Origin of the sequence: Rhizobium sp. 25PS6, assembly GCF_032464655.1 — a bacterium.
Lineage (GTDB): Bacteria > Pseudomonadota > Alphaproteobacteria > Rhizobiales > Rhizobiaceae > Rhizobium > Rhizobium laguerreae.
Map to the genome: position 1 here is coordinate 228,052 of NZ_JAWDIV010000007.1, position 50,603 is coordinate 278,654.

Here is a 50,603-nt window from a genome sequence, read left to right on the forward strand (position 1 = left end):
GCGGCGCGCGATTATTGGGGAACGACCGCCTTTCGCCGTTTCATCGCGGAGAAAGGCCTGCGTGCCGTCCTAATAGACCGCAAGCCTCCGCCGGACAGCGATCCGCTGGCTCCGGTAGAGCGTCTGCTCGAGGAGGGACATTCGATCCTGATTTTTCCTGAGGGAACGAGAAGCACCACCGATGAGATCGCCCCGTTCCGCAGCGGCATCTATCGCCTCGCCTGCCGTTTTCCGGATGTCGATCTCGTGCCGATCCATCTCGACAACCTCCAGCGCATCCTGCCGAAGGGAAGCATGCTGATCGTCCCGATCACCTGCACGGCGCGCTTCGGCAAGCCGCTCCGCGTCGAACCAGGCGAGGAAAAGACCGAATTCCTGGCCCGTGCCCGTGCCGCGGTCATTGAGCTCGCAGATGGGGGGCATGCCGCATGACCAGCCTGTTCTCCATCGTGCTGGCCGCCATCCTCGGTCTGCTTGCCGTCGCCTCGGCCATCGGTTTTATCCTTCAGCGGCGCGCGACCGAACCCGGTTCAGTCGCCACCGTCCAAAACCTCAACGCCCGCATCCGCTCCTGGTGGATCATGGTCGCGGTGTTCGGCGGCGCGATCCTGCTCGGCGACACGGCGACGGTCATCCTGTTCGCATTCCTGTCCTTTATGGCGCTTCGCGAATTCTGGACGCTAACACCATCGCGGCGCGGCGATCACCTGGCGCTTTTCCTGTCCTTCTTCGTTGTGCTGCCGCTGCATTATGTCCTGCTCGGAACGGAGTGGTACGGCCTGTTTGCGATCTTCATTCCGGTCTATGCCTTCCTGATCCTGCCGGCGGTGGCGACCTTGACGGGTGACGTCAACGAATTCCTTGCCCGCAGCGCCAGGGTGCAATGGGGATTGATGCTGACGGTCTATTCGATCAGCCACGCTCCCGCCCTGCTCATGCTGGAGACCGGCACGCCGTCCGCACTTCTCCTGGTCTATCTGGTGGTGGTCGTGCAGCTCAGCGACGTCTTCCAATATGTCTGGGGCAAGCTCCTCGGAAAGCATCGTTTCTCGCCGAATATCAGCCCGTCGAAGACGATCGAAGGACTGGTCGGAGGCGGCGTCTCGGCCATCCTCGTGGGAACGCTGCTTTATCGCCTGACGCCGTTCTCGCCGCTGCAGGCAGCTGCCGTCAGCACGGTCATCGTCGTCGCAGGCTTCTTCGGCGGCTTCGTGCTCTCGGCCATCAAGCGCGATCTCAATGCCAAGGATTGGGGCTATGTGATCGAAGGCCATGGCGGCGTGCTCGACCGCCTGGACTCCATCACCTTCGCCGGGCCGCTGTTCTTCCACATCGTCCGCTATTGGTTCACCACGTAGAAGCTGGTTGTGGTTAAAACCGGTCGATCTCCTCGAGGCTCTCGAACAGTCGGCGCTGAACATCCTGCTCCTGCTTGCCGATGGCGGTCATCAGCTTGCCCATCGTTCCCCGCAGGCCGTGCAACTCGTCCACCAGCTCCATGACGATATCGACGCCGGCTTCATTGACACCCATGTTTCCCATGAGGTCGAGGATTAGCCGGGCGCGGGCGACGTCGGCGTCGCGAAATTGCCTTTTGCCGCCCGATGTCTCCGGGATCAGCCAACCCTGTTCGATCCAGAAGTCGAGCTGGACGATGTCGATTTTCAAGTAAAGACGGAATTCGAGATCATCCATGATCAAGCCTCCATGTTCTTTCTCGGATCGTAGGAGTTTGCCGTCGCCCATTCCTTCATGAAGGCCGTCAACCGCTCATCCGAGGCGTCGGGCAGCACGGTCTTCAGCGAGATGTAGACGTCGCCGTGTCCGCCGCCGCGTTTTGAAACACCTTTGCTCTTGAGACGCAGGACCTTGCCCGTGTTCGAATGAGGCGGCAGTGTCAGATTGACCGGTCCCGACGGCGTCGGCACGCGAACCTTGCCACCAAGCACGGCCTCACTGAGGGAGATCGGCAGCTCCAGGCGGATATCGTCGCCGTCACGCGTAAAGAAGCGGTGCGGGCGCACACGGATTTCGATCAGGGCATCGCCCACCGGCCCACCGCCGACGCCCGGCTCGCCCTTGCCGCGCAGCCGCAAGGTCTGCCCGTCGCGCGTCCCCGGCGGGATCTGTACGTCGAGCGCCGGACCATTCGGCATCTTGACCTCCGTCCTGGTGCCGTTGACGGCCTCGAGAAAGTCGACCTCCATGGAAAATTGCCGGTCACGGCCACGACCACGGGTCTGGCCGCCGCCGGCACGACGTGAAAAGAAGCTGGCGAAGATATCGTCGGCATCGCTGAAATCGGCAAAGCCGGCGCTGTTGTGGTAGGGATCGCCAGGCCCGCTCTTCGACGCGTAGTCGCGGTAATAATTGCGCTGCGCCCGCTCGGCGCCCGTTATATCGATCTCGCCGCGGTCGAAGCGTCCGCGTTTTTCCTCATCGCTCAATATCTCGTAGGCCGTTGAAATTTGCTTGAACCGTTCCTCAGCTTTTTTGTCGCCGGGGTTAAGGTCGGGGTGAAGTTTCTTGGCGAGCTTGCGGAACGCGCTTTGAATATCCTTTTGCGTTGCATCGCGTTTCACGCCCAGAAGCTCGTAGGGATCCTGGCTCATACATGTCTCCGGTCGGGCAGCGAATACTGCTGGTTGGCTTGGCAATGATATAGGTTGTCGAGCCGCCGCCGGGGAGGGGGAGGCCGGCCGCTATGATCGACGTCAATCCGACAAAGAGCCCGCTGTCACGCAAGCCAGAGCTTACTTAGAACAACGCCGCGTCTTCCGCTGGGGACGCCGAGCCTTCCTGCGCGTGATCGGGGCGCCGATCGATAAGAACCGAGCACCCGGCATGGCGCACGACCTTGTCGACGATCGAGGAGAAGACATAGTCGGTGATATCGGTCACATGGGATGAAACCAGGATAAGGTCGGCCGATTTCTCCCTTGCCCTGGAGACGAGCAGGGAGGCAGCAACGCCGATACGAACCTCGATCATCGCCGGAATTCCCAGCTCCTTGCAAAGCGATGCCAGTTTCTTTTCGGCGTCGACGATGGCGGTCGTTTCGAATTCTTCGGGAAGCTCCGTCAGGTGACGGCGGGGAATATTCTCGATGACGTGCATGACGACGATGCTTCCGCCTTCGTCCATCAGCGCAGCAGCCCGGCGCAGAAGGCGGCAGGCCGTTTGGCGCGGACCCATGCCGATGCCGCAGATGATTGTCCGATACATTTGAAATCCATATCCTCGAATGCGAATGATAGCACCGATCATACCGGTGTCGACCGTCCCGGCATTGACGAATATCAAGAAAAAGTGCCGCAACGGCAGCGCGCACGAAGCTGCCAGCTCTTTGGAACGAACCTGCGGGCTGAATCGTCGCAGTTGACGATATGGCCATCGAATTTTGCGAGAATCGGATCGGGCGCAATGGGAAGTGCCATCGCCAGACGGCTGATCGACCATGGCGCTGCGGTGCTGACCTATCTCGAGGACAGGAGCGAGCAGACGATAGCGTGGGCAAAGGCAGCCGGCATGGTGCCGGTCGGCCGCCGGGAGCTGACGAAGGCCGAGCTGATCCTGTCGATCGTTCCACCGGCGGAGGCGATCAAGGTCGCCGAACTCGTCGCGGACATATCGTCGGCGATGCCCGCGCCGCCGCCTTTCGTCGACCTCAACGCGATTGCGCCGAAAACGATGCAGGCGCTGGCGGCACTCTTCGAAGGCAGCGGACTCGAAGTGCTTGACGGTGCGATCATCGGCGGGCCGCCGGTCCCCGGAAAATCAGGTCCGACCATCTATATCAGCGGCGATACCGCGGAGCGAAGCAGGCCGCTCGATGATTGCGGCCTCAGGATCCGCAGGCTCGACGGACCGCTCGGCGCCGCCTAGGCACTGAAGATGTGTTATGCTGGCATCAACAAGGGATTTATCGGCCTTGGCACCGCCATGCTGCTTGCGGCATCGCGTTCCGGTGCTGCCGAGAGCCTGAAGGCGGAGCTCTTCGAAAGCCTTCCCGACGTCGACCGCAAGCTGTCGAGATCCATTCCCGACATGTATCCGAAAGCCTATCGATGGGTTGCCGAAATGCAGGAGATCGCCGATTTCCTTGGAGAAGATGATCCGGCCGCGGCCATCTTCCGCGGCATGGCGGACGTCTTCTCCAGGATGGCGACCGACGTCGAGGGCAGCCGCGTGCTCGTCGGGCAGCTGGACGAGATCATTGCTTTCTCTGGAACCGAAAACTGATCGCGATGGTCGAGCAATCGTCGCAGCAACCGAATATGATGGGTAGAGCCATGGGCTTGGCCAACACTCTGACGATTGTGTGAAGCCGCTCCGACACCTCTGACAAAACCTTATCGCCTCTGCTATGTCAGGAAAAATGCGGCGGCCAAACTGACGCCGCGCTCTGTCTGACCAATATCAGGAGTTTTGAAAGATGAGCGGTTCTTCCGATTACACACCCCCGAAGGTCTGGACCTGGAACAAGGCGAATGGCGGCCAATTCGCCAGCATCAACCGCCCGATCGCGGGACCGACGCATGAGAAGGAGCTTCCGATCGGCCGCCATCCGCTGCAGCTCTATTCGCTCGGCACCCCGAACGGCCAGAAGGTCACCATCCTGCTCGAGGAACTGCTGGCCCTTGGCCATGAAGGTGCGGAATATGACGCATGGCTGATCAAGATCGGCGATGGCGATCAGTTCGGCAGCGGCTTCGTCGCCGTCAATCCCAATTCCAAGATACCGGCCCTGATGGACCGCAGCGGGCCAAAGCCGATCCGCGTCTTCGAATCCGGTGCGATCCTCACCTATCTCGCCGAAAAATTCGGCGCTTTCCTGCCGACCGAGCCGAGCGCGCGGGCCGAATGCCTGTCCTGGCTGTTCTGGCAGATGGGGAGCGCGCCTTATCTTGGCGGCGGCTTCGGCCATTTCTACGCCTATGCGCCGACAAAGATCGAATATGCGATCGACCGCTTCGCCATGGAAGTGAAGCGTCAGCTCGACGTGCTCGATCGTCGCCTTGCCGAAAGCGAGTATCTGGCAGGCAGCCAATATACGATCGCCGATATTGCCGTCTGGCCCTGGTATGGCGGGTTGGTGAAGGGCTGGACCTACGGTGCAGCCGAGTTTCTGAAGGTCGAGGACTATAAGAACGTGCTGCGCTGGGCCGACACCATCCACAGCAGGCCGGCCGTGCAACGCGGCCGCATGGTCAACCGCCTCTCCGGCGAGCCATCGAGTCAGTTGCACGAGCGCCACGACGCCAGCGACTTCGACACCAGGACGCAGGACAAGCTCGCGGCCGCCGAGTAAGCAAGCGGCCCCAGCCAAGTGTCGCAGCAATCAATGAAGCTCCGCCGCCTTTACGGCGACGGAGCTTCAGCATACTGCCCGAACTCAGTTCTTGACCGTGTCTTCCAGGAAGAAGCGGCCGAGCGGGTTTTGGTAGAAGTTCTCGATATTCTTGCGCGAGACGTTGATATAGGGGCTGTAATAGAGGTCGATCCAGTTGACGTCGTCCTTGGCCATCTTCTGCAGATCGACATACATTTGTTCGCGCTTCTTCGGATCGAGCTCGAGACGGGCCTTGGCGACCAGTTCCTTCACCGCCTCGTTTTTGTAGTTGGTCAGATAGTTGTTATTGGAATCGTGGCCGAGAACGAAAGTCGTCTTCTGGTCCGGATCGAGAATGTCGTTCGTCCAGTAGTTGACCGAGATGTCGTAATCACCGGCAACCGTCATATCCCATTCCTGGCTTGGATCGACCTTCTGCAGGTTCGCCGTGATGCCGGCCTTGGCGAGCTGTTGCTGGACAAGCACTGCCGTCTGCTCGTCCACTTCGTCGCCGGCGCGGATGAGATAGTTCAGCGTCAAGTTGGAGACACCGGCATCCGCCAGCATCTTCTTGGCCTTCTCAGGGTCGTAGGGGCGCTGCAAATTGTCGGCATAATAATAGAGCGCGCCCTTCGGAACGTAGGAGTTGGCGACCGTGCCCTGGCCGAAGGTGACGGTATCGACGATCGCCTTCTTGTCGATCGCCATATCAAGCGCCTGACGGACTTCCTTCTTGCCGAGCGCGCCATGCGCATGGTTGATCAGCAGATGGTCCTCACGGGTCGAAGCGTCGATACCGACGTTGAGATTCGGGTCCTTCTTCAGCTCCTCGACGCGGGAGAAGGGCACGAAGATCGCCGTATCCAGCTCGCCGGCCTGAACGTTCAGCATGCGGGTATTGTCGTCAGGCACCGAGATCCACTCGACGCCGTCGAGCTTGACGCGGTCGGCTTGCCAGAAATTCGGGTTCTTCTTCAGGATGACGCGGTCACCGCGCCGCCATTCCTCGACCACGAAGGCACCGGATGCGATCGGCTTTTCGCCATAGGCATCGGCGCCTAGCGATTCCATGCCCTTCTTGGAGATGACCGAGGCATTCGGCAGCGCCAGCGTCGAAAGGAACGGCGCGGACTGGTTCTTGAGCTTGATCGTCAGCGTGTGCGCGTCGGTCGCCACGGCCGTGTCGATCACCTTGTAGGAATCGCTCCAGAGCGAGGCCGCGTCATCGCGGATGCGCAGCAGGCTGTAGGCCGCGTCCTCCGCCGTCAGCGGCGAACCGTCCGAGAATTTTGCATCGCGGATCTTGAACGTGTAGGTCAGCCCGTCATCCGAGGTGGTCCAGCTTTCGGCAAGACCCGGCTCCAGTTTCCTGCCTGTCTTGTCGACGCGGATCAGCACGTCGTAGACGTTGGAGAACACCCAGTTGTCGATGTTCTGCGCGGTCTTGATCGGATCGAATGTCGTCGAATCCTCGCGGCGGCCGATGGTGAGTACACCGGCGGCCTCGGCATAGCTTGCGCTGAGCGTCAGACCGGCGAGCAAGGCTGCAAGCCCGATTGATTTCCACCTGTTTGTCATGTGTTCGTTCCCTTCGTTGTTATGGCATGCGTTTGATTGATTGAATCGGCATCGAATGCGGACCGTCCTTGCCGTCGGCGCCTTGCAGCAGCCGCTTGTCAGGATCGATATCGGGAATGGCGGCGATCAGCGCCGTCGTATAGGGATGCTTCGGCCGCGCGAAGACTTCTTCGGAGCGGCCTTCCTCGACGATCTCGCCGCGATACATCACGACAACGCGTTCGCAGAGATTGCGGACGATTGCGAGATCATGGGCGATGAAGATCAGCGTGAGGTTCATCTTCGCCGTGAGATCGCGGAAGAGCTCGATGATCTGCGCCTGGATGGTGACGTCGAGGGCCGCCACGCATTCGTCGGCGATGATCAGCTTCGGATCGACGGCAAGGGCTCGGGCGATGCCGGCGCGCTGGCACTGGCCGCCGCTCATGCTGCGCGGTTTGCGGCCGGCGAATTCGCGTTCGAGGCCGACGAGATCGAGCAGTTCGCCGATTCGAACAGGGATATCGCCCCTGGCGACCTTGCCCTGCACCTTCAGCACCTCGGCCAGCATCTGCCCGATCGTCAGTCTCGGATTGAGCGCATTGTATGGGTCCTGGAAGACCATCGCCGTCTCGCGCCTGAGCTTTGCCAGGCCAGCGTTTTTCTGCAGCGCCAGATCGACGCCGTCGAAGGTGACGTGACCCGAGGAAAGCGGGGTGAGGCCGAGCACGGCGCGGGCAAGCGTGCTCTTGCCGCTGCCGGATTCGCCGACGATGCCGACCGTCTCGCCCGGCATGATCTGCAGGCTGACGCCGGCAACGGCGCTGACCGTCTTCGCACCGCCCCTGAGCAGGGCGCCGCCGGCTCTGAAGCGCACATGGAGATCATCGATTTCGAGCAACGGTCTCGCCGGGTTTCTGGCTTCGGCAAGCTCGGGCAACGGCGCTGATGTCGCGCCCGGTATGGAAGGGTGGCTGTTGATCAAGTTGATCGTATAGGGATGCTGCGGCCGCGCCAGGATCGTCCGCTTCGGCCCCTCTTCGAGTAGTTTGCCGCCGCGCAGCACGGCAATACGGTCGCAAGTCTGGGCAACGATACCGAGATCGTGGGTGATCAGAATGATCGACAGGCCACGCCGATCGCGAATGTCAATCAACAGCCGCAGGATCTGCGCCTGGATAGTCACATCGAGCGCCGTCGTAGGCTCGTCGGCGATCAGGATCTTCGGATTGCAGGACAGCGCCACGCCGATCATCGCCCGCTGCCGCATGCCGCCGGAAAATTCGTGTGGGTAGCTATCGTATTGGCGCGCGGGATCGGGAAAACCCACCTGCGCCAGGATTTCCGTCGCCGCGGTGCGGGCCTCGCGGGCGCCGAGGCCCTGATGATAGCGGATGCCCTCGGCGATCTGATCGCCGATCCGCATGACAGGGTCAAGATGGCTGGTCGGGTTCTGGAAGATCATGCCGATCTCGCCGCCGCGCACTTTCAGCATCTCGCCATCATCGATCCGCATGAGGTCACGCCCTTCGAGCAGCACGCTACCGCTTTCGATCTTCAGCAGCGAGGAGGGCAGCAGGCGCACCAGGGAACGGCAGAACAGGCTCTTGCCCGAGCCGCTCTCGCCGACAAGACCGAGGATCTCACCCCTGCCGAGGTCGAGCGAGACCGCATCGAGCAGCATGCGCGGGCCGGAATCGACATGCGCCCTGACGGTGAGATCACGGACGGACAACACGGAGCCGCTCATTCGTGCACCCCCAGCAGTTCGCCGAGCGCGTCGCCCAGCATGCTGAAACCGAAGGCGAGGCAAACGATGGAGAGGCCGGGAAACAAAGTGATCCACCATGCCGTGGTGATGAAGCTCTGTCCTTCCGCGACCATGACGCCCCATTCGGCGATCGGTGGCTGGACGCCGAGGCCGAGATAGCTGACGGCGGCGCCGCTGAGCAGCACCAGCGTCGCATCGGACATCGAAAAGACGATCGAGCCGGCGATCGCGTTCGGCAGCAGGTGGCGGAACATGATGCGCGGGCGGCTGAAGCCGAGGCTGACGGCGGCAACGGCGTAGTCGCTGCCTTTCAGCACCAGCATCTGCGCCCGGATCAACCGCGCATAGGAAACCCAGCCGACCAGCGCCATGGCGATGTAGAAGCTGCCGAGGCCCGGGCCGAGGATCGCGATGATCGACAGCATCAGCACCAGGAAGGGGAAGGCGAGGATGATATCGACAAGACGCATGAACAGCGCATCGACGATCCCGCCGAAAAAGCCGGCGATCGTGCCGACCGTCGTGCCGATCACGAAGGGGAAGATGACGCCGATCAGCGCCATCTGCAGGTCGAGGCGAGCGCCCCAGATGACGCGGGAGAGGATATCGCGGCCGAAATTGTCGGTGCCGAAGGGATGTAACAGCGAAGGCGCCTGCAGGCGCACCTCGGCATTCTGCATGATCGGGTCGTAAGGCGCGACGATGGGCGCACCGATCGCCAGCAGGACGAAGAACAGCAGCAGGCCGGCACTGAACACAAGCATCGGCCGCTGGCCGAAGAACCGGCGCCAGCCGGGGGAGGCGGGGGTGATCGCCTCGATGCTCATAGCTTCACTCTCGGATCGACGGCGACGGTGACGATGTCGGCGATGAAGTTGATGAGCACGGTGGCGCAGGCAAAGACCATGGCGACGCCCTGCACCACCATGTAGTCGCGTGAGAAGATCGCCCTGACGAGCAGCTGCCCCATTCCGGGCAGCGCAAAGACGCTCTCGACCACCACCGTGCCGCCGATCAGCCAGCCGATGTTAACGGCAAGCAGATTGATGGTCGGCACAAGCGAATTCGGCAGGACATGCCGCCAGAAGACGATTCCCTCCGGCATGCCGCGGGCTCGCGCCGCCGTCGCGACATCCGACTTCAGCTGCTCGATCATCGCCGCCCGCAGGCTGCGCGTCAGCACGGTCGAGAGCGACAGCGCCACCGTCAGGCTCGGCAGCACGAGATGCGACAGCTTTTCGCCGATCGTCGCACCATAGCCCGAAACCGGCAGCATACCGAGTTCAACGCTGAAGAGGATGATCAGCATCAACCCCAGCCAGAAGGGCGGAAAACCGATGCCGAAGGTCGAGACGATGCGCACCGCATGATCCGGCGCCCGGCCGGCATTGCGCGCGGCGATCGCCGACATCGGCACCGCGATCAGGACCGAAAGCACGACGCTGGAGACGACGAGTGCAAGCGTCGGCTCGATACGAGTGACGATCAGCTTCAGCACGTCGATCTTGTAGAGGATCGACTTGCCCATCTCGCCGTTGGCAAGGTTCTTGAGGAAATAGACATATTGCAGCCACATCGGCTGGTCGAGGCCGTATTGCGCGTGGATGCTGGCCAGTGCTGCCGGCGTCGCGCGCGTCCCGAGGATGTTGCGTGCGGGATCACCGGGGATCAACCGGACCAGAATGAAGGTGATGACGCTGATGCCGAAGATCACGGGCAGGAACTGCAGCGGTCGCGTCAGAACGAATTTATAGCGATGCATGACGGCGATCGCCCCTTTGTCTTCGTCTGGTTCGGTCCGCTTCCTGTTGCATCAGCCTGCCTCGTGCCGGGTGAGAAAATCGAGAAGCGCCGGATAATAATCCTGCGGGTTCTCATAGAACGGCATGTGGCTGGCATTGGCAAATACCTTCAGCTCGGCATCCGGCAGCGCAAGCTTCATCCTGAGCGCACAGGCCGGCGTCAGCTCGTCATGCTCTCCCGTCGTGATGAGCACCGGCAGCGTCAGCCGCGGCAGGTCGGGGATGCGGTTCCAGTCCTTGAGGTTGCCGATATAGAGAAACTCGTTCGGCCCCTGCATCGTCTCATAGGGCGCCATGTTCCAATCGTCGAGCGAGCGGCGCACCGGCGCCGGCCATTCCGGCAGGCGGCAGACATGGCGATAGTTGAGGATGGTGACGGCGGCGAGATATTCCGGATGATTGTAGGTGCCCTGCGCCTCGTGCTTTTGCATCATTGAGACGGTTTCCGGACCGAGTGCCGCGCGCAGCCGTTCCAGTTCCGAGATCAGATGCGGCATATCGGCGACGGTATCTTCGAGGATCAGCGTCTTCAAGTTCTCAGGATAGGTCAGCGCATATTCGATCGCCAGCCACCCGCCCCAGGAATGGCCGAGCATGTGGACCTTGCCGAGCCCCAGCGCCTTGCGCACCGTCTCCGTCTCCTCGACATAACGGCCGATCGTCCAGAGCGTGAGATCGTCCGGCCGGTCGGAGGCACCGGTGCCGAGTTGATCGAAGGCGATAACGCGATAGCCCTTGTCCATGAGACAGGAATGCGCCTCGCGCAGGTAATCGCAGGGCAGACCCGGCCCGCCGTTCAGGCAGAAAACTGTCTCGATGCCGGTCCCGAAACTATAGGCAACGACGCGATAGCCATCGACATCGATCTCGAATCGCTCGTCCGGCCGTATTTCACGCCACATTGATCGCTCCGGCAGAAGATTTCGCTTGCTCAATATTTGGGCACGGCTAAATTTTTACCTTAAACCGCATTCAGTGCCAGCTATAAGAAGTGATAGGGTGGGCCGCGATGCCGATCCCCGGGAGCAGCCCATGCTTGACGACCCCATTCTTGACGACATCGGAACGATCCGACGGCAGTTTACGGCGCACGAAACGCTGGACGGCCGGATCGACCAGGCCTTCGAGGCGATGAAGCAGATCGGTTTCGAGGCGCTGATCTACGACTATACGCCGGTGCCTTACGATCTCGACGGCGCGATCATGATACCATCGCTGCTGAAGCTGCGGAATATTTCAGACGATATGCACGACTACTGGTTCAATCGCGGCTATTTCCGTATCGATCCGGTGCAGCAGGTGGCGCTGCGAACCTCCGCACCTTTCTTCTGGAACTACGACCCGGACGCTGACACGCTGATCAACCGTTTCATGAACGACGACACGGCGCCGGTGACGCGCTATTTAAGCGAACGCGATATGTCGACCGGCGTCACCGTCCCGGTTCACATGCCACGCGGCGACTATGCGACAGTCACCGGCATCCGCTTCGGCCGGAACAAAGATTTCGAACGGCACGCACTGCGCTATATCGCCGACTTCAACCTGCTTGCCCATGTTTTCCATGAGACCGCCTATTCGCTTTTCGACACGCGGGCGAAGAGCGTCGGCACGATCCGTCTGACCGAACGGGAACGTGAATGCCTGCGCCATTCGGCGGAAGGCTACTCCGCCAAGGAAATTTCCCGCATCATCGACCGTTCCGTACCAACCGTCGTGATGCATCTGAACGCCGCGACAAAGAAACTCGGCGCCCGCAACCGAACCCAGGCCGTGGTGCGCGCCACCCACTACCGCCTGCTCGAAGACCGGCCGACCCATAATTGGCCACCCTATAACTTGTGATAGCTGCCTTGGCCGCCGCCGCCGCGTTATGATTTTTTTCATGACGCCGAGAGATGGAGACGCCCGTGGGCGAAGTCACGACCAACGAAGCCTATTTGCCCTTTCGCGATTATCGCACCTGGTATCGGGTCACCGGCTCGCTGGAGAGCGGCAAGCTGCCCCTCGTCGTCGCCCATGGTGGGCCTGGCTGCACCCATGATTATGTCGATTCCTTCAAAGATATCGCCGCCCTCGACGGCCGTCCGGTCATTCATTACGACCAGCTCGGCAATGGCAATTCCACCCGACTTCCGGAAATGGGCCCGGATTTCTGGACGGTCGGCCTATTCCTTGAGGAGCTGGACGCACTGCTTTCCCATCTCGGCATCCAGGACCGTTACGCCTTTCTTGGCCAGTCCTGGGGCGGCATGCTCGGCGCCGAACACGCGGTGCGCCGGCCGCAAGGGCTGAAGGCGCTTGTGATAGCCAACTCGCCGGCCAACATGCATACCTGGGTTTCGGAGGCGAACCGGCTGAGGCAGGAACTGCCGAAGGAGGTACAGGACACGCTGCTGAAGCATGAGCTGGCGGGAAGCCTCACCGATCCGGAATATATCGCCGCCTCGCGCGTCTTCTATGACCGCCATGTCTGTCGCGTGGTGCCGTGGCCGCCTGAAGTGGCGCGGACCTTTGCCATCATGGACGAGGACAACACCGTCTACCGCAACATGAACGGCCCGACTGAATTTCACGTCATCGGTACGATGAAGGACTGGACGATCGAGAACAGGCTCGACCGCATCGAAGCCCCGACGCTGCTGATCTCGGGAAAATACGACGAGGCGACGCCGCTGGTGGTAAGGCCCTATCTCGAACGCGTTCCGGGCTGCGAATGGATGCTCTTCGAAAATTCCAGCCACATGCCGCATGTCGAGGAAAAGCAGCTTTGCCTGGCGACCGTTTCCGGTTTCCTGTCCCGGCACGATTGAGGAAGCGCTCGCCTATCGGCGAGGCAGCCATTTCTTGGCGACACGGCAAGCCATCGTATAGGCCGGATCGAAGACGTTGCCGACATCGTAACGCACCACCTGGCCGAGCAGATGGCTGGCCGCCGTCCTTTCCAGGCCATAATCCGCCGCCAGCCAGTTCAACATTTCGCTGGTCGCATGCTGAAGCGCCTGATCGAGAGGCCGGGCGTTGCCGATGGTGAAGATGTCTTCGGCCGTTTCCCCGCGCGGCCAGACCAGTCCGGCCTTCTTTTCCACCGTCAGCCGCACCGTGACCTCGAACGTCGTCTCGACGCCGGTTCCGACGATCTCGCCATCCCCTTGCACGGCATGGCAGTCGCCGAGAAAGAACAGGGCGCCGGCAGCCGATACCGGAAAGCGGACCGTGGTGCCGGGGCCAAACAGCCGATAATCCATGTTGCCGCCATATTCGCCGCTGGTCGCCGTCGATATCGCCTGGCCGAGGCTGGGCGCCACGCCGAAACAGCCGATCATCGGGGCAAGAGGCAGAACGAAATTTTCAAGACCTGCAACCGGCTCGGAAAGCCGGACGGTCAGGGCTTCGCGGTCGATCGCCCAGACAGCGATATCACGTGGCGGTAGGTCGCGAACCGCCTCGGGATCGACCACATTGGCGGCGACGACGCTGCGGGTAAAGCCCGTGTCCCTGGTCGGGATCATGCTGATGATCTCGACCTTCAGCGCATCCCCGGGCTCGGCACCTTCCACGAAGATCGGGCCGTTCATCGGATTGGGGCCGGATGCGTGCTTGACGCCGTCCTTGCCATGCCCGGCGGCATCGAGCGTTTCGGTGACCACGGTATCGCCGTCGGCGATGTGCAGAGCCGGCGAAAGAGAGCCGATGACATTGTGAAAGCTCGTCGGAATGAAGCGGTGAGTGGTCATGAAATACGGCTCTCGCTCGTTTTGAATGTAGGAGCCTGCGGCTGAAGCGCCCGGCCGAGAGAATTGCAGACTAGATCAGAGATTGCCTGCAATGCCAATATCCGCGCGGCCCCACCCGAAACCGGCAGCAGATGGCGGGTTGCCGAAAGGGTGGCACGAGGGGCGTCTTTGTGATCGCGGTAACCGCATAGGGGAATGCATCACCCATATCCACCCTGGTGGAGGCGACCCTTGCCGCAGCGCTCGAAGGGGTTGTCGGCCAGGCGTTTTGCACAGGAAAAATCATTCAGGCAATGGTCGGAACGCGATACCATAACCACGACCTTGGCCGCCTTGCCCACCTTCCTTTCAAACAGATAGGCAGATCATGACAAATATCGAGCAGATGCAGGAACAGCGACTTGAAGCGCTCCGACTGACGAAGTCGGGAGCACCGAAGCTGCCGTCCAATCCGTTTTTCGGCGTCGGTCCGATCACCGATGCGACCACCGACGAAGTGGATAGCCGCCTGCGGCACATCGCTTTCGATAGATGGATCGAGAAGACCTATCGCAAGTTCGACGACAGGGGTAACGACATCGGCGGTTTCACCACCGCCGAAATTTCCCGCAGCATGCATCGCGGCTACCCGGCGGATAAAATTCTGACAGACATGATGCGGGCGATCCACCGCTATTTCCACTTCCCGAAGGCGAACCGGATGGCTGTGGGACTCGGCGGCGGTCACAGCGGCTTTACCGTCTGCGTCCAGCACCTGATGAATGCCAACGACGACGCCCAGCGCGTCTACGTCGATACGCCGCGCCCGGAAAGCGATCCGGCCCGCGCGGCAGGCTTCTTCCGTCAGTCCTGGGCCACGCAGCTGATCGAGATGCAGCGCTTCGCCGAAAAAGGCTGCGAGAGCCGCATTCAGTTTGCCGCCTCCGAAGGTGTAATCCCGACGGCCGCCGAGCTTTCCGCTCTCGGCGTGTCGATCTTCGTCGGCGTCGGCCACGAGACGACCGGCGCCAATGCCTATACCAGCCGCGAGATCCACGAGCTGCTGAACTGGATCGATGGCGATCCGGCAAACCGCCATGCAGTGTTCGACGCGACGTCGATGCTGGGCGCCATGCCTTGGGAGCCCGAGCTGGTCGACGCCGTGATGGCGAAATGCTGCTTGTTCACGCCGTTCCAGAAGGCGATCGGCGGGGTGTCGGGGTATTTCGTCGCCTCCTTCACGCCGCATGCTTTGGCGCTCGTTGAGAAAAACCAGCAGGATCCGTCCTGGGCGATCCCGCGCCAGCTCAAGATCGCGCCGCCGATCGACGCGCGACAGCCGCTTTCCGCCAAGCGATCCGTGGATGCCGGGCCGTTTTACGATGCCGCGGAAGACCGCATGCTCGGCGGCGTCATCAACACCTACAGCGCGCTTGCCTTTGCCGAAACCACCTTCGGCCTCCTGCAGTCCGAGGCGCGGGTCGGCTCGGTGGTCGAGCTCAACAAGCGGTCTGCGGCCAATCGGGCGGCAATCGACGGCTGGGTCGAGTCGCACCCGCTGTTTTCGCTCACCGTCACCGATGCCGAGCGGCGCGGCGCGGCGGTCACACTGCTAAAGGTCGAGGACGCCGGCATCACCGATCCTGCGATCCATGCCCGCATTATCGCGCGTTCGAAGCAACTACTCGGCTATGAGGGCTTTACCCATCCGAACGGCGAGTTCGAGCCCGGCCTCGATGCGGCGCGCTACGTCAACGCGTTCCCGGGAACGCCCGGCGACTACCGCGCCTGGGTCGGCGGCACCCGCGAGCCGGCCGATATCGTCGCGCTGCTGGAGAACCTGCAATACACCTATCTGCGCGCCAAGATCGTTGTGATCGAGGAGGAACTGGCAAAGCAGGGCGTCACGTTCGCAGCACCCGTGAAGGCCGGCGCGATGGTCCGCAAGGACGATCCCGAACACGCCTATACGGTGCTGATCGCCGATCTGGTCGGCCTTCGCCTCGGCGCCGATGGGGAGCCCGACGACAGTGAGATCAGGACCTATGTCGAGGAAAAGGGCGGCGTCTTCCATACCGGCCCGATCGGCGACAGGGCGGCGCTGGAAAAGGGCCACATCCATTTCTTCTACCAGCCGAATCTCAGCACCGAGGCGGAGATCCTGCCGCAGACGGACAAGGGCCAGTATGACGCGCTGATCGCGGCAGCGACCTTCATCCCGAAGGCTTCCGTCTTCCCGTTCGGCGGCGTGCGCATCGGCGCGGGTACCGGCAACATGGGCTCGGCCTCCTGGGGCGGCGGCAACGGCGAGGGCGGCGAGGCGCCTTTGATGAACACGCCCGGCATCAACAGCCGGGCGACCGCCCAGATGGCGATGAAGGCAATCCTCAAGGTCGTTCCCGACCTGCCCGTCGACAGGCTGCACCAGATGGTCGCCAACGGCGACTTTGATACCGGGCGCCAGCTCAAGGATTTCCCGACCGCCAAGCTGGAGGGCCGGAAAATCGCCATTCTCGGCTACGGCAATATCGGCCGCGAAGTCGCCAAGCTCGCCAAGGCTTTCGGCATGAAGGTGGCGATCTACGCGCGCCAGCGTCACCAAGGCTGGATCGAGTCGGAAGGCTTCGATTACGCCGCAAGTCCGGTTGAAGCGGCGACCGGCGCCGACGTGTTCTCCGTCCATATCGGTCTCGGCCGGCTGGATGCTGCGACCGGCGTCTACTCCAACGCAGGGGTGGTCGACACCCAGGTTCTCGGCGCGATGAACGATGGTGCAGTGCTGGTCAACTACGATCGGGGCGAGGTCGTCGATGCGGCGGCGCTCGACCGGGCGCTGTCATCAGGAAAGATTGCCCATGCGGCAATCGACGCCGATCTCTTCAAGGATGCAGCGACCGGCAAGCTCAGCGGGCCGATGGTGCCCTATCTGCCGCTCGAAGAGCGCCATAAGGGCAAGCTGGAACTGCTGCCGCATGCCGCCGCCGATACCGACCATCCTTCGCGGGTGACCGGCGCCAAGCAGGCGGTCGACCAGATCTTCGATGTCATCCGCTTCAAGTCGGTCACCAATCTGAAGGGCGATCTGCCGCAAGGGTATGTCTCGGCAGGCGGCCGCACACCGGCCGGAATCGGCAGGGTGACGAAGCGGGTGGTCAGCGAGATCAGCGGCAATTCCGAACTGCTGGACGAATTGCGGCGGACCTCGGAAAAGGTCGCGGCGATCGTCGGCGCGCTCTCCGTTGTCTCCGATCCGAGCCACCGCGACCGGATCATCGATCGCTATACCGGTCTGCTGGCCAAAAATGCCGGCCGGCAGCGGGCGCTTCTCGAGCAGCTTGGCCTCTACGGACCGTCGGCGGAGTAAGCCGCGGTCACGCCCGATGCGTGCCGCTCTTTTTCCGACCGCGCCGGCTCGCGCCACATTCGGAGCGGGGCCGCAGGGCCGCCGCATACCGACGAGCTGCAGTTGCCGTTCATGCCGAACTCAACACATAGTTCCATAATAGCGACTCATGCCAATAGAGTTTCAAACAAAACCAACGGTTTAGCTAAACCAGGGCAGGTTCGACGGTTCGCCGCGTATTGCGCCTATCCCGGTCGGGCAAAGGGACGGCTTCGAGGAGCCTCGTGGTGCAGTCATGCTAAGGATTGGCAAAATTTCCGTTCGGGTGCCGATTTCGACCACCTCGCCTAGGCATTGAACGGCAACCAGGGGATCGATGCGGTCCACGACCGCCATGTCATCTCCACACGCTTCTCGACCGCAGATATCTCCTTCGCCGGCAGCAGCCTAGATCTGCTGCGAATTTGCGACAGTTTGCGACAAATTCCCCATGCCGCGGCACAGTTGTGCGACAGCGATGAGCTATTCCTGGCGAGTAACCGCCGCGTCCAGACATTGGTTTGAAAGTCCAGGAGGAGAGCATAAATGGCAGAGCAAAGTCCCGCAGACTCTCAAGGCGCTGGTGTGACGCGTCGAGCCGTCCTTGGCACCGGTGCCGGTGTTGCAGTCGCTACGATACTTCCACTGCAACCTGCTGCCGCCCAGGAGACTTCTGTTTCGAATGAAACGGGCACAACTCTCTTCGTTTCGACGACGGTGAATGGACGGGCCGTCGCTCTTGATATTGACTCACGCGCATCGCTTCTTGACCTGCTGCGCGAGCGCATTGGCTTCTCGGGAACAAAAAAAGGCTGCGATCATGGCCAGTGCGGTGCATGCACGGTGCATCTCGACGGCCGAACCGTAGTGTCCTGTCTGACGCTTGCGGCGAAAGTGGACGGACGTCAGGTGACGACCATCGAAGGGCTGGCCGACGGAGATACACTTCATCCGATGCAGACCGCCTTCATCGATCACGATGCATTGCAGTGCGGATACTGCACGCCGGGCCAGATCATGTCCGCCGTCGCATGTGTTCGAAATGGTCACGCAACGGACAAAGCTGCGATCCGCCAATTTATGAGTGGAAACATCTGTCGTTGCGGCGCGTATGCCGGGATTGTCGCTGCCATCGAAGATGTGGCGGCCAATTCGAAGGAGGGCTGAAGATGCGAGCTATCGATTACACCCGGGCGGACAGCCTCGAAGCAGCCGTCGAAGCCTTTGCGGCGGCCGGCCTAGACGCGCGCTACATCGCCGGCGGCACAACGCTCTATGATCTGATGAAGCTCGGCGTGGAGCGGCCAGCGCATCTTATCGACGTTACCGGCATCATGGGCCTCGACACGATCGACACTGACGGCGACGTATTGCGGTTTGGTGCCTTGGCGCTGATGAGCGACGTCGCGTATGCACCAGCGGTGCGAGACGAATATCCGGTCCTTTCCGAGAGCTTGCTGAAAGCAGCCTCGCAGCAGCTGCGCAATATGGCCACAGTTGGCGGCAACCTGCTTCAGCGAACCCGCTGTCCCTATTTCCGCAACGGCGCGGGGTCACTGTCTACGGTAGGCATGTACCCCTGCAACAAACGTGTCCCCGGTTCCGGTTGCGCGGCAATCGGCGGATTGGACCGAGGCCATGCGATCCTTGGAGTGAGTGACGCTTGTATCGCGGTCTCACCGGGAGACTGGCCAGTGGCGTTGACGGCGATGGGCGCATCGGTCGAAATTCATGGACCCGCAGGAACGCGCACCGTCCCGATTTCGGACTTCTACAGGCTGCCCGGCGATACGCCGCATCTGGAATTCGATATAGCCCCAGCCGAACTGATCACGGCCATTACCGTCCCGAAAGCGCCAAGCCGTTCCTCGACCTATCACAAGATTCGCGACCGGGAGAGTTTTGCGTTCGCGGTGGCATCCGCCGCAGTCGTGGTTGAAATGGAAGGAGCCAATGTCCGAACGGCCCGCATTGCACTTGGCGGTGTCGCAACGATCCCATGGCGCGCGCAGAGTGCCGAAGAGACGTTGCGCGGCAAGCAATTAACGCCCGAGCTGGCACTTGAAGCCGGCCGGGCCGCATTCAAGGATGCGCGTCCGGGCCAGCACAACGCCTTCAAGTCCGATCTGGGAGCCCGGGTTGTTGCCGATGCCTTGATGATTGCCGCGGAAAGGAGAGCGTGATGCCGTCACAAACCTTCTCAGAAATCGCCCGCGTCGACGCCAGGGATAAGGTACAGGGCCGCACGGCGTACGCAGCCGATATCAGGCTGCCCGGCATGCTGCATGCGATGCTGGTCCCTGCCACCATCGCGAAAGGCAAAGTCACAAACGTTGACGTCACCGCGGCGACCAAAATCCCCGGTGTCGTTCATGTCCTGTCCATAGGCGATTTTCCCTCGCTTCGTCCACAAATATCATTCCGCGGGCAGCCAATTGCATTGGTTGTCGCGGAGACGATCGAGGCCGCGATAGAGGGTGCTGAAGCCCTATCTGCTGACTACGAAGCGGCACCATTCGTGCCCTTGATGACCAGTCCCGGCGCACAACGCGTTCCGGCAGAAGGCTTTAATACAGGCGACGTCGACAAAGCGTTTCAAAATGCAGGCGTCATTGTCGAGGGCACTTTCGAGACACCAACCCAGCACCATAACGCCATGGAATTGTTCGGGACCGTCGCGGAATGGTCTAACGGGCGACTGACGGTCCATGAGGGCTGCCAGAATATTGAAGCAGCCAAAGGCGCACTCGTTAAGGCCTTAGGCCTTGCTCCGGACCGAGTTGCGGTCAAATCCGAACATGTCGGAGGCGGGTTCGGGCAGAAATCTCCTCCCAAGCTTCAATCCGCGTTGGTTGCCCAGGCTGCCAGGCTGACAGGGCGGCCAGTCAAGCTGGTCACACCGCGTGGGCAGTTGTTCCATATCGCCAACTACCGGCCGCGCAGTGTTCACAATATCCGTCTTGCCGCCGATGCGCAGGGGCGCCTGGACGCCGTCCTCTATGACGTGGTGCAAGAAAATATCCCTGACGGCGGATTCCGCTCAAGCGGTTATCATGAGGATATCGCGCGTCTTTATGCCATCGAAAATTTTCGGGCGACGGCAGGCGATATCCATATCGACCGCCAGATGCCGCGACATACCCGCGGGACGCATCCGTTCCCTGCCGGGTTTGCGCTGGAAAGCCTGATCGACGAGATGGCTTACAAGCTCGGCAAAGATCCGGTTCAACTTCGTCTCGAGCATGAAGCAAAGAACGACATCATCTCTAGGCAGCCTCTGTCGCCGCATTTCCTGAATGACTGCCTGCGGGAAGGTGCGAGGCGCTTTGGCTGGAGCCGGCGAACACCTGAACCGGGATCGATGCGACTGGACGACGGCACGATGGTCGGATACGGCGTCGCATGCGGGATTTTCGGGGCGTCGGGCTCAGCTGCCGAGACGACACTGCGGGTACGTGCGGACGGCACGACGCGGGTGATATCGTCCGGGCACGAAATGGGCCAGGGTATCCGGACTACGGTCGCAAACACGATCATCCAGGGACTCGACATCAACCCCGATCGTCTAGAGATTTTGCTTGGGGATACGACAGTCGGTCCGCAGATGATGACCGTTGGCGAGCGCGGCACGGCCAGCATCATCCCTGTCACGGCGAAGGCTGTCAGGGCGTTGCGCGCCCGCTTCGATGAGCTTGCAGGTCCGAACCCGCCGGCGGGCAATTTGCATGAGCAACTGGCGCGCCTGAAACGTCCCCAGATTGAAGTGGTGGTTTCGGAGCTCGCGCCCGGGCAGGACGCCTCCGCTCTTGAAGCCTTTCGAACCGGGGGTCGTGCAGGTGCGGGCCCTGAATACCCGGGCTTTACATCAATGAGTTACATTGCCCAGTTCGTCGAAATTCATATTGAACCCAGAACGGGCCGCATCCGCATGCCGCGGGTGGTCAGCATTGCCGATGTCGGTCGGGTCGTCAGTCCGGTGACCGCTCGCGGGCAGATGTATGGCGGCGTTGTCTGGGGGTTCAGCACGGCGCTTCGCGAGGAGACTGACGTCGATCCGCGTTTTGCCGGCTACCTCAACGCTGATTTGGCCGACTACCTCATGGCGGTTAATGCCGACATCGGTGACGTCGACGTTGGCTTCATCGACAAACCGGACACGATGGTCAACTCGGTCGGCGTCAAGGGAATGGGCGAGCTCGTCATGCTTGGCACCGCTCCGGCGATCGCCAATGCGATCTACCACGCGACGGGCAAGCGTGTCAGAAAGCTGCCGATCCGCATCGAAGATGTCCTTTGAAGAAAGTCGACCGCCAAGCGCTGCGTCATGCGGGTCCAAATGACTATTTGTATTGGTCGACGGATCGCCTCTGTCGTTGTGGCGCTCCCATGTAGAAACTTGTCCCATGGCGGCATGCGCCGGCCGGATCCGTCTAATAATCGAAGCAGGCACCCGCATGCTCCGGGGCATTGGTCATGATCTGCGCACGGCGCTGACGCGGCTGAAACTGCGCGTGGAGCGGATGGGAAAGCGGTCAGAAGGACGCCTGCTCTCCGATATCGATCGGATTGAGAGCCTGCTCGTCGAGAACCTGAATTATCCTCGAAACGACTATGCGACAGAGACAGTTGAGCTTATCGACGTCGCAGGCATCTTGCAAACGGCCTGCAGCGAATTCGCCGTATCGGTCACGTCGTCCGATACACCGAGCCAAACAGGCTTCTTGCCAGAAGCCGGCCACTTTCCATTGCACGCGCGGTCATCAATTTTACGACAACGCCGTTGAGTTCGCAGCCGTGGTCCCCATAATGATCCGGCAAGCGAAGGGAGGCGTCCGATCCCGAGGCGGCCATTTCAGATCCTTTAGGACATGTGAGAAAATGGCTGTGACCGAACCGCTGTGAAACTTTGATACACTTTTTTCGATGCGAACCGCGCTCTCTTCTGTAAAAATAGCTCAAGAGGTTATGCAGATGCAGAATTCATCGCATGTCGTGGTTGTCGACGATCACAGCGATATCCGAGATCTGGTTCGACAGTATCTCGAGCAGCAAGGCTACAAGGTGAGCGTGGCAGAAAGCGGCGCGGCCCTTCGACGCCTGCTCGAGCGCGAGCGCCAGGTGGTGGACCTGATCATTCTCGATGTCATGATGCCGGGCGAGGACGGATTGAGCGTGTGCCGTCAGGTGCGTGCCGCGACAGACATCCCGATCATTTTTCTGACCGCATTGGTCGAAGATACCGATCGAATCATCGGACTGGAACTTGGCGCTGACGACTACGTCGTGAAACCATTCAATCCCCGCGAGCTCCTTGCTCGCATCAGAGCGGTGCTTCGGCGCGCGAGCAATCCGCTGACACAGCAGCGCATGACACAGCAGCAAAGGGCCGTCCGCATCGGCCAGTGGCGCGTCAACATGGGACGTCAGGAAATTTCCGGTAGCGACGGCGTTGGAATACCCTTGAGCACTGCCGAATTCCGTCTGCTGAAAGTCTTCATCGAAAGGCCCGGCCTGATCCTGAGCCGCGAACAGCTGCTTGATCTGACCGTCGGCAGGACGGCCGACATCTTCGATCGCAGCATCGACAATCAGGTGAGCCGGCTTCGCAAAAAAATCGAAGAGAACCCTAAAAATCCGTCGATCATCAAGACGCATTGGGGCGGCGGCTACAGCTTGGCTGCCGAGGTGGCGTTCGAATGAACCACCTCTGGAACAGAAGCCTGGCGACGCAACTTATCGCGTTTACGCTTGCGGCTTTGATCATTTCCCAGGCGCTGACATTTCTAATCTCCTGGAAGGAGCATTCCAAAGCTCTCGACGCTGCAGCCAAGAGCGAATTCCTCAGTCGAGCGCGCACGCTGACCCGACTGGTGGAAACCGTACCGCCCGAATATCAAAAGCAGGCTCTGCTTGCGAGCGAGACGAGGGACTCGCGTTTTTGGGTGAGCGATCGTGAAGCGGAAGACCCCGCCGCCTGGCGCCTGACGGCTGCCGCCGAATTTTCCCGGCCTCTGGAGAATTTCGTGGACCTCGTCAGGATCTTTCAAGATGGCTCAGCCAGGACGCAGGTCCCTGATGCGAAGAGGGTCGCAGCGTCGAACGGCGGTGAGGGATGGCGCGTTCCAATGCAGAGCCTCTGGGCGCTCCCGCAGCCGATCAAATATGTCTATTTCGACGGCTCGCGGGGCTATGGCCTTGTCATCAAGGTCGATGAGAGGACCTGGCTGAACGCAGCCTTCTATATGCGACAGACTGGAGGCTGGTGGACCTCCACGTCGCTCGCCTCGCTCAGCCTGACGGCACTCATCCTGGCTCTGCTCGGCGTGTTCTTCGCCAGCCGCATATCAAGGCCGCTGCGACATCTTGCGACCTCGGCCGAAGCCTTGGGGCGGGGAGAAAACCTGCCGCCGCTTTCGGAAGAAGGACCGGAAGAGGTCCGGCGCACCGCCGAAGCCTTCAACAAGATGCAAGGTCGGCTGCACCGTTTCCTTGAAGACAGAACGAAGATGCTGGCCGCGATCGGTCACGATCTGCGAACGCCCCTGACGACCTTGAGACTGAGGACCGAATTCGTGCAGGATCAGGAGATCCAGCGAAAAATGCTGTCGACGATTGATGAACTTCAGGGCATGACCGAGGCCGCCATTTCTTTTGCGCGTGGGGAATCGACGGAAGAGGAAACGCGCGACATCGATCTGGAAGCGCTGGTTGGAAGCATCTGCGACGACCAGTCCGATCTTGGCAAGCCTGTCAGTTTCGTCGAAGGCGTGAAAATGTCCTATCGCTGCCGGCCTGATGGTCTCAGACGCGCCGTGCGAAATCTCGTCGAAAACGCCGTGCGATATGGCGGAGAGGCGCGGGTCTTCATCCGGCACACGGCTGCGACCATCGACATCGTCGTCGAGGACCGCGGTCCAGGCATTCCCGACCTTATGAAGGAAAAGGTGTTCACGCCGTTTTTCCGGCTCGAGGCTTCGCGCAATCGCGACACCGGCGGGATTGGACTTGGCCTATCGATCGCGCGTGCTGCAGCCAGGCAACATGGCGGTGACATTTCCTTCGCAACAGGAGATGGCGGCATGCAAGCCGTTCTTTCTCTGCCACGCGATGGCCGTGTGGAAACGCCTGCTGTCCCCAAGGGGCGCGACTGGAAATCCCTGCGCGGGTCGATTGGGCTCCGTGCCCCGAACCTTGCCGAGAAGCCGACAAAGCCGCGGACGCAACATTGATCTCGGCGCCGTTGCACCTCCATCGTCACCCTCGGCAGGCGGCAGCCACCATCCACATTCATGCGTATCAATCGAAAGTGCACCTTGGACAGCTATTCTGGTAGCGGTGCCGCAGCCTCGCCGCTCATGCTGCGACACTTGATTACATTTTGACTCGTCTGCGGCAAAGCTCTGCGACAAGGCCGAACTAACCTTCCCCTTATCAAGCACAAGGCGCGAACAAGACGCGCGTCTTTCAATCGTCGCTTCGACGATCGTCGGTTGGCCGCCCTGCGCTTCCAGCCCCCGATGGAGACCACGGGCCGATCGACCGACGCGCGATCAACATGGAAAGGAATGGTCATGGCAGATCAGAACAACAGCTACAGAGTCGAACAACACAGCATTTCGGCGATCGCCAGAGGAGTGTTGGCCGACATCATTCTGTTTGCCTCCCTCATCTCACTGACGGCCGTCATCAGCCTCGCGGGCAATTGATGGTGGTTGATACACTTGGTTACAGTTTTGGTCGCGTTCGGCACACCCGTGCGACAGAGCCGGCTTAATTTCGCGCCGATCGCGATCCTGGTGGGGCGCAAGGGCGCCCGCCTCGCGTGAAGACCGTTCACAGCCGCGCAAAGGTGTTCGATGATGCGAGCCAACTGCTTTTCGACCGTCTATGTTGCCATGATTTTTTGCCTCCCGGCCCTGCTTTCAAGTTGCAACGCTGACGTGGTGGCACAGGAGCGGCCAGCTCGTTCAAAACCTGAAGTCAGCGCGCAGACCTTGCATCGCCAGGCAGTGACACTGACGACAGAATTGGCGGGCCGTACCGGTGCACAGATGGTTTCGGAGGTCCGCCCTCGCGTGTCCGGCATCATTCTCTGGCAAAGTTTCGATGAGGGCGGCTTGGTAAAAGCCGGAGACGTCCTTTACGAACTTGACCCCATGCCGTTTGAGGCCTCCTACCGCAATGCCGAGGCTGCCGTGCAGCGAGCCGAAAGTGCCCTTCCGAGCGCCCGAGCGCGCTCGCAGCGCTATGAGAGCCTGAGTGCGAGCAGTGTCGTCAGCCGCCAGGATTTCGATGAGGCACGAACACAGATGCTGCAGGCCGAGGCGGACGTCGCCGCTGCCAGGGCAGCTCTTGAAACCGCCCGCATCGAACTGGAATATGCCAAGGTCCGCGCCCCGATCAGCGGGCGTGTGGACGCTTCAAATGTGACCGAGGGTGCGCTGGTTACCGAAGACCAGGCGTCGCCAATGACGACGATCCGCCAGACGGACATCATCAATGTCGACCTTGTGCGCTCGAGCGCCAGCCTTCTCGCGCTCAACAAGGCACTCGCGTCGCAGGATATCAAGCCACAGGAAGGCTCGGTGACCGTCGAACTCCGGCTCGAAGACGGCAGCAAATACGGCCATCCCGGAAAGTTGCAGTTCCGCAACGGCGCCGTATCGCAAACGACCGGCATGGTTCTGATGCGCGCCGTCTTCCCCAATCCGGAAGGCGCGCTCCTGCCCGGGATGTATGTGCGGGCACTCGTTGAAGACGGCTATGTCGAAGATAGCGTGCTCATTCCGCAGCGCGCGGTCTCACGCAATAGCCGCGGAGAGGCCACGGCGCGTTTCATCAGCGCCGACGGGAAGATCGAGGAACGTGTTCTGGCCGTCGAGCGCGGCATCGGCAACAATTGGTTGGTGACCGCTGGCGTCGGGGAGGGTGATCGTGTCGTCGTCGAGGGCCTCCAGAGGGCGGCGATCGGCGAAGAGGTCCAAGTCACCGCAGTGACCGTCGATAACGAGACGGGGGAGTTCGTTGCCGTCGCCGAGGCGGGTCGGCCATCTGCAGGAAAACCCGCAGAGGTTTCCGTGCGGTTGCCTGACGCCGTAACGCGGTGAGGCGGCGCCATGTCGCGTTTCTTCATCAGCCGCCCGATCTTCGCATGGGTGCTTGCAATCGCCGTCATGATGACAGGCGCGATCGCAATCACGACCTTGTCCATATCGCAGTATCCGCAGATTGCTCCCACATCGGTTCGCATCACCGCCAATTATCCGGGCGCCGACGCGAAGACCGTCGAGGACTCGGTGACTAAGGTGATCGAGCAGGGCATGACGGGCATCGAAAATCTGGACTATGCGTCCTCGAACTCATCCTCCACCGGCGAGGCGTCGATCACATTGACCTTTACGAGCGCCGCCGACCCCGATGTCGCACAGATGCAGGTCCAGAACAATCTCCAGCTCGTCCAGGCACGTTTGCCGAGCGCGGTCCAGGACACGGGGCTGACGGTATCGAAGTCGACGTCCAGTTTCTTCCTGATCGCCTCCTTCCTGTCTGAGGACGACAGTCTGTCCGGAACGGATATCGCCGACTTTGTCGACAGCTCCCTCATGGACTCGTTGCGGCGCGTGCCAGGCATTGGCGAGGTGCAACTGCTTGGCTCCTCCCGCTATGCCATGCGCATCTGGCTTGACCCCGACCGGCTCGCCCAGCATGGGCTTATGGTCACTGATGTGACGCAAGCGATCAGAGCGCAAAACACGCAGGTGGCCGCCGGTCAATTCGGGGCTCTGCCGCAGCGGCAGGGCCAACAGCTCAATGCCACCGTGACTGCGGGAAGCCGTCTCCAGAGCAAGGAGCAGTTCGAGGCAATCATCCTCGCGCGCGCTTCCGATGGCTCGGTCGTGACATTGAATGACGTTGCTGAGGTCGAACTTGGCTCCGAGAGTTATACCACGAGCGGAACCTATAGCGGTCATCCCTCCGCAGGCGTCGGCTTCCGCCTGGCGGCCGGCGCAAATGCGCTTGAAGCTGCAGAGGCGGTGCGCGCCGAGATCGAAAGCTACAGAGGTAGCTTCCCCCCAGGCGTAGAGGTCAAATATCCCCTCGACACGTCTCCTTTCGTGCGCCTGTCGATCGAGAGCGTCGTGGTGACATTGATCGAGGCTGTCATCCTCGTCTTCATCGTCATGTTCGTTTTCCTGCAGAACCTGCGCGCGACGATCATCCCGACGCTTGCGGTACCTGTGGTGCTGTTGGGGACGTTTGCTGTCATGGCTGTGTTCGGATACTCGATCAACACACTCACCATGTTCGGCATCGTTCTTGCGATCGGCCTTCTCGTTGATGACGCGATCGTCGTCGTCGAGAATGTCGAGCGGGTCATGGAAGAAGAGGGGCTCGGACCGCGCGAGGCGACCTTGAAGTCCATGGGTGAAATCAGCGGCGCCCTGATCGGTATCACGACCGTGCTGTCGGCGGTTTTCATCCCCATGGCCTTCTTCTCTGGTTCTGTTGGAATCATCTACCGGCAGTTCTCGATCACTATCGTCTCGGCAATGGTGCTTTCCGTGCTGGTGGCCCTGGTTTTCACGCCGGCGCTTTGCGCCACGATCCTCAGGCCGCCCGGATCCGGATCCGAAAAGGCCGCGCCGTTTCGCTGGTTCAATGCCGGCTTCCAGAGGTTCACCGCACTTTACCGGCGCGCCACGCTTTCGATCGTCCGCCGGATCGGCGTGGCGCTCGTCCTGTTTGCGGCGCTATCGGGCGCGACCGTCCTGCTTTTCGCGAGGTTGCCGACCGCTTTTCTGCCAGAGGAGGACCAAGGCAGACTGATGACCTCTATCCAGCTTCCGCCGGGAGCGACGGCTGACCGGACGCGGCGGGTGCTGGACCAGGTGCTCGAATACTACCTGACCAGCGAGGCAAGCTACGTCGACGGCGTATTCGGCGCTACCGGCTTCAGCTTCGGTGGCCAAGGTCAAAATGTTGCGACAGTGTTCGTCGCTTTGAAGGATTTCGATCAGCGCTCGGAACCCGAAGCCTCTGCGCAGGCGATTGCCGGACGTGCGATGGCAGCCTTCGGCGCAATTCGCGATGCGCGTGTCATTGCCTTGTCGCCACCCGCCCTGCCGGGCTTCGGAAACAATAGCGGCTTCGATTTCTTCCTACGTGACACCGGTGGCGCCGGGCATGAGGCGCTGATGGCGGCTCGCAACCAATTTCTGAGGACAGCTGCGGCGAATGAGAGGTTGTCGGGCACCAGGCCGAATGGCCAGGAGGATACACCGCAATATTCCGTTTCGATCGATCGTGGGCGGGCGAGCGCGCTCGGCATTACGCTTTCCGATATCGATGCGACGCTGTCGACGGCTTGGGGAGGCAGCTATGTGAGCGACTTCGTCGACCGCGGGCGGGTCAAACGTGTCTATGTCCAGTCTGATGCGTCTTTTCGCATGCAGCCTGCCGATTTCGATCGCTGGCATGTCCGCAACGATCGCGGGGAGATGGTGCCGATTTCGGTCTTCTCGACAGGACGGTGGGATTACGGCTCGCCGCGGCTTGAGCGATACAATGGCGTGTCAGCGGTACAGCTTCAGGGCGCGGCGGCCGTAGGAATAAGCTCAGGTCAGGCGATGGCGGAGATCGACCGCATGGTGGGAGAGCTGCCTGCGGGTTTTTCGCACCAATGGACGAGCCTTTCGGCTCAGGAACGGCTTTCCGGCAATCAGGCCGCATACCTCTATGCCATTTCCGTCGTGGTCGTCTTCCTGGCGCTTGCGGCGCTCTACGAGAGCTGGACGGTGCCAGTCTCCGTCATGCTTGCCATTCCTGTCGGAGTCTTCGGGGCACTGGTCGCGGCAAGTACTTTCGGACAGGCCAATGACGTCTATTTCAAGGTCGGGCTTTTGACGACGATCGGTCTTGCGGCGAAGAACGCCATCCTGATCGTGGAATTTGCCATTACCGAGGAAGCCGGCGGGAAGGGATTGGTGGAGGCGACGCTTGAGGCCGCGCGCCAGCGGTTGCGGCCGATCCTGATGACATCCTTCGCTTTCATCCTTGGCGTCCTCCCGCTCGCCATCGCCGACGGCGCGGGTTCCGGTTCCCAAAACTCGATCGGTATAGGTGTCATGGGCGGCATGATATCGGCGACGGTCCTCGGCATATTGTTCATCCCCATGCTCTTCATCGTGACCCGGCGATTGTTCAGCCGCGGACCGCATCCCAAGCCTTACGCGGATGCGGGAGTAAGCGCTCCCGCCGAATAGAAGAGCATATCGACCGTCGGCGAGCGGCGCCCGCGAAGCCGCACTCTTCGACTTTCTTGAATACGCTTCGCCAGATGAGGATCACGAACATGCAGATGGCATTTCTCCATGGCGCCGCGCCGCAATTGCTGAGCGTCCTGCGCATCATCGCCGCCACATCATTCTTCACGCATGGAATAATGAAATTGTTCGGTTGGCCGGCGCCGTTCGAATACCCGCTGAATGCGCTGCTTCTGGCGGCCGGCTTTCTTGAAGTCATCGGTGGTGTGCTTCTGGCGATTGGCCTGTTTTCTCGCCAGGTCGCTTTCCTGCTCTCCGGCCAGATGGCCTTTGCTTATTTTATTGGACACGGTTCACAAGGCTTCTTTCCCGCCCTCAACGGCGGCGAGACCGCAATGTTGTTCTGCTTCCTCTTCCTCTACATCGCTGCCGCCGGCCCGGGACCATGGAGCCTCGACGAGGTGGCTTCGAAGGCGCCTCCCGTGCAGCAGGCAGGTCCGTCTAACTGACTTTTGCGGGCGAAGTGGCGCTTGATTTATGTCATCGACGGTCCGCTGAGGTTCTCCGCGGGCGAGCGCGCCCTCCGCGGATGTGTGACAGATTGATACAAAGTGCGCGATCACTGACAAATCCATCAGACAAGTTCGCGCTAGATTTCGGTCGGACCGGTTCCTTCATCCCCCACAACCAAGGACCGGGTTCCCCCGCATCGGCAGCCTGACCCCACGGTTGCCGATGCCCCCTTCAAGACGAAGAAAACCTGCCGTTGCTCCGGACCTCGAGAGGATCTGATATGAACGAGATGGTAGCCATCACCCCGCTTCCTGCACCCGTCCAAGCGAGGATGTCGGACGATTCGTCAGAGATTTTTCGCTTTGCCGTTGAATGCTTCGATCGAGGAGAGGTTGCGATCGCAACACTCGTCGACATTCGAGGCGGGGCGGCTCGCTCGTTGGGTTCGTTGCTTGCGGTCGCAGTTGACGGCAGCTACTGCGGCTATGTCTCCGGCGGCTGTGTGGAGGCTGCGGTTGCTTTCGACGCACTCCTTGCGATTGCCGAGGGTCGGGATCGCATGGTGATGTTCGGCCAAGGCTCTCCCTTCTTCGACATGGCCCTGCCGTGCGGCGGCGGCATCACCGTTGCAATCCATGTCTTGCGCGACATTTCTGCGATCCGGCTTGTCCTCGAACGCCTGGAACGGAGGCAGCCGGTTGGCCTTCGTTATGTGCCGTCCAATCAGTCTCTCGTGGCAGTGGATCCGCCTGTTCAATCTGGTTGGTTTGAAGACGAGTTTCTGTCGGTATTCCTTCCGCGAACCCGCATCCTGATCTCGGGTCGTTCGCTCGAGGCGCGGGCCACGGCGCGCTGTGCAACGATCCTGGGCTACGATGTGATCCGGATCGAGAACGGCAATCCCCACTATGTCGCGAAAATGATTGACGCCTTCACGGCCGTGGTGCTTTTGCATCATGATCTCGAGGCTGAAGCGCCGCTTCTCGGACTGGCGCTCAGCTCGCCGGCGTTCTACATCGGTGCCCTGGGCAGCATGAAAACGCACAGCAGGCGTGTCGAATTGCTGACGAGATCTGGTTTTGCCAGGACCGACATCGATCGCATCAAGGCACCGATCGGGCTGTTCGGCCCGGCGCGCGACGCGACCTCCCTTGCCCTTTCGGTGCTCGCCGACATTGCCGCGATGAGGCAAGGCATCCGTGAGTCGTGAGGCCATTGATACGAGCCCGCCTCCGGCACTCTTGCCGGCCCCGATAGAAAGCGCCGATTGTCAGATCTGCTGTCCGTCTCCATCATGCTGTTGGCCGCAGGCACGGACGAGGGATGATCCGATCACGATTGCAGCCAGCCGGCACGAATGACATCATGCGTTGGAGTAGCGACCGTCATAGTGTCCAGCGGCACCCTCGGACGCCAGACATACGAGGCGGCAGCCCGCGTTGAGCGGTAGCTCGGCTCTCGCAAGGTCCACATTTCAGGCTGAACTTGACCGCTTATAGTGGCTAGTGATCAAGCAATGACAAGGAATCTCCTGTTTTTGTGCTGTCGCACGGATCTTGCGATCCCTCTCGAAAGTTCTTAGGTGACCCGAGGTCTTTGCATTCTGCAAACCCCGTGCTCGAGAGACCGAAATGATCCTCACCCTCGCAGGCGTCAGAAAATCCTATTCCACTGCCGAGGGTCCGATCGAAATCCTGAAGGGCATCGATTTGGAAGTCGCTGCGGGCGAAAGTGTTGCGCTCACCGGAGAGTCCGGCAGTGGCAAAAGCACATTGCTGCATCTGGCAGGCGGGCTCGACCGTGCAGACAGCGGCTCTGTCGTGATGGATGGTAGCGATCTGGCGCTATCTGCAGAAACCGAACGGGCCCGATACCGGCGAACGAGGGTCGGCCTGATTTTTCAACAGTTTAACCTCATCCCATCCCTGAGCGTCGCAGCCAACATTTCATTTCACGCCAAGCTTGCAAACCGGTACGATCACGCTTGGGAAAGGCAGTTGATCGAGGAACTGGGGCTGGAAGAATACACCGCCCGATATCCCGAGCAGCTTTCCGGAGGGCAACAGCAGCGCGTTGCAATCGGGCGAACATTGGCTGCTCGACCTCCTCTCATCCTTGCGGACGAGCCAACCGGCAACCTGGATGAGCAGACGGGCGATGCCGTCCTCGATCTGATGCTCAATCTCGCCCGGACAGTGGGATCGGCTCTGCTTCTCGTCACTCACTCCACGAGGCTTGCTGCTCGTCTGGACCGGACGGTGGTCCTTCGCGGTGGGAAGATTGCCGAATGAACTTCGTTGCATTCGTAGCCCTGCTGTCACACTGGCGTCGGAGACCTCTCCAGCTTCTCACACTGGTCATGGGGATTGCGCTTGCGACAGCGCTCTGGTCCGGTGTTCAGGCTATCAACGCCGAGGCGAGAGCGAGCTATACCCGGGCAACATCAGTTCTTGAGCAAGGCAACCTCCGGCAGATCGTTGCCAAGGACCGTGACGGCATAGCGACTGAGGTCTATGGCAGCGTGCGTCGAGCGGGTCTGAATGTTTCGCCCGTGATTGAGGGCAGCTACCGCTTCGGAAGCATAAGGGTCCGTTTGGTCGGCATCGAGCCTCTGACGATGCCAAGGGACACCCAGAATGCGACGATCGCCAGCGGTTCAGATCTATCCGCCTTCTTTTCAGCCAGCGGACAGTTGCTCGTGTCGAGCGCAACTGCCGAGCGGCTTCGTGGCACCACGAACATGAGCATCAAAATCAATGGCAACGTTCCCGACGGCGCTGCCTTCGTCGATATAGCGGTCGCCGATCGATTGCTCGAGAAGCACGGAAAAATCGACCGCCTGGTGGTCGCAGCCGATCAAAAGATTTCCCCCGAAGCAATCGATCAGGCGAGATTGGCGATCCGCGAACCGGCGGAACAACCAAACGTCGCTCGCCTCACCGACAGCTTTCACCTCAACTTGACCGCCTTCGGGTTCCTATCGTTCATCGTCGGGCTCTTCATCGTGTATTCGGCCACCGGCCTGAGCTTCGAGCAGCGTCGAGGCACTTTTCGTACACTTCGATCGCTTGGTGTCTCCCTTCGAGCATTGACCACGATGCTCCTGATCGAGCTTTCGATGCTGGCGCTGATATCCGGGTTGATCGGCGTCATACTCGGCTACGTCATTGCATGGCTTCTGATGCCGGGTGTCGCCGCCACCCTCAGGGGCCTCTATGGCGCGAATGTGTCAGGCTCGCTTTCCATTCGGCCGGAATGGTGGTTGGCTGGACTGGCAATTGCTCTCGGAGGAACCGCTGTCTCGTCAGCTCAGAGCCTGTGGCGGGTTTGGAAGCTGCCGATTTTGGCTGCCGCCCAGCCGCGGGCGTGGGCGAGACAATCCGCTGGGTCCCTTGCCTATCAGGCGGGAATCGGCGGATTTCTGCTGGTCTTGGCGGCTGTCCTTGCGATTACAGCGTCCGGGCTGGTAGCGGGCTTTGCGGTTCTTGGCTGCCTGCTTCTGGGAACAGCTCTGATCCTGCCTGGACTTCTTGCGGTCATCCTGACCGCAGCGCAGCGAACGGCGCGGAGCGCCCTGATGGAATGGTTCTGGGCAGACACCCGCATACAGCTTCCCGGCCTGTCGCTGGCTTTGATGGCTCTGCTACTGGCATTGTCGGCGAACATCGGCGTCGGCACGATGGTATCCAGTTTCCGGCTGACGTTCATCGGCTGGCTGGATCAACGGCTGGCCGCCGAGCTTTACGTGACGGCCAAGGATGAAGAGGAAGCTGCACGGCTCCGAGCCTGGCTTCCGCAACGCTCGACGGCAGTCCTGCCCATCTGGAGTGTGGACGGTGGGGTGCTTGGCGAACAGATCCAGATCTTTGGTGTCGCGGACGACCCAACTTACCGAGAGCACTGGCCTTTGATTGCGTCCGACAATGACGTTTGGGACAAGGTCGCCACCGGTCAGGGCGCCCTCATCAACGAACAGATGTGGCGTCGCGGCGAAGCCAAGCTCGGCCAGCCATTGGTCATGCCTGGAGGTTGGAGTGTAACCGTGGCCGGCGTGTACTCTGACTATGGGAACCCGAAAGGGCAAGTGATCGTCGGGATCAATACCCTGGTCGATCATTACCCCGATGTCCCGAAACTTCGCTACGGGGTCCGAGTGGCTCCCGAGCGAGCTCAGGTTCTCAAGCGCCAGTTGGTCGAGGAGTTTGGTCTGTCGGATACCGCGATCGTTGACCAGGCTTCGCTCAAGCGACAATCGAGAGCGATCTTCGACCAGACATTCAAGGTGACGGGCGCGTTAAACGTCCTCACTCTTGCTGTGGCAGGATTTGCCATGTTCTCAAGTCTTCTGACACTGTCCGGTATTCGGCTTCCTCAACTGGCGCCGGCGTGGGCCATGGGTGTGCGGCGACGGGATCTGGCGCTTTATGAGGTTGCCCGGACACTTGCGCTCTGGTTCACAACATTTGTGGCGGCCGTCCCGGTCGGTCTTGCCCTGGCGTGGGTACTACTTGAGATTGTGAACGTGGAGGCCTTCGGTTGGCGATTGCCAATGATGGTGTTTCCAATGGATTGGCTTTGGCTGGGAGCAATCGCCTTCATAGCGGCATCGCTGTCGGTGCTGGTGCCGGTTCGGCGTCTGGCCTCGATTAATCCTGCGGACCTGCTGAGGATTTTCGCCAATGAACGTTAGAAAGTTGGCGTCCCTCCTGATGGCGGCAGCTATGATCTGCATAAGCGGTCAGGCGTTCGCACAGGGCTTCGCCGGATTGGGATCGGATGCGCAAGGTTTCGCGATCCCGGAGCGTGGCAATGGTCTTTCTTTCCCCACCGACCACGGCGCTCATCCTGATTACCGCATTGAGTGGTGGTATGTGACCGCCAATCTCAACGGTGATGATGGCAAGCAATATGGTGCGCAGTGGACGCTGTTTCGCTCTGCGCTGGCTCCAGGAAACAAGACAGGTTTCGCAGATCCGCAAGTCTGGATCGGGCATGCAGCGATCACCACCCAGGGCCATCACTATGTTGCGGAGCGCTTGGGCCGGGGAGGCGTCGGGCAGGCGGGCGTTCAGGCAACGCCTTTTCGCGCCTGGATAGACGACTGGCGGATGGAGGACACTGAGCAAAGCGGCTCGGACACCTTTGGCAACCTTTCAGCCTTCGCCGACGGGCCGGACTTCAGATATACCTTAAACCTCAAGGCCAATGGGCCACTCGTTCTTCAGGGTGACAAAGGCTTTTCGGTAAAGTCGGCGAACGGACAGGCGAGCTACTACTACTCACAGCCTTTCTATGAGGTGGCGGGGACGATCACGACGTCCGGATCGCCGGTTAAGGTCACCGGCAAAGCTTGGCTGGACCGGGAGTGGTCGTCGCAGCCGCTTGCGTCCAATCAGACGGGCTGGGACTGGTTCTCACTGCACCTGAATTCCGGCGAGAAACTGATGGCTTTCCGCCTTCGTGACGACAAGGACGGGTTCATCTCCGCGAACTGGATATCCGCGGACGGGCGAACGACACCTCTGTCGAAAGATGACATCCAACTGCAGCCAACTCGGAACGCAACCGTCGATGGCCGCCAAATGCCGGTAGAGTGGCGTATACGCGTGCCGGGTAAGTCACTCGATATCACGACCAGACCGTTGAACGACCAGTCCTGGATGGCGACTTCGACGCCTTATTGGGAGGGACCGATCAACTTCAGGGGCTCTACGTCAGGCGTCGGATATCTCGAGATGACCGGCTACTAGCTGTTACCTTTCACAGGGTAACAGCTCCTCGTTCAAGGTGCGAGCTCGCCAGCCCTTCGGCAAATTCCTGCAGGATCGACCGGAGTCAGGCCTATTCAGTAAGCGTCCGGTGGTGTGTTGATCAGCGTTTCAGGGGTTGATCCGTCTGAATGGATCGGGCGGCCAGGCGTTGACGAAGGTCCTGAAGCTCTCGTTCGCCGGCGTGTCGGCTCCCGACCTGCCGGGGACAGCGGCCGGCGAGCGGGCAGCCGATGCCGGCCGGCCTTTGATGTAGCATGGCGGGTGGGCGGGACGCGTAGTGGTCTTTGCTGAGGCGATGCGGCGTGTCGGTATCGGCGAGCTGTTGTACGACGGCGAGCTCGAGCGAAGAGCATGAGCATGTTTTCCTTGAGCGAGCGCCGAGAGGATTTCATCGCAGATCAAGAGCTTTGGATTAACCAGCAGCGCGCGGGCGATGGCTATACACTGGCGCTCGCCGTCCGAAAGCTGCTTGGGAAGCGGTCGAGATAGTCGGAGCGCAGGCCGACATTTTCCAGCGCGGTTTCAAGGGTCTTTCGTAGACTTCGATACCAAAATGGTCGAGCGGACGTTCGAGGACCGCCCGGATGCGGCAGTGGGGGTTGAGCTACGCAATCCGCGAAATCCATTTCCAAATGACCGTAAGTGACGTCGGCGCGATCGACGTGGGCCTAACACTCCAGTGATGTTCCATAATATCCGTTACGCCGCAAATGCGTGTAGCCGGGGTACATTCTATTTCCAAGTGCGACATGCCAGAAAAACAATGGCTTCCCTTTGGAGATTTTGGATGTCTCGATGCTATTTGCAATTGACCCTCGCCGACCGGCGCCGTCTGCACCAGCTTGTCGAACGTAAGGTGCCGGTCAATGAGATGGCGCGCCAGCTCGGACGACACCGTTCGACGATCTATCGCGAGATCCGGCGCAATACGTTTCATGATCGCGAACTCCCCGAATATAGCGGCTATTACTCGATGGTTGCCAACGACATCGCCAAAGACCGGCGGCAACGCCTGCGCAAGCTCAGACGGCATCCGCAATTGCGCGAACTGGTCGTTGACAGATTGCAGGCCTCCTGGTCGCCCGAGCAGATCGCTGGCCGCCTATGGGCGGACGGCCTCAGTGTCGTTCGGATTTGCGCCGAAACGATCTATCGCTTCGTCTATGGCAAGGAAGATTATGGGTTGGGTCTCTATCGCTACTTGCCCGAAGCGCGCCGCAAACGCCGTGCTCGCGGCGCCAGGAAGCCACGCGACAGCGTGTTTCCTGGAGCCTACAAGATATCGCAACGGCCTGATTTTATTGAGGATCGATCGCAGTTCGGCCATTGGGAGGGCGACCTGCTGATCTGCCGACGTGATATGGCTCCCGCCAACCTCACCTCATTGGTCGAACGCAAAAGCCGCTATACCGTGATGATCAAGAACCAGAGCCGGCACTCGCGGCCGATCATGGACAAGATCATCGAAGCATTCTCTCCTTTGCCGGCATTCGCACGCCAGAGCTTCACCTTCGACCGCGGCACGGAGTTTGCCGGATTCAGGGCTTTGGAAGATGGCATCGGCGCTCGCAGCTGGTTCTGCGATCCCAGCGCACGTGGCAGAAAGGCGCAGTGGAAAACACCAACAAGCGCATTCATCGCTTCATGCCAGGCGAGACGGACCTGACGGCCGTCTCGCAACATGACCTGATCCAGCTCGCCCGTCAGCTCAATGACCAGCCGAGAAAGTGCCTCGGCTATCGAACGCCGGCCGAGGTCTTCCTCACACATTTGCAAGACGGGGCATGATCCCCTACCCTCAAAACGGCATGATGCGCTTGGGACAGATTCTCCACCGCAAAGCTAAAGTGTCCTGTTTATTCAAAGTTGGAATGTCACTTTCCCCGGGTTTGATGACGGTGGAGATTGCGGATGGGACTGATAGCGCTGAGCGAGCGCGACCTGCAGCGGATCGAGATTTTATGAGGTCATCGACGGTCGGACGACGCTGGTCTCGGCGGCGCATGTTATGAACTTAAGCACACGACACGTTCGCCGGCTGTGATCCGGACGAGCGGCCTCGATGCTCTCGCGCTTCCGAGGGCAAAATCCGACTTCACCGACATACGGACAGGTCAGGCGTAGCTATGAGATGCGAAATATCTGCCTCGAAGCTCACTCGGGATCTCGTCGGGGCAAACTGATCCGCCGCGTTCTACGGTTCGCGTATTGCGTTATCGAGGCCACGCAGCAGCGGATACAGGAAATAGGAGATCACCGTACGGTTGCCGACCTTGATTTCCGTGGACACGGTCATGCCGGGCAGCAGCCGTACCGGCATACCTGCGGCATTCAGCCGGGTATCGGCAAGCAGGATCCGCGCCTTGAAGAAGGGGGCGGCCGGCTGGCTCGGGGTCTCTGTCTGCTCCTGTTGGCCGGTGAGGAAGGTGTCCTGGCTGATGGTTCTCACCTCGCCCGAGGCGGTGCCGTATTTCTGGAAGGGATAGGCGTCGAGCTTGATGCGGGCTTCCTTGCCGACGGCGACGCGGCCGATGTCGCGGGTGTTGATCGAGACTTCGGCTTCGAGGGGCACGTTGATCGGCACCAGCGTCACGACCGGTTCCGCCTCGCGCACCACTGAACCGACCGAGCGCTGGGCGAGATCGAGCACGACGGCATCGGCGGGTGCGGTCAGCGCCACCATGTTGCGGCGCAGTTCCATCTTTTTCAGTTCCTCGTCAGCCATGTCGCGCTGGCCGCGCAACTCCACCAGCTGCTCCATTGCGGCGCGGCGGAAATCCTCGATGAAAGCCTGGCGGTCGGCTCGGAGCTTGGCATAGGTGTGGGCGGCCTCGTCGGCCCGGCCGCGGACGGCGGTCAGGTCGGACTCGACGTCGAGGCGGGCGTCACGCGAGCCGAGCAGCGTGATCAGCGAGCCGCTCTGCTTGTTATAGAGCCGCTCCCGCGCTGCCTCGATCTGCGAGAGCCCATCGCGCCTGTCGTTGAGCACCGCCTCCTGGTTCCTGCTCGCCGCAAGAGCGGCTGACTGGCCGGCGATCTGCTGCTCGAAATTCTGCAGCTGAGCCATGTAGAAGGCCTGTCGCTGGCCGAAGAGCTGCGCCTGCAGCACCTGGTCGGGCGTATCTCCCGCCATCTTCATGTAGTCGTCGCCGGCAAGCTCGGCCTCGATGCGCCTCACCTGGGCGTCGAGGGCGGCGAACTTCGCCTGCTGCTGGTCGACATCGGCCTGGCTAAACGTGGCGTCGAGGGTCGCGAGCGTCTGCCCGGCATGCACCACTTCGCCGGCCTTCACCTCGATCGTGCGGATGATCGAGGTTTCGAGCGGCTGGACGACGATCGTCGGCTGGGTGGTGACGAGCTTGCCGGGCGCAATCACCACCTCGTCGATCGACGAGACCGAGGCCCAGATGATCGCGGCGGCAATCAGCGCCGTCACGCAGTAGAGCGTCATCCGTGCAATGCGCGGCGGAGCGCGTTCCTCCAACTCGACGGCGTCGGACTGGAATTCGGCAATTGCAGGCGGCAACGGCGGGCGGGCGGTGAGCTCCCTGCCCTTCCCTGAGGGGCCCTTGCCTGAAGGGACCTTGTCTGAAGGGCCATTGCCTGAAGGGACCGGCAGGTTTTCGCTGGGTTTTCTGGTGTGCGCGTTCATGCGACCTGCCTCATCTGCTGGGACCACAGATGGCGATAGGTCATGCAGCGCGATACAAGCTGATCGTGCCGGCCGATATCGGCGACCTTGCCACGATCGATGACGAGAATGGCATCGGCATCGACGAGCGTCGAAAGCCGGTGCGAGACGATGATGACGGTGCGGCCGGCAGCGATGCGGCTCAGATTCTCGCGGATGATCGCCTCGCTGTCGGGGTCGAGCGCGCTCGTCGCCTCGTCGAAGATCAACAGCTTCGGATCGGTGATCAGCGCGCGGGCAATGGCAAGCCGCTGCTTCTGGCCGCCTGACAGGTTGGAGGCGTTTTCCTCCAGCATCGTGTCAAAGCCGCGCGGCAGGCGCTCGATGAACTCCTCGGCGCCGGCGATGCGGGCGACTTCCATGATCTCCTCGATGCTGGCATCGGGCTTGGCGGCGGCGATATTCTCGCGCACCGAGCCACGAAACAGGAAACTATCCTGCAGCACGACGCCGATGCTCGTTCTCAGATGCACGAGGTCGATCTCGCGGCTGTCATAGCCATCCATGCGCACGAGGCCTTCCTGGCTCTGATAGAGCCCCTGGATGAGCCTTGTGATCGTCGTCTTGCCCGAGCCGCTCTTGCCGACCACGCCGAAGAGGCAGCCCGCCGGAATGGCGAAGGAGACATTGTCGAGCGCCGGCGCGCTATCCGGGCCGTAACGGAAGCTGACCCTGTCGAATTCGATGCGGCCCTGCAAATGCGGCCGAACACCTCGCCCGCGGCCCGCCTGCTCCGGCCGCTGGTTCATGATCTCGCCGAGCATCCGCACGGAGAGCGCGACTTCCTGATATTCGTGCACCATGGTGACGATCTGCACCAGTGGTCCCGAGACCCGGCCGGCGAGCATATTGAAGGCGACCAGCGCGCCGATCGTCATCGCTCCGCTAAAGACATCGAGCGCGCCGAGGCCGATGATGGCAACGCTCATCAGCTTCTCCAGCAGTCCGGTCATCGCCTGGGCGATGGTCGAGATCTTGTCGACCCGGAAACGCACGGAGATCGACTGCGCCGAATAATCGTCCCACACCTTGCGTTGGCGCGGCTCCAGCGCCAGCGATTTGACGGTGCGCATGCCGTGCACGGTTTCCACCAGCAATGCCTGCCGGTCGCCTTCGGCCTGGTAGAGCGCCTGCAACCGGCGCTGGAACGGCCCGACGAGCATCATCACCACGAGCCCGACGAGGGCGGCGAAACCGAGCACGACAAGCGTCAGCTTGACGCTGTAGAGAAGCAGAATCGGCACGAAGACCAGGAGCGAAACGCCGTCCAGGAGCGTGAGAAAGAGCCGGCCGGTCAGGAATTCGCGGATGCGCCCGGTCTGCTGCATATGCTTAACGAGAACGCCGGCCGAGGCCTGCTCGAAGAGCGCGATCGGCAGGTTGAGCAGATGGCCGAAGGTGCGGGTCGCGACGCGGATGTCGATCCTGTTCGTCGCATAGAGCAGCAGATAGCGGCGCAGGAAGGTGAAGGTCGCGTCGAAGACGAGCGCGATCGCAATGCCCGCCGTCAAAACCGTCAGCGTCGCATAGCTCTGATGCACCAGCACCTTGTCGATGACGAGCTGAAAGAAGATCGGCGTCGTCAGCCCCAGCCCGTAGAGCACGAAGGCGGCGAGCGCAACGTCGCGGAAGAAGCTGCGCTGCTTGATGATCTCGGGGACGAACCAGCGGAAGCCGAAGGGCCGGTCCTCATCGGACATGCGATAGTTGCGCTTCAGCAGGATCACCGATCCGAGCCAGGCCTTGGCGAACTGCTCTTCGCTGAGCATCATCACTTCGGCACGTGATGCCAGCGGGTCGAGAACGCGGATTCTCTCATCCTCCCCGCTCCCGACAGCGCCGGCGATGACCACCCAGTTGCCGTTCGTCAGCTCGGCGAGCACCGGGAAGGCCTCGCCGAGTTGGAACAGGGATCGCCAGTCGAGCGTCAGATGCCTTGCCCTGAGGCCGGCATCCTTGGCCATGCGCAGCAGCTGCCGCATGGCAACGGGATCGTTGCCGACGGCATAATCGTGCTGCAGTCGTTCAGGAGCAAGATCGACGCCGTGATGACGCGCGACCAGTGCAAGACAGTGCAGGTTGGTATGCAGAAAACCACTCATGGCCCACCCGAAACAATACGAGACCGAGGCAATATTTGTTTTATCAGTTGAAGTTCGGCGAGGCGTTCGAAGCGCCGGCCTGCACCGTCTGAATATCGGCAGCAGCCGCAGCTGGCATATCGCCGATGCGACGGACCGCACCCGCCTCGACTAACCCGCCAAGCGCCTTCTGCATGAGATCGACGGCATTGGCGAAGGCATCGACCGGCATGATGATGCGCTGGCGGAAGACCGGCTTCGGATTGTTGTTGGCGTCACGATCGGTGGCCGAGAGCGACATCAGGTCGATGCGTACGATCGTTCCCGTGATGGTGATCTCGCCGATGCCATCTGCATAAAGTTCGTTGCTCATTGTTCTCTCCTCTGGTTGATAATCAAAACCTGTTCACCTTTGAGTCGACACATCGGATTATCCGAAAACCGCTTCACACTTTTCGGTCCGACGCGTGAGTATCGTGCCGCCATGCCGGAAACGGATCGCGAAGGCCGATGGCGGTCTGCGGATCGAAACCCGTCTCCTCCCCGGCCAGGCAATCGTCGAGCGCGGCACGGATCGCCGCCTCGTCGAAGCCGGAGCCGATGAAGACCAGTTCCTGACGACGGTCGCCCCAGACATCGTCCCAATGCCGGTCAAGCAACTGGCGGAATTGCGGATGCCGCGGCCAGTGCGCCCGCGGCACCGAGGCCCACCAGAACCCCCTGTTCTCGATGCGGCATTGCGTGCCGGCAATCGACAGCAGGCCGATCTCGTCCGGCCGGGTCGCCAGCCAGAAATGCCCTTTCGCCCTGATGATGCCAGGCAATGGCTGCTCGATGACCCGGCTCAGCCGCGCGGGATCGAAAGGCCGGCGGCTGCGATAGACGAAGCTCGCAATGCCGTATTCCTCGGTCTCCGGCACGTGGTCGCCCCAGCCGTAAAGCTCCTTGTGCCAGAACGGATGGCGGGCGGACTTCGCCTCGCTGAAGAGCCCGGTATCCATGATCGCGCGAAGCGGCACCTGGCCGAAGACCGCCTCGATGATGCGGGCATCCGGATTGAGCGCCGCGACGACCCGGCGAACCTCCGAGAGCATTACAGGCGGCACATCGCCTGCCTTGTTGATGATGACGACGTCGGAAAATTCGATCTGCTCGACGAGGAGTTCGACGAGCTTGCGCTCATCGTCCCCGTCACGCCTTTCGCCGCGATCGGCAAGGAACTCGGCGCTCTGGTAATCGGCGAGAAGATTGACCGCATCGACGACGGAAACCATGGTGTCGAGCCGCGCGACATCGCAGAGTGCTGCCCCGCTGTCGTCGCGGAAGGAGAAGGTGGCTGCGACCGGCAGTGGCTCGGCAATGCCGGTGCCCTCGATCAGCAGATAATCGAAACGGCCGGCGCTAGCGAGCCGGCGAACCTCGCTCAGGAGGTCGTCGCGCAGGGTGCAACAGATGCATCCATTGGTGAGCTCTACCAGTGTCTCGTCCGTGCGCAAGAGGTCTGCACCGCCCTCGCGCAGGAGATCCGCATCGATGTTGACCTCGCTCATATCGTTGACGATGACAGCAACCCGGCGACCCTCACGATTGCTCAGGACATGATTGAGGACAGTCGTCTTGCCGGCGCCGAGAAACCCGGCGAGAACCGTTACCGGCAATCTGTTGTCTGCACCCATCATCGATCTCATTACCCTTTACAAATGCTTGGCCTTACATGCTCGCGGCTTTAGGCTGCGAGCTGTGGTCTGAATGCTACGTCAACATAGTAGTTTGTGCTGTTATAGCTGGCGCTCGGGAACAGCCCGCTCGACCCATAGGCATAAACGCCGTTGCTGCCGCTGAGCGCCCTGAGGTCGCCATTCGTCACTTCGGCGCTGAAGTAATTGCCGGTCGCCGAATAATTGCCGTTGGTGCTGTAGGAAACGACGTAGGTCGTATCCGCGGCGATCTCCACCTGCTGGGTGAGTGTCGCGGTCTGCCAGCCGCTTGCCGTTTCGTTGCTGAAGGCGACGCTGCCGAGCAGCGTGCCCGAGGCAGTCCAGAGATAGCCGTTATGCGGGCCCGTATTGTCGGCACCCTTGTAGAAGCGGATGCCGGTGATCCAGCCTGCCGTATCGGCCTGGAACTTCATGCCGAGATTGACCTGCTGATTGTCGTTGGTAGAGACGATTGCAGGCGTCGCATTGGCGGCAAAGAGGTTCTGCTCCGGGCCTGCAGCCGGGTTGTTGATGGTGAGAGCAACCTGGGCCGTGGCCGTGCCGCCCTTGCCGTCTGATATCGCGTAGCTGAAGCTCGCCGGTCCCGAATAGCCTGCGGTCGGCGTGAAGGTCACCGTCTGGGCCTGGGCATTGTAGGCGACCGAGCCGTTGACGGCGCCGCTGACGCCGGTGATCGTGAGCGGATCGCCATCGGCATCGCTGTCGTTTGAAAGCAACGCCGAGGCCTGGATGGTGATCGGCGTGCCCGTATTGGTCGAGTAGCCGCTGTCATTGGCGGCAACCGGAATCGCATTCTGCGCGCCCTGCTGATAGAGCACGTCCACCCAGTAATTGCTGGCATTGTAGGAGGCGGTCGGGAACAGGCTGCCCGTGCCATAAGCATAGACGCCGTTGCCGCCGCTGACCGAACTTGCCGGCGCCGTCAGCGCGCCGCTCGTATGGTCTGTCGTGAAGTAGTTCGCCGTTGCCGAATAGAAGCCGTTGGAATGGTAGCTCGCCACATAGGTGACGCCGGCCGTGACATTGATCGGCTGCGTGAAGGAAACCGTCTGCCAGCCGCTTGCCGTCTCGTTGATGAAGCTTGCCTGGCCAAGGAGCTGGCCGCCTGCGGTCCAGAGCGAGCCGACATGCGTGCCGGTATCCTGAGCGCTCTTGTAATAGGTGAGCCCCGTGATCTGGCCGCTGCCGGAAGCGATGAACTTGACGCCAAGTTCGACCGAGTTGGCGTCATTGGCGGCGGTAACCCCCGACGTGTCGGCGCTGGTAAACAGGCTCGAGGTCGTGCCGCCGCCGGGCTGCGAATTGACCGTGAGGCTGACGGTCGCCGAGGCCGTGCCGCCTTGCCCGTCCGAGATCGAATAGGAGAAGCTTGCGACGCCCGTATAGCCCGAGTTCGGCGTGAAGATCACCGTGTTGGTCTGGCTGTTGAAGGTCACCGTTCCGTTCACCGCGCCATTGGCGCCGGTAATGCTCAGCGGGTCGCCATCGCCATCGCTGTCGTTAGCAAGCAGGTTGGCCGCGGCAATCGACAGGGCCGTGTTGGCATAGGTCGTATAGCCGTTGTCGTTGGCGGCAACCGGCACCGTGTTGCCCGTGGACTGATTGAAGACGACATCGACCCAGTAATTCGACGACTGGTAGCTCTGGGTCGGAAAGGTCGAGCCCGATCCGACCGCATAGACGCCGTTCGCACCGGCGAGCGCCGTCAGCGAGCCGTTGGTGTGGGCCGTGTTGAAATAGCCTGCGGTGGCCACATAGCTGCCGGCCGTGTGATAGGAGGCGACATAGGTCGCACCCGCCGTGATCTGCAGCGGCGTGGAGAAGGTTGCGGTCTGCCAGCCGGAGAGCGACTCGTTGGTGAAGGTGACCGTGGCAACAAGCGTGCCGTCCGCCCTCCAGATGGAGCCTGTATGCACGCTGGTATCGCCGGCAGCCTTGTAATAGCGGATTCCCGAGATCGTGCCGTTTGAGGAAGCGACGAACTTCATGCCGAGTTCCATCGCAGTATTGTCGTTGAAGCTGCCGCCGGTCGGCCCCTCGCTTCCCGTAAAGAGCGTCTCCCCGGCCGGGGCGGTCTGAACGGTGAGGCTGACATTGCCCTGATCCGTGCCGCCGCGGCCGTCCGACAGCGTATAGGTGAAGCTTGCCGGGCCTGAATAATTGTTAGCCGGCGTGAAGGTGATGGTTCCGGTCTGCGTGTTGAGCGCGACCGTGCCGTTGAGCGCATTGCCGACGGCGGTGATGGTCAGCGCATCGCCATTGGCATCGACATCATTTGCCACGAGTGCGGCAATCGAGATAACAAGGGTTCCGTTATGGCCGATAATCAGCCCGCTGTCGTCCGTTGCGACCGGCTGGCTGTTGGGGCCGGCATCGAAGACCACGTCCACCCAATAGTTCGAGCCGCCGGGGCTCTGACCGGGGAACGTGCTGGTGCCGCTATAGGCAAAGACGCCGCCGCCATCGACGGCCTTCAGCGCGCCGCTGGCATAGGGCTCGCTGAAATAGTTCTCGGTGACGGAGAAGAATCCGTTGCTGTGATAGGAGGCCACATAGGTCGTGCCGGCGGCGATCTGGACCGGCGAGGAGAACATTACCGTCTGCCAGCCGGAGAGCGGTTCACCCACCGACACGCCGGTTGCGAGCAGCGTTCCGTTGCCGGACCAGAGGCTGACGACGTGGTCGCCAGTATTGTAGAAGCCCTTGTAGAAGCGGATGCCCTGCACCGAGCCTGCCGTCGTTGCCTGGAAGCGCAGGCCGAGCTCGACGGGATCGCGATCGATCGCCACCTCGGTTGCGGGCTTTTCCGCCAGCGTCCACAGGCCCTGCGTGCCCGGCAGGTTGACCGTGACCTGCTTACCGGCCGATGGCGCTTCCAGATTGACGCTGTCGTCGACGGCGCGCGACAGGATCGTGTAGGTGCCGCTTGCCTGGACGACCCAGTTATAGCTCCAGTTCTCGCGGCCTGACGCCTTGAACCAGTGCTGGCCGCCATCGGTGGAGATCTCGACACCGGCGATGATGCCGCCGCCGAAATCCTGCGCCGTACCCGTGATCGTCACGTGCTGCCCTTCGAGGAAGCTGGCGCCGATGATCGGCGACGTGATCGACGAGGTGGGCTTCAGCGCGTCGGTCGATTGCGTCGCGAGGATCAGGCTCGCATCCAGCGTCGTCGGCTGGATGCCCATGTCCGCGAACATGTTGACCATCGCCTGCTGCACATTGCGATCGGTCGATGTTGTCGGACCCTGGTGGTTGTCGCTCAGGCCCCAGGACCAGAAGACGGTGCCGGCGCCGAAGACCAGCGCGCCGCTTGCCGCCCGGTACATGGTGAGGCTGTGGGTGGCGACGGCAGAGCCGATCGTCGTGCCGTAATCGCGCAGATAGGTTTCCACCGAGACCGAAGAGAGCGACAGGTTGATCAGTCCAGCCGGACGGAATCCGTTCTCGACATCGGAATCCCATTCATAGCCGAGCAGGTTCTGCACCAGATTGTAGGTATCGCCTTCATTCAGCTGGGAGACATCGGTATTGCGCCAGAAGCGCAGGTTCGAATAGTCGTAGGGGATGGAGATCGTGTCCTGGCGGTAGCTGTCCACCTGGAACATCGTGCCCGTCAGCGAATTCTCCGGCTGCTGCCCCGGATCGGCATAACGCGGATCGCGCCAGGTGCCGGTGCCGACATTGCTCGGGTCCGTGCTCGTGCCGTAGGTCTCCTTGTAGCAGACCATGGTGCGGTAGGCCTGGCCGCTGCCGTCGATGCTACTTTCCCAGCGGACTTTCCAGTAAACCTCGTTGCCGCTCCAGAAGGCGAGGTTCACGCCGGCATCGCGCGCGGCTTCCACATTGGCGCGCTGCTCGGCAGACCAGTATTCGTCATGGCCGACGGAGAGATAGGCATCATGGTTGAGCAGCAGGCTGCCGCTGCGCGTCGCATCGACGCCCGAGATATAGGACACGTCGTAGCCGTTCTGCTCCAGCCACGAGATCGCAGAGGATTCGACGCCGAAGATGAAATCATGCGAACCGCCGACCGGGCTCGTATTGGTGATGATCGGGCGGTTGTAGCTGACGGCCGAGGCGCGGCCGATCGCGGTCAGCCCGCAGCTGCAGTTCGGCGGCAGGTAGCCGATCATGTCGGCGGGATCGACGGGCACTTCGCCATAATAGAGGCTAGCGCCGCCCCAGGCATTATAGGCCTGCCAGGTGGTATCGGATGTCTGGAAGACGATATCGCTGGTGGAGGCGTCGTCGCGCACGACGAAGGGGATGATGCTTGCATCCTCGGTACCATCCTCGCGCACCAGCTTGGCGAAATAGACGCCCGAGACGGCATCGGCAGGGATCTGCCAGCTGGCGGAAACCGACCAGTTGCCGCAATCGATGAGACCGAGCGACATGTCGACGATCGGATGCGGCTGGATCTGCGCCGTAGTCAGCGATTTCTCGATCGAGTCGACCTTGCGCGCGCCTGCCCCGCCGTAATAGCCCATGCGGTAGACATCGATGCGGTAATGGGTGGAATCCGTGGCGATCTTGAAGTCGACCGTCTGGCCGATATTGGTGCTGATTTCGGTGGCGAAGCCCTGGATGGTGCCGTTGCCGTCGCCCTCCAGCCCCCATTCGCTGATGGGGTTGCCCTGCTTCAGGTTTTCGAGCGCGATCTTGTTGGGTGTCGCCGCAGCCGAAACCGGTGCCGCCAGTGCCCCCAGTGCTGTCGGGGCCGCGGTCGTCTCAGCAGAAACGTCCTGGCTCGGCTCCACAGAGACAGATGCTATCGAGGCCTGAAGGCGCAACGAAGCCGTGCCGAGACTGCTGGAAGAGCTGACCGGCGCCGCCGTCTTGGTGCTTCCAGTGTCGGCATCGGTGGTAACACCCGTAAGCGTGGGAGCGGCAGGCAATGTCGCGGCCTCCTCGGACGGATCCGGGGCAAGCACGGTGCGTTGCAATGTCGAGGAAGGCGTCTGGAACACCGTCGCAGCCGACGCCGTCTTGGTGAAACCGTCTTGCGCGCCGCTATCTCCCGCAGGCGCCGGCATCGCCGTCGACGATGCGGGCGACGATTGCATGTCGCCTGATGATATCAGGGAAGATGTGACCGTGCCGGAGAAGGAGGATTGGACGGTTGCGCTGCCCTGATTGGCAAAGCCGTAGGGACCCTGAGTGCTTGAAGACACCACGGTCGCAGTTCCAAGCAGTGCGGTCCAGACAGAGGGTGGGTGACAGACGCTCGGCGTGCCGCCGGCAGTACTTAGATATTGGCGATTCCTCACATGAAATCTCAGCAAGAGCGGCGTCCCCGTTTCCCATCGACCACCATTGGAAGGCTTCATCCTGCCAGCTTTCGAAAGGGAATGTACGACAGCAATCTGGGGTATGTGGGTGATCCACCGTACTCCGATATGATGACCCTCACCGCATACCCGACCGACAAGGCCGCAAAGCTGCCTCCGGCTACTGCTCAGTGGCCGACTCTGGGTGAAGAGGAATTCTAGTTCGGTATTGTCTCGCCGGTCCGGCCGGTCGAGCCGGTACTCCCGCGTTCCGTGCTACCAGGCCGGAAACGGATCTTCGAGAGCCGACCAATCCCGCGGATCTGAACTGGCCAAGCAGTCGTCCAACGCGGTGCGGACGCCTGTCTCGTCCATATCAACACCGATAAACACGAGCTCCTGCCGACGGTCGCCCCAAGCGCTGTCCCATCGGCTCTCGATATGCTGACGAAACTGTTGATGGCTGGGCCAGTCTTGTCGGGGAACGGCCGCCCACCAGAGCCCCATAGGTTCACAGCGCCGTTGCACCCCGGCAGCCGACATCAAACCCACGTGACGCGGGCGCGTGGCAAGCCAGAAATGGCCTTTGGCGCGGATTACCCCCGGCCAGGGCTCGTCCAGGAATGCTCGAAACCGCTTGGGGTCGAAGGGACGCCTCGTGCGATAGACAAAGCTCGATACCCCGTATTCCTCCGTCTCCGGAACATGGTCGCCCGGATTGTAGAGTTCCTTGTGCCACAACGGGTGAGCGGCGGCCCTTGCTTCATCGAAGAGGCCCGTGTCGAGGACGGTTGCAAGAGAAATCTTGCCGAAGTCCGTCTCCACCTGGCGGGCATCCGGGTTGAGCGCAGCCACCGTCTTGCGGACTTCCGCGCGGACCTCTTCGCTCGCATCCGAGATCTTGTTGATCACGACAATATCGGCAAACTCGATCTGGTCGACCAACAAGTCGATGAGTGTGCGCCGGTCGTCACCGTCCCGCTGCAGGCCGCGATCGCGAAGCAGATCAGCGCTGCTGTAATCGGCCAGGAGGCTTGCGGCGTCGACGACGGTCACCATCGTGTCGAGTTTCGCAAAATCGGAGAGCGAAACACCGTTCTCGTCGCGGAATGAAAAGGTTGCCGCGATAGGGCACGGCTCCGCAATGCCGGTCCCCTCTATCAACAGATAGTCGTATCGCCCCTCTTCGGCCAGTCGCCGCACTTCCGTCAGGAGATCGTTGCGCAGGGTGCAGCATATGCAGCCATTGCTGAGCTCAATCAACGTCTCCGTCGTATGTGACAGGTTACAGCTGCCGTCTCGGATAAGACTGGCGTCTATGTTCACTTCGCTCATATCGTTGACGATGACGGCGACCCGCAGGCCGTCGCGATTTGTCAGCACGTGGCTGAGAAGCGTCGTCTTGCCGGCGCCGAGAAAACCCGAGAGCACTGTCACCGGCAGCCGGTCGATGCTGTTTATCAGCATCCCGTCAATGAGGGCATTCGGAGCGACTGTCATTTGCGTTTTATGAGCCTCATCGAAATCGTCTCTAACCTCGTTCGACGCGTCAGGCGGCGAGCTGCGGCCGGAAGACCACATCGGCATAATAGTTTGCCGAGTCAAAGGTGCTGGTCGGGAAGAGACCTGTGGTGGCAGATCCGCCGTAGGCATAGACGCCATTGCCGCCAGCCGCAGCGCTGGATAGCGCCGACAGCGGACCATTGCTGACGCCGTTGGCGAAGAAGCCATCA

Annotated in this window: 36 protein-coding genes and 2 pseudogenes (1 of these 38 running past the window's edge); 22 read left to right on the plus strand and 16 right to left on the minus strand. The window is 61.2% G+C overall.

Going from position 1 to position 50,603, the window contains the following annotated elements; genetic code table 11:
- Positions 1-432, plus strand: partial view of a lysophospholipid acyltransferase family protein gene (locus RWK44_RS12760; RefSeq protein ID WP_131665788.1) — the 3' portion only. The gene continues 189 nt to the left of window position 1, outside the view; 432 of the gene's 621 nt are visible here — the last part of the coding sequence; its start codon lies beyond the left edge, outside the window; the stop codon is at positions 430-432.
- Positions 429-1,358, plus strand: coding sequence for a phosphatidate cytidylyltransferase (locus tag RWK44_RS12765; protein ID WP_170269332.1), 930 nt, complete (start codon positions 429-431; stop codon positions 1,356-1,358). Before RWK44_RS12760 ends, RWK44_RS12765 begins: the two co-directional genes overlap by 4 nt.
- A gap of 13 nt (positions 1,359-1,371) precedes the next feature.
- On the opposite strand, the gene RWK44_RS12770 is transcribed toward RWK44_RS12765, so the two are convergent.
- The 3 genes from RWK44_RS12770 to RWK44_RS12780 form a co-directional block, all read right to left on the minus strand.
- A complete protein-coding gene (locus RWK44_RS12770) occupies positions 1,372-1,695 on the minus strand; it encodes a chaperone modulator CbpM (RefSeq protein WP_026264673.1) in 324 nt (107 codons plus the stop codon).
- 2 nt (positions 1,696-1,697) lie between these two features.
- Positions 1,698-2,612 (minus strand): J domain-containing protein, encoded by a 915-nt coding sequence (locus RWK44_RS12775; protein ID WP_316028874.1) that lies wholly within the window; start codon positions 2,610-2,612, stop codon positions 1,698-1,700.
- A 145-nt stretch (positions 2,613-2,757) separates the two neighbouring features.
- Positions 2,758-3,225, minus strand: a complete 468-nt coding sequence (locus RWK44_RS12780) for a universal stress protein (protein WP_170269334.1) — start codon at positions 3,223-3,225, stop codon at positions 2,758-2,760.
- Positions 3,226-3,357: 132 nt separating this feature from the next.
- On the opposite strand from RWK44_RS12780, the pseudogene RWK44_RS12785 reads away from it, so the two are divergent.
- Positions 3,358-4,242, plus strand: a pseudogene (locus RWK44_RS12785) (DUF1932 domain-containing protein).
- A gap of 193 nt (positions 4,243-4,435) precedes the next feature.
- Positions 4,436-5,311: a glutathione-dependent disulfide-bond oxidoreductase gene (gene yghU / locus RWK44_RS12790; protein ID WP_077979835.1), complete on the plus strand. Its 876-nt coding sequence runs from the start codon at positions 4,436-4,438 to the stop codon at positions 5,309-5,311.
- An 84-nt stretch (positions 5,312-5,395) separates the two neighbouring features.
- On the opposite strand, the gene RWK44_RS12795 is transcribed toward yghU, so the two are convergent.
- The 5 genes from RWK44_RS12795 to RWK44_RS12815 are packed head-to-tail and all read right to left on the minus strand — an operon-like array spanning position 5,396 to position 11,364.
- Positions 5,396-6,910 carry an ABC transporter substrate-binding protein gene (locus RWK44_RS12795; RefSeq protein WP_131641862.1) on the minus strand — a complete coding sequence of 505 codons (1,515 nt, stop codon included), beginning with the start codon at positions 6,908-6,910 and terminating at the stop codon, positions 5,396-5,398.
- A gap of 19 nt (positions 6,911-6,929) precedes the next feature.
- Entirely contained in the window at positions 6,930-8,639 is a 1,710-nt protein-coding gene (locus tag RWK44_RS12800; protein WP_077979837.1) for a dipeptide ABC transporter ATP-binding protein, read from the minus strand.
- Entirely contained in the window at positions 8,636-9,487 is an 852-nt protein-coding gene (locus tag RWK44_RS12805) for an ABC transporter permease (protein WP_077979838.1), read from the minus strand. The genes RWK44_RS12800 and RWK44_RS12805 overlap by 4 nt, the downstream gene beginning before the upstream one ends.
- Positions 9,484-10,422: an ABC transporter permease gene (locus RWK44_RS12810; protein WP_077979839.1), complete on the minus strand. Its 939-nt coding sequence runs from the start codon at positions 10,420-10,422 to the stop codon at positions 9,484-9,486. The genes RWK44_RS12805 and RWK44_RS12810 overlap by 4 nt, the downstream gene beginning before the upstream one ends.
- A 51-nt stretch (positions 10,423-10,473) precedes the next feature.
- Positions 10,474-11,364 carry a proline iminopeptidase-family hydrolase gene (locus RWK44_RS12815; RefSeq protein WP_131641865.1) on the minus strand — a complete coding sequence of 297 codons (891 nt, stop codon included), beginning with the start codon at positions 11,362-11,364 and terminating at the stop codon, positions 10,474-10,476.
- Between the two features lie 130 nt (positions 11,365-11,494).
- On the opposite strand from RWK44_RS12815, the gene RWK44_RS12820 reads away from it, so the two are divergent.
- Positions 11,495-12,307, plus strand: coding sequence for a helix-turn-helix transcriptional regulator (locus RWK44_RS12820; protein WP_018246939.1), 813 nt, complete (start codon positions 11,495-11,497; stop codon positions 12,305-12,307).
- Between the two features lie 65 nt (positions 12,308-12,372).
- The gene (locus RWK44_RS12825) at positions 12,373-13,275 is read left to right on the plus strand and encodes a proline iminopeptidase-family hydrolase (RefSeq protein WP_316028875.1); all 903 of its coding nucleotides are present in this window, start codon (positions 12,373-12,375) and stop codon (positions 13,273-13,275) included.
- A 12-nt stretch (positions 13,276-13,287) separates the two neighbouring features.
- Here the strand turns inward: RWK44_RS12825 and RWK44_RS12830 are convergent, their stop codons facing one another.
- Entirely contained in the window at positions 13,288-14,199 is a 912-nt protein-coding gene (locus RWK44_RS12830; RefSeq protein ID WP_316028876.1) for an acetamidase/formamidase family protein, read from the minus strand.
- Between the two features lie 367 nt (positions 14,200-14,566).
- Here RWK44_RS12830 and RWK44_RS12835 point away from each other — a divergent pair, with 367 nt between their 5' ends.
- From RWK44_RS12835 to RWK44_RS12910, 16 genes and pseudogenes are all read left to right on the plus strand, one after another.
- Positions 14,567-17,542 (plus strand): NAD(P)-dependent oxidoreductase, encoded by a 2,976-nt coding sequence (locus tag RWK44_RS12835; protein ID WP_316028877.1) that lies wholly within the window; start codon positions 14,567-14,569, stop codon positions 17,540-17,542.
- Positions 17,543-18,106: 564 nt separating this feature from the next.
- On the plus strand, positions 18,107-18,727 hold the full coding sequence (locus tag RWK44_RS12840; protein ID WP_316028878.1) for a (2Fe-2S)-binding protein: 621 nt from the start codon (positions 18,107-18,109) through the stop codon (positions 18,725-18,727).
- Positions 18,728-18,729: 2 nt separating this feature from the next.
- Positions 18,730-19,743, plus strand: coding sequence for an FAD binding domain-containing protein (locus RWK44_RS12845; RefSeq protein WP_316028879.1), 1,014 nt, complete (start codon positions 18,730-18,732; stop codon positions 19,741-19,743).
- Entirely contained in the window at positions 19,743-21,857 is a 2,115-nt protein-coding gene (locus tag RWK44_RS12850) for a xanthine dehydrogenase family protein molybdopterin-binding subunit (RefSeq protein ID WP_316028880.1), read from the plus strand. The genes RWK44_RS12845 and RWK44_RS12850 overlap by 1 nt, the downstream gene beginning before the upstream one ends.
- 157 nt (positions 21,858-22,014) lie before the next feature.
- Complete coding sequence (locus tag RWK44_RS12855) at positions 22,015-22,344, plus strand: hypothetical protein (RefSeq protein ID WP_221946757.1); 330 nt, start codon at positions 22,015-22,017, stop codon at positions 22,342-22,344.
- Between the two features lie 187 nt (positions 22,345-22,531).
- Positions 22,532-23,260, plus strand: a complete 729-nt coding sequence (locus RWK44_RS12860; protein WP_026158848.1) for a response regulator — start codon at positions 22,532-22,534, stop codon at positions 23,258-23,260.
- Positions 23,257-24,789 carry an ATP-binding protein gene (locus RWK44_RS12865; RefSeq protein WP_132614112.1) on the plus strand — a complete coding sequence of 511 codons (1,533 nt, stop codon included), beginning with the start codon at positions 23,257-23,259 and terminating at the stop codon, positions 24,787-24,789. Before RWK44_RS12860 ends, RWK44_RS12865 begins: the two co-directional genes overlap by 4 nt.
- Positions 24,790-25,131: 342 nt before the next feature.
- The gene (locus tag RWK44_RS12870) at positions 25,132-25,266 is read left to right on the plus strand and encodes a hypothetical protein (RefSeq protein ID WP_260685545.1); all 135 of its coding nucleotides are present in this window, start codon (positions 25,132-25,134) and stop codon (positions 25,264-25,266) included.
- A 189-nt stretch (positions 25,267-25,455) separates the two neighbouring features.
- Entirely contained in the window at positions 25,456-26,667 is a 1,212-nt protein-coding gene (locus RWK44_RS12875; protein ID WP_316028888.1) for an efflux RND transporter periplasmic adaptor subunit, read from the plus strand.
- 9 nt (positions 26,668-26,676) lie between these two features.
- Positions 26,677-29,823 carry an efflux RND transporter permease subunit gene (locus tag RWK44_RS12880; RefSeq protein WP_316028881.1) on the plus strand — a complete coding sequence of 1,049 codons (3,147 nt, stop codon included), beginning with the start codon at positions 26,677-26,679 and terminating at the stop codon, positions 29,821-29,823.
- Between the two features lie 89 nt (positions 29,824-29,912).
- Positions 29,913-30,332: a DoxX family protein gene (locus RWK44_RS12885; RefSeq protein WP_316028882.1), complete on the plus strand. Its 420-nt coding sequence runs from the start codon at positions 29,913-29,915 to the stop codon at positions 30,330-30,332.
- A 284-nt stretch (positions 30,333-30,616) separates the two neighbouring features.
- Positions 30,617-31,546, plus strand: a complete 930-nt coding sequence (locus RWK44_RS12890) for an XdhC family protein (RefSeq protein ID WP_222011542.1) — start codon at positions 30,617-30,619, stop codon at positions 31,544-31,546.
- Positions 31,547-31,967: 421 nt separating this feature from the next.
- The gene (locus RWK44_RS12895) at positions 31,968-32,627 is read left to right on the plus strand and encodes an ABC transporter ATP-binding protein (protein ID WP_131641876.1); all 660 of its coding nucleotides are present in this window, start codon (positions 31,968-31,970) and stop codon (positions 32,625-32,627) included.
- Positions 32,624-35,026 carry an ABC transporter permease gene (locus RWK44_RS12900; RefSeq protein WP_316028883.1) on the plus strand — a complete coding sequence of 801 codons (2,403 nt, stop codon included), beginning with the start codon at positions 32,624-32,626 and terminating at the stop codon, positions 35,024-35,026. The genes RWK44_RS12895 and RWK44_RS12900 overlap by 4 nt, the downstream gene beginning before the upstream one ends.
- Positions 35,016-36,086 carry a lipocalin-like domain-containing protein gene (locus RWK44_RS12905; protein ID WP_131665768.1) on the plus strand — a complete coding sequence of 357 codons (1,071 nt, stop codon included), beginning with the start codon at positions 35,016-35,018 and terminating at the stop codon, positions 36,084-36,086. The genes RWK44_RS12900 and RWK44_RS12905 overlap by 11 nt, the downstream gene beginning before the upstream one ends.
- A gap of 808 nt (positions 36,087-36,894) precedes the next feature.
- A pseudogene (locus RWK44_RS12910) lies at positions 36,895-37,895 on the plus strand (IS30 family transposase).
- A gap of 406 nt (positions 37,896-38,301) precedes the next feature.
- Here the strand turns inward: RWK44_RS12910 and RWK44_RS12920 are convergent.
- From RWK44_RS12920 to RWK44_RS12950, 7 genes are all read right to left on the minus strand, one after another.
- Complete coding sequence (locus RWK44_RS12920) at positions 38,302-39,759, minus strand: HlyD family type I secretion periplasmic adaptor subunit (RefSeq protein ID WP_131665649.1); 1,458 nt, start codon at positions 39,757-39,759, stop codon at positions 38,302-38,304.
- Positions 39,756-41,900 (minus strand): peptidase domain-containing ABC transporter, encoded by a 2,145-nt coding sequence (locus RWK44_RS12925; protein ID WP_131665648.1) that lies wholly within the window; start codon positions 41,898-41,900, stop codon positions 39,756-39,758. Before RWK44_RS12925 ends, RWK44_RS12920 begins: the two co-directional genes overlap by 4 nt.
- Before the next feature lie 43 nt (positions 41,901-41,943).
- On the minus strand, positions 41,944-42,252 hold the full coding sequence (locus RWK44_RS12930; protein ID WP_003549393.1) for a hypothetical protein: 309 nt from the start codon (positions 42,250-42,252) through the stop codon (positions 41,944-41,946).
- A gap of 73 nt (positions 42,253-42,325) precedes the next feature.
- On the minus strand, positions 42,326-43,558 hold the full coding sequence (locus RWK44_RS12935; RefSeq protein WP_131665647.1) for a GTP-binding protein: 1,233 nt from the start codon (positions 43,556-43,558) through the stop codon (positions 42,326-42,328).
- A gap of 47 nt (positions 43,559-43,605) precedes the next feature.
- Positions 43,606-48,930, minus strand: coding sequence for a DUF4082 domain-containing protein (locus tag RWK44_RS12940; protein WP_316028884.1), 5,325 nt, complete (start codon positions 48,928-48,930; stop codon positions 43,606-43,608).
- Positions 48,931-49,146: 216 nt separating this feature from the next.
- On the minus strand, positions 49,147-50,370 hold the full coding sequence (locus RWK44_RS12945; protein ID WP_316028885.1) for a GTP-binding protein: 1,224 nt from the start codon (positions 50,368-50,370) through the stop codon (positions 49,147-49,149).
- A gap of 49 nt (positions 50,371-50,419) precedes the next feature.
- Positions 50,420-50,603, minus strand: a 184-nt coding sequence (locus RWK44_RS12950) for a DUF4082 domain-containing protein (RefSeq protein WP_316028886.1), incomplete at its 5' end; no start/stop codon positions are given.

Coding starts and splice junctions, on each gene's coding strand:
- RWK44_RS12765 (WP_170269332.1), top strand. CDS start 429: ATGACCAGCCTGTTCTCCATCGTGCTGGCCGCCATCCTCGGTCTGCTT.
- RWK44_RS12770 (WP_026264673.1), bottom strand. CDS start 1,695: ATGGATGATCTCGAATTCCGTCTTTACTTGAAAATCGACATCGTCCAG.
- RWK44_RS12775 (WP_316028874.1), bottom strand. CDS start 2,612: ATGAGCCAGGATCCCTACGAGCTTCTGGGCGTGAAACGCGATGCAACG.
- RWK44_RS12780 (WP_170269334.1), bottom strand. CDS start 3,225: ATGTATCGGACAATCATCTGCGGCATCGGCATGGGTCCGCGCCAAACG.
- yghU (WP_077979835.1), top strand. CDS start 4,436: ATGAGCGGTTCTTCCGATTACACACCCCCGAAGGTCTGGACCTGGAAC.
- RWK44_RS12795 (WP_131641862.1), bottom strand. CDS start 6,910: ATGACAAACAGGTGGAAATCAATCGGGCTTGCAGCCTTGCTCGCCGGT.
- RWK44_RS12800 (WP_077979837.1), bottom strand. CDS start 8,639: ATGAGCGGCTCCGTGTTGTCCGTCCGTGATCTCACCGTCAGGGCGCAT.
- RWK44_RS12805 (WP_077979838.1), bottom strand. CDS start 9,487: ATGAGCATCGAGGCGATCACCCCCGCCTCCCCCGGCTGGCGCCGGTTC.
- RWK44_RS12810 (WP_077979839.1), bottom strand. CDS start 10,422: ATGCATCGCTATAAATTCGTTCTGACGCGACCGCTGCAGTTCCTGCCC.
- RWK44_RS12815 (WP_131641865.1), bottom strand. CDS start 11,364: ATGTGGCGTGAAATACGGCCGGACGAGCGATTCGAGATCGATGTCGAT.
- RWK44_RS12820 (WP_018246939.1), top strand. CDS start 11,495: ATGCTTGACGACCCCATTCTTGACGACATCGGAACGATCCGACGGCAG.
- RWK44_RS12830 (WP_316028876.1), bottom strand. CDS start 14,199: ATGACCACTCACCGCTTCATTCCGACGAGCTTTCACAATGTCATCGGC.
- RWK44_RS12835 (WP_316028877.1), top strand. CDS start 14,567: ATGACAAATATCGAGCAGATGCAGGAACAGCGACTTGAAGCGCTCCGA.
- RWK44_RS12840 (WP_316028878.1), top strand. CDS start 18,107: ATGGCAGAGCAAAGTCCCGCAGACTCTCAAGGCGCTGGTGTGACGCGT.
- RWK44_RS12845 (WP_316028879.1), top strand. CDS start 18,730: ATGCGAGCTATCGATTACACCCGGGCGGACAGCCTCGAAGCAGCCGTC.
- RWK44_RS12850 (WP_316028880.1), top strand. CDS start 19,743: ATGCCGTCACAAACCTTCTCAGAAATCGCCCGCGTCGACGCCAGGGAT.
- RWK44_RS12855 (WP_221946757.1), top strand. CDS start 22,015: ATGCTCCGGGGCATTGGTCATGATCTGCGCACGGCGCTGACGCGGCTG.
- RWK44_RS12860 (WP_026158848.1), top strand. CDS start 22,532: ATGCAGAATTCATCGCATGTCGTGGTTGTCGACGATCACAGCGATATC.
- RWK44_RS12865 (WP_132614112.1), top strand. CDS start 23,257: ATGAACCACCTCTGGAACAGAAGCCTGGCGACGCAACTTATCGCGTTT.
- RWK44_RS12870 (WP_260685545.1), top strand. CDS start 25,132: ATGGCAGATCAGAACAACAGCTACAGAGTCGAACAACACAGCATTTCG.
- RWK44_RS12875 (WP_316028888.1), top strand. CDS start 25,456: ATGATTTTTTGCCTCCCGGCCCTGCTTTCAAGTTGCAACGCTGACGTG.
- RWK44_RS12880 (WP_316028881.1), top strand. CDS start 26,677: ATGTCGCGTTTCTTCATCAGCCGCCCGATCTTCGCATGGGTGCTTGCA.
- RWK44_RS12885 (WP_316028882.1), top strand. CDS start 29,913: ATGCAGATGGCATTTCTCCATGGCGCCGCGCCGCAATTGCTGAGCGTC.
- RWK44_RS12890 (WP_222011542.1), top strand. CDS start 30,617: ATGAACGAGATGGTAGCCATCACCCCGCTTCCTGCACCCGTCCAAGCG.
- RWK44_RS12895 (WP_131641876.1), top strand. CDS start 31,968: ATGATCCTCACCCTCGCAGGCGTCAGAAAATCCTATTCCACTGCCGAG.
- RWK44_RS12900 (WP_316028883.1), top strand. CDS start 32,624: ATGAACTTCGTTGCATTCGTAGCCCTGCTGTCACACTGGCGTCGGAGA.
- RWK44_RS12905 (WP_131665768.1), top strand. CDS start 35,016: ATGAACGTTAGAAAGTTGGCGTCCCTCCTGATGGCGGCAGCTATGATC.
- RWK44_RS12920 (WP_131665649.1), bottom strand. CDS start 39,759: ATGAACGCGCACACCAGAAAACCCAGCGAAAACCTGCCGGTCCCTTCA.
- RWK44_RS12925 (WP_131665648.1), bottom strand. CDS start 41,900: ATGAGTGGTTTTCTGCATACCAACCTGCACTGTCTTGCACTGGTCGCG.
- RWK44_RS12930 (WP_003549393.1), bottom strand. CDS start 42,252: ATGAGCAACGAACTTTATGCAGATGGCATCGGCGAGATCACCATCACG.
- RWK44_RS12935 (WP_131665647.1), bottom strand. CDS start 43,558: ATGATGGGTGCAGACAACAGATTGCCGGTAACGGTTCTCGCCGGGTTT.
- RWK44_RS12940 (WP_316028884.1), bottom strand. CDS start 48,930: ATGAAGCCTTCCAATGGTGGTCGATGGGAAACGGGGACGCCGCTCTTG.
- RWK44_RS12945 (WP_316028885.1), bottom strand. CDS start 50,370: ATGACAGTCGCTCCGAATGCCCTCATTGACGGGATGCTGATAAACAGC.